Origin of the sequence: Halococcus salifodinae DSM 8989 (assembly GCF_000336935.1) — an archaeon.
GTDB lineage: Archaea > Halobacteriota > Halobacteria > Halobacteriales > Halococcaceae > Halococcus > Halococcus salifodinae.
In genome coordinates this window covers 1-55,707 of record NZ_AOME01000026.1, presented here as the reverse complement: position 1 = coordinate 55,707, position 55,707 = coordinate 1, and the positions used below count along the sequence as shown (strand labels likewise).

Below are 55,707 nucleotides of genomic sequence, written 5' to 3'. Positions count from 1 at the left end.
CGAAATTCAGTCATCAAAATACTAATACAACTGGCGGATTGCACCGTTCTTTCCCCCCAGTCGGCGACATACAACCGGCGTGACGGATTTTGTGCTTCAACACTAAGTCAAAATACTGGCAGCACTAATAATTCAGATAATCAACTTATTTTAAAAGAGCAGTCAAGGGCGGTATTGTGGGGATACTAGAGTCACGTCTCGGGAGTGATTTCCCTACTTGCTTCCGCGAGAACATCCTGCATGAGCGCACTATGTGCAAGTTGGGTGGCAGCCATCTGAACTGGAGTATCCTCTGTGATCGTTTCTAAAATCCTCTTTGAAGGGGTTTGTTCGGAGAATCGAAGCACATCATAGGGGGTACGCTTGAGCTTAAGTGTTTCAATTTTATCATCGATTTCCAGTTCGGTTTCTGACTCTATGCGACTCTCTGGAGTATCTGCTAAATCGCCTGTATGATCAGCATCAGCGGCCTGACCACTTGCTGAACGGATAGCATTCTCCGCAAGGCGTGATACCCATGCGGCATATTCAGAATCATCTTTGAGGCTATCCGGGAATTCGTCCACCATAGGCTTGTGTACAGATTGGTCGGACAAAAACCGTTGGTTTTGGAGGTTTCGACCCCCGTTTTTCCCTCTAACTATCGCAACTGCTCGTCAGACAAAGCAGCAGAGGAGTAGATTCAAAGTATACGGTTGACAGTATCCAGAAGGAACTCCTTCCTGAGCCCCGGTTCAGAACCCTTGAACTTGATACGCTGAGCAGAGGGACCAGAACGTCGTCCACCCAGCTACCCTCACCCGCGCGTCAGCCGACAGCTGTAATACCGCACCGAGGCCAGTATCCGAGTGAATCGTGAATCGCTCCCCGTCTGATCGAACTCTCAACGATCTCGCTGACGCCGTCGCCGACGAGTTCGAGGCCTACCGTCACTCGAACGGCTTCAACGAACTCTCGCTCGTCATCGACAACAGCGACCGGGAACGCTCAACCCTGGTCGTTCATATCGATCGAGAGCAAGCAGCCGAGCTCGCCGACCGCGTCGAAGCGTTCCTCCGCGATCACGGCGCACAGACCCAGCGTGAGCGCCACGCCGACACCGATATCCGCGTTCTCGCCACCCTCGAATAGCGACTCACGGGCTATTCTTCCAAGTCAGAAGCAATCAGCAGTGAATAGAACCGGGCGCGAGCGTCTCTCGTATCTTCACCTTGTCGCCAGAACCACTTGAATGACCAGCGGCCAGATGGCAGAACCCTGCCCAGCGATACCAGGGTACTGAAGAGGTCTCCCGGCCATTCGCACGGCACGGAGAATCGATGTACAACTTCGGGCTGTATCACTGGCGGCGACGGCTGCGAACCATCCTGACCGCACTCGCTGTGATCCTTCCCGCCGGGGTATGCCAGCGAACGAGTGAATCGCGGTGGATCCGTCTGGTCGCCACGGCGGCGATGTTCGGTGGGGCAGTCCATGGAGCGACGGCAGTGCGTCGGCTGCTGTCCCCACCTCCGTGGGCTCTCGACCGGGAACCATACGCCGCGCTTGCATCCGCGCTACCGTTCGCGGGGGCCGACCATGCGCTCGACATCGGGTGTGGCACCGGACGGTCGCTCGTCGGTCTCGCTCCCAGCGTGCCCGACTCGTGTACGTTGCTGGGGCTCGACGTGTTCGACGATCGCATCATCCTCGGGAACGGCGCGGCACTCGCGCGGCGCAACGGCCGCGCGGCGGGCGTCGACATTGCGCCCATCGTCGGCGGCGCATCTCGGCTTCCCGTGGCAACTGGCTCGCAGGACGTGGTGACTGCGTGTCGAGTGCTCCACGACCTTCCAGCGGCGGAGGTCGATCCGGCACTCCGCGAGGCCCATCACGTCTGTGCACCCGAGGGCACGCTCGGCGTACTCGAACTCCCGATCGTTCCCGGGGACACGACCGCAACCCCTGAGGAGTACTGGCCCGACCGCATCACTCAGGCGGGCTTCACCGTCACAAGGGTCGAACGAGTGGGGCGGGAGGGCCGCGCCGAGCCATACATCCTCGTCGGCGCTACGCCCTAATGGTGGCTTCTGGGATTATGGCGACGTCGGCGAGGCGCGTCAATCACCAATATTCGATGTGTCCGTTGCGATCGATCGGTGCGACGCCCTTTCGTCGACGCGTTCGATCGCACCACCCATTTCAATTATCGACTAGGTTCGTTGGTGTCCGCACCCACGAACTTAATACGTTGGCGTCCGCACCAACGATAGAGGATGGCCGATGATGAGAGCCCCGAGGTGGTCTATGAGAAACGGAAGGTGGTGCGAGCGGACGTACTCGTCCGATACAAGTTCATCTACCCTGCCGCTGTCGGACGATACCCGCCTGGGGCGTGTTGCGCGCTCCACTTCGGAGTCGCTGATCCGGCCGATCCGCCCGACGACACCGAGTGGCCGATCGGCCCGGAACAGGGCACGATGCTGCGCTACGACAACGACCACGGCGACGGAACCCATCATCGTCACATCGGCGGCGATCTCGACTCCGAGTACGAGTTTCCAGGGACAGTCGCAGCGGTTTGCGACCGATTCTTTCGAGAAACAGGAATCGAGCCGTTCGGCTCATCACCGGAGGACTACGACATATGACTGAGAACGACACCGAGAACGGACGTGAACAGGAGAGTGCGGAGCACGCTGGGTCGTATCCCGATTCCGTGCCCGACGAGTGGGCGCGGACGCTGCGTGTCACCGTTGAGTCCGAGGAGCAAAGCGACGAGAGTAGCACCGACTATCCGACGCTTTCGTTCCCGGATGTGGACACCGCGGCAGCGGTGTTCACCGACTCGACGCTCGCGCTCTTGCGCGCGTTGAATGTCCATGAACCGGCGAGCATTCGGGAAGCAGCACGGCTGGTCGACCGGGACAAGAAAAACGTCCATGACCAGCTCCGAAAGCTCGCTGCCCACGGTATCGTCGAGTTCGTCGAAGAGGGGAACGCTAAACGGCCGATCGTCGCCTACGATGAGATCGTCTTCGACTTCGCCGTTTCACTCGATTCTGAGATGGACCACACTGACGAACCTGCTGCCGCATAGTTCCACGTCCGCTGTCTTCAATCAGTCGTGTTTGTGAGCACTTGGTCAACGCGACCATCATCGGCCTCGGCGTCGAGATACCACGCGCGGCGATCCTCGTTCTTGTCGATACTCATGATGGTTGATCGACCGATGTTCGGCGTATCGGCTGCGACCGATCGGTAGGATTCGCCGTCGTCGACGCGCTCGATCGCGCTGCGCATCTCCAGGTAGCTGATCTCGCCGGCGTCTCGGTCAGCCTCGTGAATCAGTTGGAGGTAGCCGTCGTCGTCGCGGCGAAAGCCCTTCGGGACTCTGCCGAGCCACTTGCCCTCGCGTTGCGCGCGCGAGACGCCCGATTCGATCCGTTTGGTGAGCCGGCGTCGTTCCTCCTCGGCGACCGCTGCGGAGATGTCGGCGATGAGCTTTCCCGTCCCATCAGGGCGGACCTCCTCGACCCATCCGTCGGTGATCGCGACCGTGGTTCCAGCGTCCTCGCAGTGCTCGAAGAAGCGCTGGTAGATGCTACCGAGTCGTGCAAGCCGGGAGATCTCCCATACGACCACATACTCGTAGCTCTCGGATTGGATCGCGTCGACGAGTTCGGTGAACTGTTCGCGACCGGGATCGGCTCCCGACTGGGCGAGGTCGACGTACCGGTCGATCTCCGACGAATCAACCTCATGCTGCGATAGCCACTCGTCGATCGCATCGCGCTGGTGAGAGGTTTCCTGATCGTCGGTCGAGGCGCGAATGTAGGTGGCGTAGCGGGCCATTCTGAGGGCGTCTTTCTGACAGGGTGGATTGTATATAAAGAACGGGGGTTGCTGACAGTCTGTCAGTAGCCATGTGGTTATTGACAGGGGGGGGGGGTTGAGAAAGGGCTGGTTCCGATCCGACAATCGGTCCACACTATCATCGGCTGTGGCTGCCACACCAAATGGTCAAGCAGGCCCGAAGCCGTGAAACCCGTCATGAGCGCTTACATAGACGGCTCCAGCGACTGGCGTGACATGATGGATGTCCTGACCGATGGTGTCCTGAATCTGTACCTCTTCGGTCGTATGCGACCAGAGTTGGCCGCCGGACACATCCAGCGCGACGAGCGTGCCTCCATCGGTTGTGTAGAGAACCTCACCGACGCGGGCGACGGGCGAGCCGCTTCCGCCGATCATTCTCGATCGCTGGCCGCTGGCCGCATCGAGAGCTACCACGCCGTTTTCCCCTTCTGCGTAGACGATGTCGTCCGCGATAACGGGCGACCCATAACCTAGGTCCGGAAAGCTCTCGCGCCATTGCACGGAGCCATCGGCCGCGTCGACGGCGACCAGTTGGTCGTCCTCGCTGCGCCCGTGGGTGACGATATAGATGCTCCCGTTTGCAACCGCGGGTACCGTTCGTTCTCCTCCGACATCCGCAACGAAGTACAGCTGTTCACCGCTGGTGGCATCGACAGCATGGAGGCCCGCGCTGCTGGCGATGAACACGCGACCGGTTTCGACGGCTGGTGTCGTGTACGACCTGTTCCCCGTGTCGTACCGCCACTGCTCGTTACCTGTCGCAGCATCGAACGCTCGCAACTGCGGCGCGGTTGCCTCGAATCCGCCGCTGTTGACGAACACGGTCCCGTCGGACACTGCCGGTGGGGCCTGGATACCGTCCATTTCGGGGCCACGCCACACGACGGTGTTGCGGTCCGTGGCGAGGCAGAACGCCTCAATGAACGTCGTGACGAAAACACGGTCGCCGGCGACGGTCGGTGGTGGATTCACCCCATAGTCGACGAGTCGAGTTCGGGAGCGAACCTCGGCGGTCGCCGGATCGCGCCGTGTGAGCGTCCGATAGTCCTCGCCGTTGGTGACGGCGAAGAGCGTCTCGTCGGTGAGAGTGGCCGCGCCGGTGGGAGCGAGTCGCCAATACTGCTCTCCCTGCTTGAGCCCCGTTCCTTCGGGGTTGTATCCCGAGTTCGCCGCATCGAACCGAAAGGTCGGCCACACACCATTAGGGTCAAGTGCTGGCGATCCGGGCGGTGTCCGGGTTTCACGCTCGTCCGGTCCGGAGAGCAGCCCGTGCGTTGTGGATTCCGGTTCAGAAACTGTCGTTTGACTTGAGGGACCATTCGGTGTATGGGTTTTCGTCTCCGATGGAGAGGTTGCCGAGCGATCCGAGATTCTGGTCGACGTCTCGACTGGTGTGGTCGCCCTGTCGGTGGGTTCGGAGGTCGCCGCTGTCGTCGCTGAATTGTTATCTGACGTCCCGTTTCCCCCAGTTGAAGCGTCTGAGAGGCAGCCAGCGATGGCCGATCCAGCAGCGAGGGCGATGAGGAACCGCCGACGGTTCATGCGTGTTCGTTTGTTGCACTACTGCAAAAAGTGCTCGTAAGGCTAAACGTGCATTTGGTTCACAGACGGCAGCTAGATGGCTGATTTTCATTCGTCTACTCGACGCGCTTCGACACACGCTGTCCCCGCCACGGCGCAGGTAGGATACGTATGAAGCCGCTCCCCCTCGATCAGCCGTCGATCTCGACACCAGTGAAGACGCGATGCTCAACGGTGACATTCGCGGTCGAGAGGAGTTCGGCGAGATCGCGACGCGCAACCCCGTGCGGTCACGTCGGAACCGGAATTCAGTGACCTACCTCCAGAAAGCATTTATCATATTCGCAGTGACGAGAAGATACATGTCGTCCACCTCATCTCTCAGCGCGTGGTTCTTTCTAATTCTCCTTATACTTACCGTGGGTGCAATCCCAGCCACCCAGATCAGCACCGCAGCGGAGAACAACGCGACCACGAACACCTCCGCAGCGAATCAAACGATACAACAGAACGGAAGCTCGATCCAATTCGGTGATCAGCAGTCCGATGGAACGACTGTCATCGTAAAGTCAGCGACACTCCCCGAAGGTGGGTTCATCGTTATTCATGAAGCGATATCGAACACCGCAACACCTTCCAGTTCTAGCTCCAATCCCTCGCCTCCGACTTCAGAGACGATGATCGAACGCCGCTCGCCCACGACTACCGTCGGCAGTCCGCGAACGCCAGAGCAGCTCACTCCCCAACCGGTCGATGTAGCGAGTATCATTGGTGTCTCAGAGTACCTCGATCCCGGCACCCATCGAAATGTGACCGTTGACTTGTTCAACGTGTCCGGAAAAGAGTTTGACCGCTCCCAACTGACCGAGAGCCAAGATGTTGCAAGTGCGGAACTTCACCGCGACACGAACAACAACAACCGATTTGACTTTCTCACCTCGAATCGATCCACGGATACACCATACTATGTTCCATATCTGATGAGTGGAGACAGGGTGATCCAGAAAGGACCCATTATCGATAACGCAGTCATCGCAATCGGCGAAGACGTACGGGAAGCCCAGGGTCTCGGTCCGACACCCCGTGGAACGGCTGTGGCTGCAGGAGGAGCGGATGGATCGAACGGATCGGCACCGGTTGGATCGAACGGATCGACATCGGTTCAGACACGGGCAGATACTGGCGTTTCCACAGGCTCAGCGACCAGTGAAAGAACCAGGGGAAGCGGACCCGGCTTCGGCGTTCTCATTGCAATCGTTGCTATCCTGAGCACCCTCATTCTCACACAGCGTGTATAGGTAACCCCAGATTCTTTTCCCGTGTCAGTCGATAAGAGGGCACTATCAGCCGTAATGAACCCGAAACACTACGAGCCCCCGGTCACGCGTTCTCTCTTGTGACGATCCACAACGACGCCCCGCATCGTCGCTCGGTGTACCGTTCGACGATGAGCCCGCTCGACAGCGGCGACTCTGCCTCGATTCGCGGGAGGTACGAACCCACCATTGCGGGCGAGAGTTCCGAGTCAACCTCAACGACGTCCGCTGCCCGGAAGTATCGATAGCTGTTGTCGTGTTCATCCGCACTCAACAGGGCTGCGAGCGCGTCCTGAACGCGCTGCTGTCGCGAGTCCGATTCGGTGGCGGTCATCCCCTGTTCATCCCCCCTCCATGTCTCATTCATTCGCTGAATGTGACAGCGAGACCATTACTGTGAGGACAGTTAATTGTTCTTCTCCGCTGTTCGCTACCGATCACCGCCTCGACGTTATCGGCGTGATGAGGGCGGTGCTTGGAGTATTCCTGTTCGCGCCCCACCAACGAGCCGAGAACGACCAACCGTTCACATCGAAAGTGAACCGGACGACACGAACTGTTCACGCTGGAATACAAACTCTTACCCGCTGATTGCCCGGAGGAACTGGCCATGAGCCACGAATGCGATGACTGTGGCCAAGAGTTCGATACGCTCACACGCCTCCGCCTTCACGACTGTTCGTCGACGGAGGTATCCGAGGATACCACCGTTGATTCATCGAATACTGAGGACCTCACACCATCCGGAGAAACGGATTACAGGCCGGAAACCGTCGAACTCGCATCGCTTGACAAATTCCTCGAGAACGAGACAGACGCGACACCAGACAGCCTCGCTGAGGCGATGGCGACCTACGAGAGTGAATTGCAGTCCGCCAGCGAATCGGGTGCATCCGATAGATACTCCGGCATTCGAAACGGGTATCGACGACAACTCATCAGCGAACTCGACGCGGCGATCCAAGCCGAGGGCTGGACGGTTCTCGAAGAACTCCTCAACGCGTATCACCCGAACACGGCCGAGGGTTTCCCGCATGTGACCACGATTCTCCAGAACGTCACCGGGCGGAACTTCATTCGGACGCGACTCGCAGAGGGGGTGGAGACGATTCCCGTCGACGCGCTCGAATACCTCGAAACTATCCGCACCCAGGTTGGCGAGCAGCAGGATTACATCATCGAAGGCCTCCACCCATACGGTTGGGGCATCGGACACCCGGATATCGCTGTCGCAGAGCGGATCCACGAGCATGCATCCGACCATATCTTCTCGACAAGCCCCATGCTCGAACACGCGTTCTACGCCGATCAGCACATGGCCGTCGACCTCCTCGAATGGATGATCCACGACGACGCGGTTCAACACGAGATTACATACCGACTGGATGAGACGATCACCGAGGCACGCTACCTCTTGGATGGGCCCGCTGGAGCCGCCAGCGATCACTTCTGGCCCACCAGCCCACGGTACTGGGACTGGCACGACGACCTCGGATTCGACTTCGAACTAGAGGACGACGTAGAACACCGCATCCGGAACCTCGTCAGGGAAGAGGGCCTTGAGAACGATCTTCCACAGGACTGGGACATCACTGACCTCACGCTCTGACACGGATCACGACTGCGACCAGCAGTCTCGGAACTCGCTTTTGCGGGAGCGTTGGCGTCCCTTCGAGCAACATACGTCACAGATGGCACTCGCCAGGATTCGAGCCTCCTACTGCAGATCGTCGTGCTCCGAACCAGCTCCCAACGACAAGCATTTTACTGTTGCATACTTTTGTGTAACTATACGATGTTCGAACAATGCGGCGAAACAGAGCTCAAGACACTCCTCGCTATCGAGCCGGGCGACCCCATCTCGGGCGTGGCTCGCAAGATCAATGAGAACCGCGAGACGATCCGCCGGGCTGTAAATCGCCTCGAAGAGGCGGGCTACGTGCAATATGATGGTGGATTGTCTGTCGTCGACGACGCCGTCCGAGAGGCAGGCCTCGCCTTTCTCGCGGCCGCAGCAGGTGTGTCTCCGCCCACCATCTCGGAAGCGTACGTCCTCCCCCAGTTCGCGGGCATGGAGTTCGCCTACACCGCTATCGACGCCGTCTACGTCTGGACTCGAGGTGGCTACCAGGTCGCACGTGACGAGACGGATTACCCGCTATTCATTGCCATCCATGAGACCGATCTCGTCGACTGGGAGCGCTTCTTCGAACGGTTCGGGATCCCGACTGCTCAACAGCGTCAGCCAGCCGACGAGATTCCTGGGCCGCTGCAGATCGTCCTCGAACCGCGTGCGCAGGTTGATGCGGAGACTGTCGACGGACGGCCGGTCATCTCGCGCTCAGAAACTGTTGCGTTCGCACGAGAGCACTACGCGACCTTCGAGTCGGCACTGGACATCCTCGATCGCATGTACGACGACGTCGAAACCGAAGCTGACTACCGCACGACGCCAGCCTCGCCATGAGCCAAGAAGAACGAAGCGAGGCCCTCATCGACGTGCTTGCCGATCTAGAGCGCTCCACCATCGACTTCGTCCTCGTCGGGGGCTACGCCGTCTCACAGTTCGAGACGCGCTTTTCGACCGATCTGGACCTCGTCATCGCACCCGAAGACACCGATGCCGTGGTGGCGTTCTTGGAAGACCACGATTTCGAACGAAAGAACGAACTCGAAGTGCCACCAGAAGAAACCACGTATGACCGCGAAATCGAGCTTTTCGAGCGGACCGAAGGGCTGCCACACCCAATCGGCGTCGATCTACTAGTGAACGGTCTGGGATGCCGACAGACCGAGGCCGAGTGGTCGTTCGACTACCTTCGCGATCACAGCTCCGAGACGACCATCTCCGGAGGAACACGATCAACCGCCGCTTCTGTCGCCGACGGTGAGGTCTTGGTCGCTGCCAAGCTCCACAGCGCCCGCAAAACCGATCTGGCTGACGTCCTCGCTGCCGTCCCTCACGTTGACTTTCCGACCGTGGCATCGCATCTTCATCGAGGAGACGAAGACGCACTCCAAGCCCAGCTCAAGGACGCTCAGGAGTTCATCGAAGACGGCGGGCTGGATCACCGATTCAAGAGCATGTTCGGCCAATCGTCGGCCTCGCCAGAGAACATCGACGCTTTGCTCGAATTTCTCAGGGAGCAACAGTACTGACCGATCTGACGCCGGAGCGTAGATCACGCTTGCCAACCACTATTTCCGAGCGAATCGAATGGACTGTCCCTACTCAGGGACCAGCAGAAGGGGCCTGAACTGCATACGCCTCGGCGAGGTCGACCACATCGTAAACGTGGATGCCGGTCTTGAACCAGAGCACTCGGTCGGCTTCGAGATCAATGTCTTCGCTCGTACAGTCCAACTCCTCGGACACCGCTAAGAGTAGATTGTCCACATCGGTCTGACGAACCTTAGCGAGCTTCTCTTCGAGATACTCCGGCGTCCAAAAGCCTACTATCTCGAGGATTGCCCGTCGCCCATCGGGATGTTCGAGCGCGAAGTCCGGCAGCAGCACCTCTGCCCCCAGATCGATCACGTCGTCCTCACGGACCAGTTCCCACTCCGTATTCGCCCTCTCCCACTTGTCGGCGAGCGTGCGTTCGAGGTCGCTGTCGTACCGACTGCCACCAGTGTAGTGCGTTTGGAGCCCTGCCGTCTGATCCAGCGCGAACTCCCGTGTTTCGTTGGCTGACTCGTCGGTGAGAATCTCCGCCGTGAGGTCCCACCGCTCGCAGTGGGGCAGCGCGGGCAGGAAGTTCGCCATCCGGATGCCGTACTTGCGCGACTGCCTGAACAGCGAAGCCGGACCGTCCAAGATCGCTTCGTACCCAGCCGCGAGGTCCGTGCTCGACACTCGTTCGCCGTGCTCGTCAATCGGATAGATCCGGTGCATCAGCCCGAACAGCTTCACGTAGCTAAATGTCGTCGCGAAGTGGTCCCACACCCGAATGCGCAACTCGGTCGCGTCGTACAGTACTGCCTGCGCGAGCGCGAGGTTGTACCGATGCAGCAGCCACTCGACGGTGAGGGCCTTGCCTGTGTACGCCTCCTCGCTCTGACCGGTCAACTGGGTCGTGCTGGTCGTCCCATCAGTGTCCAGTTCGACCGACTCGGCGACCTGATCGCCGAAGCGCACGAGGCGGTTGTTCGCATCCAGATCCGCATACATCCCCTGATGACACTCCGCAAGTGAGATCCCGAGCTCGTCGGCGACCGCCGTGTAGACGTCGAGCTTCTGGATGTCCTCACCGAGCGTCGGCTGCCGGACAATCGGATACGAGTCGTTCGCGCGCGCGAACAGTCGCTGGCGGATCTCGCGCGGCTCGGCTGCCGCCACCGTCTCGAAATCGCACTCGTCACGAAGCAACTTTGCCAGCCCCTGGATGATCTTGTAGTCGGTATCCGCTACCGTCAGCTGATCGATCGCCGTATCGAGGTCGGCCTTCGGCTCACCCACGTGCGTCTCGAATAGCTCGATCAACTCGCTCGCCGTCTCCCGATACTGAGCGTCCTCGGAATCGATGAACAGCGGCATCACTTTGCCGTCAGATGTTCGTGAGCGCGCGAGATCGGCCGTCAGCATGGTTCTTGTCTCACCGTGTTGATCTCGGTCGCGGTCACGCTTCTGCCTCGACGCCTTCGCGGCGGCGCTGAGAGACGTAGTTCTCCATCGTGTCCGTGGCGATGATCTCGTAGAGCCGCGCGGGCTGGCGCTCGTCGGTGGGTCGCAGGATTCGCCCGAGGCGTTGGGCGTACTGGCGTTTTGACGCGCTCCCTGAGAGGATGATCCCGACGTTGGCGGCGGGCACGTCGATGCCCTCGTCCAGTACCTGCGAGGTCGCTAAGATCGAGTACTCGCCCGTTCGGAATCGTTCGAGGATCTCCGTGCGCTCGTCGGTCTTGGTCTGATGGGTGATGCAGGGGACGATGAACTCCTGGGAAATCTCGTAGGCGAAGTCGTTGTTCGCGGTGAAGATGATCGTGCGGTCGTCGTGATGGCGTTTGAGCAGGGTGTCGAGCGTATCGAGTTTCTTCGCTGCCGTGCGTGCGAGCTCCTCAGCGCGTTGCTTGGCGATCAGCGCCCGCCGACCATCGGAATCGTAGGAGGTGTGCGCGAGGAATTCCTGATACCCCTTGGCTTTCCAGAGGTCGAAGTCGTGCGTGTCGACGTACTCGCGGTAGATGCCGTACTCCTCGTCGTATTGGGGGCGCTCGTCGTCGGTCAACTCGACCTGCATGTGGATGGTTTCGTACTCGCTGAGATACTCGCCGGCAAGCTCGTCGACGTCCTCTTCGTAGACGACGGGCCCCACGAGATCGGTGTCTTCGAGGAGTTCGTGAGCATCGTCGGCGCGCTCGTAAGTAGCGGTGAGCCCGAGACGGTATGGTGCGATGGTCATCTCGGGGATCTGCCTGTAGGTCGGGGCCGGCAGGTGGTGAATTTCGTCCGCGATCAAGAGGCCGAATTGGTCGCCGTACTTGTCGATGTAGCGATACGCGCTGTCGTAGGTCGTGACCGTGATCGGTCTGATCTCATGGGTGCCGCCACCGAGGACACCGACCACCTGTTCGGGCCCATCTCCGCTCTGACGGGGGAGTTGGTCGCCGAAAGCGTTGGTGAGCGTCGCATGCCACTGGTTCATCAGGTCGATCGTCGGCGCGACCACGAGCGTGGCGACACCGGCATCTGCGATGGCTTGAATACCCAGGAACGTCTTGCCGCTCCCGGTCGGGAGCACGACGCTGCCGCGACGATCATGGGTTCGCCACGCATCGAGCGCCGCCTGCTGGTACTCGCGTGGTTCGATCTGGAGCGCCGGATCGAGCGCGAGGGCGGGATAGGCCCGAGCCGTGTCCTCGATCCCAACAGTCGCCGACTGGATGGTCTCTTGGTGGGCTGATTCCTCTGTAGCGGAGCTGGAATCATCACCACCCCATGCGTCGGCCCATTCGAGCAGGGGACGGTACCGATACGCAGGCGCGCGATAGTCGTCAATCCGGTCGTCCCACTCCGCGTACGGAACGTTCTCACTGGCCTCCCGCAGTAGGAGCGTACCTCCGTCGAACTCGACCCGCATCTTGTGGATTACTCCGCTCCCCAGCGAACACGACCACGCCAGGGGAGTGCCCGCATCAGAGGTCGCGTGCCTGGACAGTCTTGCGGTCGTTCTCGTCGGCACGCTGGGCGGCGTCGGCGAGCAGGTCCGATACCTCGTCGTCGAGCGCGCCGTAGAAGTCCGACGAGACGTTCATCTGGTCGAGGTGCTCCTTCACGGCCGCTTTCACCGTTAGGTCTGCCATGCTCGCTTCTCTGGCTGGTTGGTACTTATAGCCTGTCGAAGCACGCCGAAAGTGGAACGTGAGGCTCTGTTGGAATCCTCAGGAACTGATGAGAATGGCGTGCTGCATGCAGAGGATGAGTCTAGCAATAGTCAGCGATCACATCCGATCCACATCTTCTGAAACGCTCGGTGCGACCGAGTAGGAAGCTTGAGGGTGGCGACAGGAGAGTGGAGACTCATGAGTGTGACCGTCCACGAGGTGCGGAACGCGATTCGAGCGGCGACGGGTCGCTTCGAACGGGAGTTCGAGGCGTCGTTCANGGTGCGGAACGCGATTCGAGCGGCGACGGGTCGCTTCGAACGGGAGTTCGAGGCGTCGTTCACGAAGGAGGAGCTACAGGCGATCTGTGAGACACTCGAGATCGACGTCGACGAGTCGGGGCGACCGTCGACGACGCGGATGCGCCGACTCATCCGGGCGCAGGTCGGCGTCGCGGAGTCGCCGGAGGCGGCAAACGACTCCACGTTCAGAAAGGCCGACCTCCAGACGATCTCCGACGCGGTCGGGGCGTCCTCCGAGCCGTAGCCGGCAGTCGCCGGATCGGTTTACCTGCCGTGGTTCCCGAACCGACGTATTGAGTGAGAGGCCCGTCTCCTGACCGATTCGCGCTCTCCATGCAGTACAGGGGACCAAACTATCCAATAGCTCTCAGTAGAGACCTGCGCGATACAGAGACTTGTATTCATCAAGGAAACATCGATTGTCATTCTACTGTATCGGATTGCAACAATCTCAGGACAGCTCCAAGAGGGAAATGGCGAGTTGTTTGATCCTCTCTGCTATAGATGGTCGAGATAACTATCGAATTTCGCGGTGGCACGTTCGAAGGGACCAAATGACTGAATATCTAGATCAAGCGCGGAGAATGAATCGAATGGCGGTCTGTGACCGGTTTGTCGAAGGAACTGTCGGTATTCGTTGGGAGATACTAAGTTTTCCTTGAGGCTATCACGAACTGCGAGCGCCCCTGTTGCACCGAGTACATACTGATAGCTGGAATAGGGTATCCGAATACCAATCCCTCCAACTCGGTCAATTACCCCTTCGCGTTCATAGACCGGATCGAACTCGTCAAGCAGGTCGTCGTATATGTCCCGTGCGTTCTCCGGTGTTAGCTCTTCCCCAGACTCAATCTTCGTTGCAAGAGCGTGGTTATATGCCGCAGTACGGGCGTTCCGATACAGGTTCCCTGCAACACACTCGACAAGACGGTTTTGTGCGTGTGCAGCAAGTGAACCCCCTTCCTGCATACACTCTTCTGCTAGCAGCAGTTCGTGCAGAATCGAAGGCACCTCGCAGACAGCAGAGGGACTCGTTGCGTATCGAGCTGGACCGTCCCGGTGATACGCCACGTTCAGAGCGTGCCCAAGTTCGTGTGCGATGAAGAACATCGTCCTGACATCGCCTCGGAAATTCGCGAGAACGAAAGCACCGTCCGGTGCTGAAGATGGACAGTATGCTGGAATATCGGTTCGTTTGTTTTGCGTCGGATAGACATCGATGCGCCGGTCATGGAGGAAGTTCCGTGCGCGGTCAACGTAGTCCTCTCCAAGCGGCGTAAGTGAGTCTATGACCAGCTCTAACGCATCTTCGTAATCGAGGTCTGGAGCAGGCTGTTCAGCGAGCGAAACACGACGGTCCCATGGGCGGAGTTTCTCAACGTCGAGCCTCTCTCGTCGCAGCTGTTGGGCTCGGTGATAGGGTCCAAGGTTGTTTCGAACCGCTTCAAGGAGTGTATCGTGTACAGATTCGGGGACGGCTGGTTCGAGTCCGGTTTCAGGATACGTTCCTCGGAGATCCCGCTCTCGGATAGAGTCATAGCCACGGATGCTGGATTCCGTATCTGCCGCGGAGAGCTTCTCCGCAGACGTTCGAATCGTCGTCGCGGCGAATCGATGGTGTTCCGTATGATACGCTTCGTGCACGCGCCGTCGGTAGTCTCGGTCGGGATGGGATAACTCCGTCTGGTAGTTCCCCGGGCGGATTTCGACTGTTTCCCCGTCGGGACGCTTCACTTCTGGGGAATCAAAGTCCTCAGTCGTAATCGCGCGAAGAATTCGATCAGGGCCTGATCGAACCTCCCCATGTTCTGCGATGACAGTTTCGACGGCCGGCGACTGAACGTGTCTCGCCTGTGAGCGCAGGTTCTCCGCGTAGTAGCGGTAGTCTTCGATTGGTTCGATGAGCGCAGTAAAGTCGTCATCGGTAAGGTCGCCAAGCGCTCGGTGTACCGTCCCCACGACAGGATCGAAAGACGCCTCCAAATCCTTGAAATCGCGTTGACGTTCGGCTGCGGATTCGGAGTCCGTATTCACGTTCTTCGAGAGTGTTGCGTAGAGGTCCAGTCTCTGTCGGAGCCGATAACACTCCTCCGTCTCAGAGAGAATCTCTTCGAGACCTTCGGTTGTCTCCGGCGGCTCTGTCGCCAGCTGATCTAGCTTTTCAAGCCTTTCGAGGAGTTCGTCACGGGCGGCTTTCCATTCGTCTGGATTTCCGAATATCGTGGTCAAATCGAAGCGGTACTCAGTGCTGACTTCGTCGCGGGCTGGTAGATCCATCTGTGTTTTCGATTGCTGCTGGCTGTTAGCGATAGCAACGACAGTATCGGCGTCGTCGAGCGCCGATGAGGATACTCAGTAGGTCATGGATCTACCGTCGTTACGCGTATATCGAATGCAATGTGGTATAATTATTCCGCTGATTCGAGAGGGCTGAACAAGTGATCCACTTCGCGACCCGTGACCGATACGCGCCCTGTATCTCGCACGACCACTGAAATCTATCACCGTTTCAGACCGTCTCATCACCGACTGATGTCGTACCGCGCAATCTCAGTGGAGCTACACGCCGGGCACGACTCCGCGCTGGGATCCACGTTCGAGCCACACTGACGGCACTCCACGACGAGTTCGCCATCCGACTGCCCCAGCACGCGTTTCACTGTCTCGATCATGATCATGGAAAGGAGGGAGAAGAGCGTGTGACGCGCTCTGGTCGGAGGGCTGGCGAGCGTACCGCCCTCGATCTCAGGGAGACACCACACGATTATAGAAGCTTTCCAACCGCGGTGAAAGTGAGACTGTCCGTGATACACGCGCTACCCCTCGTCTCTACCGACTACTCGTCTGTAGGCGTGATATAGACCCGTTCGTCGACGTAGTAGATGTGCCCGCGGCTCTGGAGCACGTTGAGAGCGTACTCGGCGTCAGCGTCGGTGAAGCGGTCGTCAGCCGCAAGAATCGCTTCGGCGTCGGCTTTCGGCACGCTCCTGTCGTCTGCACGGGTGATCACCTCATCTAAGACGAAGAGAGCGTCCTCGGCGAACGGCGGGATCCGCCGTTCCCAGCTCATACACGATGGAGTGACTCCAACGGCATGAATCTACGTCAGACACTGGGTATCGCCCCGATCCGCTTACTCATTCTCTCCGAGCGTCTCCTCCGCCAACGGATCATCGAACTCCGAACTGTCGTCCGAACCGATGTCGTCGCGAACGCGGGCGAACGCCACGTTCTCGCGTGCGTTCTCGATCTCGACGGTGACTTCATCGTCGGGGCGAGTACCAGGCACGATCACGACGTACCCACGATCGATTTTCGCAATTCCGTCGCCCTGATCACCTAATGACTCGATAGTCACCTCACGCACGTCGCCCGACTCTACCGGTGGTGACTGCTGGGTGGGGCTATCTGAATCCGACTCCGGTAACGACGAAGCGCCATCCGGTTGCTGTCGAGTCTCGGCATCATCCGAACGGGGCGTACCCGAGACGATCGCTACTCGGTAGGTCTCACCAGCAGCGATTGTTCCCTCTTCGAGTTCGGAGCGTGGGACCTCGATCCTGTACGAGTCACCCTGTTGGTCGATCGACGTGCTGAACAGACACTCCAGCCGGTCGGGAATCTCGACCATCACGCCATCACCGCATGGACCGGTCTCGTCTGGAGCTCTTCGCCGTAAGCCAGCCTCGGTGTCGGACGAGGACCGTGAACGCTGATTCGACTCATGAGCACGTTCACGCCTCGACAGCGACGTACTGGTTTTCCCATTCGCGGCGGGCCTCGATCTCGCGGTGGCCGCGCTCGGTGAGACCATACGAGTTTGTCCGGTCGTCGACGCTGCCTTTCTCGACGAGACCCATCTCCGACAGCTCGTCGAGATTTGGATACAGACGGCCGTGGTTGATTTCACCCGAATAATGCCTGTCGAGTTCCTTCTTGATCGCCAGCCCATACGGCGGTGTCTCATCATCCAGCCCGCCGATCACGTACAGCACATCCCGCTGGAACGCGGTCAGATCATCCATCATAGCAGGGGGATATGTCACGAAGAGGGTTTATTTACACCGATTCCCTGAATCTGACGGTCATCGCTGGGAGGGCGGTGCTATATCCGCTCTTGAGATGGTCGAAACTGCTTCTACTCAGTATGGTCAATCCGATTGTCTCCGCTATCTATTCAAAGGGGAGTCCACCATCTGTGAGGTTGGCGTTCTGCTGGGTCTACAAAGAAAACCGAGAGATGGCAAGGGGTTTGATCTACACGAAATCCACATTATCCGCATAATGTACAAAAGGCGGGAAATGAAGGCAATAGTCCAGATACTGCCCCACTAGTCACTCTCTGCTTGGTTGCTCAGCATCTCAACGACTTCCTGAACACGCTTCTCGTCAGGTTCAATTCCCCGCTCTCGAAGGATTTGGTGAGCAACCTCCTCACCATGATTCGCGATCACCCGGAGACACGCATCTTGGAACTCTCTTCCTTCGAATTCTTGGACATCGAACAGTGAGCAAGCCGCAGTCACCGAGGATCGCATCCTAATGATTCGACTCCACGTCTCTTCACGGACATAGAAACCATGCATATCGGTCGCATCAAATGGGAAGGCTGGCCCACCTTCTGGTTCTTCCTCGTTCGATTCAACCTGTTCTTGAGAAAATTCGGACTTCTCCTCAATCTTTTCATCAGGTGCATCAGGAGTGGATTGTGCCTCGTCCTCTACGACGATGCTTTCGTCCTCCTCCACCTCTGTTTCCTCCGTTTGCTTGAGTTGATCAGCAACGTCGCCAAACCGATCATCCTCATTAGGCATGGCTGTGTTCCTCCACGAGATCGGCCAAGTGATCGAAATTCGGGATTTGATCACAATCTTCGTCAAATTTCGAAACAGGCATTCCTTGCTTGAAAGCTCGCGAGATTGATGTCCGTTCGCGGATACCTGGTTTTGGGATAGTATCGACGCTACGCGTTGAATCATCTAGTGAATCGAACAATTCTGAATCTACCCGGGCGTATTCAGGAACAAACGAACCGAACTCACGATTGAGATTCTCAACGAGAGTCCGATGTTCATTGTGCTGTCCCATCGTCTCCCGTATCATGTTCGGAGAGACTGCGAGGATGTCTAGGCCGATATTCTCCCGAATTGGAGAGATTTGCCGTTCAATCATCTTATTGAGGCCGTTGATTGAGCCTGCACGGGGGATCAAGGGGATGATCACCCGTTGGACGGCGATAAGCGCATTATCGGAAAGCTTGCCACGGCCGCCGGCGGCATCAATTATCATATAGTCATAACCGTTGTTGATGAGCGGTTCGACGACATTCCGACGGAGTTTCACGTCTGCGAACCGTTCGTCTTTCAACCTTGTCTCCACGTTCTCAAGTTCGTTATTCGAGGGTAAGAGGTGAACACCGAAATCCGTCTCAATGAGTAACTCACGGGGATCGTTGCCGTCGATAAGAGCATCACCGAGATTTGCTTCCCGATCGTACGCATCGTCGTAGCCCAACTGGGTTGTCATATGCCCATCCTTATCTAGGTCAATCAGTACTGTCTCATGACCACGGGCTGTGAGGCGATCGGCGATGTTAAGCGCTATTGTGGACTTCCCTACGCCTCCTTTGAGCAACGAGATAGCTGCGCCTGGGATTCCATCGAAGTCTCCGGCGCTCATTGGTTTGACCTCCTCTGGCCCGCGAATTCAAAAGGTTTTGTGAGCAATCTACATTGTGCAGATTTTGTGGGCAGTGTGGACATTGTGAATAGTGTACGTTTTGTTTTTCTCATACGTGGCAGATGAATCTCGCGCCTCTTAATTCTACGTCAGACAAATTGGGCGAGCTATCTGCATTATGCGCAAAATCTAGATTGCGCGCACTACATACACAACCATTTCTCAGGGAAGTCAAACAGTGCCTGTTATTATCTAGACAATTCTGACCGCGCTCTACTCAAATCCGCCCGAACGGCCGAACGGTGACAGCGTCGCTTCGATCTGCAACTCGGTATAACTGCACTCGTCACGGAGTTCACGTGCCAGTAACGCTTGTTCTGGCATCCCTTTCAGCGAAAATCCTCGTCCCCGCTGGTAGGTGACGTACTCTTTCCGTTTGAGCGTCTCACACACCTCTCGTCCCCGCGAGACCTCGGTGGCCGGGAGTGCATCGCGAACGAGATCGTCTTCCGGAATAGGTCCGGACCACCCGTGAGATCTGACCAGTTTCCATTTCAGTGCGCACGCGATCTCATTATCCGACCATCGCGAGCTGCTCATTGGTTCTGGCTCACTCCCTCGATACTTATCTCTGCGGTAATCTCGTTTGACGGGGAGCGACCACAGGTTTAACACCACGGGCGCTCAAATCCGGATAGAACCAGCATGAGCGAAGAACTACAAAACCCCGATCGCGACAAAAAGACACGCCGGACCGAGCATCCATCCGGATGGCTCGTCCTCACGAAAAACGAGAGCGTCCCATACATCGTCGATGCACTCCTGGATGCACCGCCACACCGCGAGTTCAATCAGACCGAGCTGGCGGAGCTCGCTGGCGTCAGCCGGCAGTCGGTAAGCCGATATCTCGACCTCTTGGTCGACGTCGGGATCGTCGAGGCGCTCGACGGCACATCTCCCCAGCGGTATCGATTCAATCCGGAGAGCCACGTCAGTGAGGCACTCATCCGTCTCGATGGTGCTATGAATGACGCCGGAGTCGAACCCGAAGCCAGTTCCTGAACTCAGGTTGGAGACACCACTATGACAGAAAACGTGGGCACTGAATGACGACGCTGCCGTTCACCGTTCAGTAGCTACTCTTCTGACTCATCGCGACGCTCAATCTGCTCGATATCCTGCGGGTACACAAGGATCAAGCGACCACTCTCTTCATCAAGGAGCCATCCATCCCTCCGGTCTTCGACCAGCGTGCCGCGGAGGGTGTCGCCATCGCTCGTCTGTATCACCACCGGAGCTGGCGGATCAGGCACGTCCATGAGAGGGTCTCAGGGACACTCACAAGTAAACCATCACCCGGCTTCGAGAACTGGACTAACCCAGTCGACGATTTACTCCTTCTGGACAGGCTGTTGGCTCTCCGACCGCTCGGAGCCACCGCACGCGAACCCCGGTGATCACCGAGAGCGGCGGGAACTATCCCGGTGCAGGGGATGGGTCAGTCCCCTCGGGAGCCGGGAGTGTCGCCCGATCACTCCGACGGCGGCCCTCACCGCCTGCACCCACCCCGACCACCCAGACAAATCCCGTACTAGATACTCCTAGAGAGGAATCGGCCGGGTCACCAGGTGCCTGTCCACGGGTGGTGCTGTCCGCTGGTCCGCTTTCATCCGGTCCAAACGGCTCATCGAGATCGGGCAACTCGATTTCGCCATCACCCGGTTGCTCGACGGTCCGGAACCCGTTGGCGAGCCCCGTTTTCGTCTCGCGTTTTTCGAGATACCCCAGTTCGGTATGCTCGTTCAACACCCGTCTGACCGTCCGTCGCGAGCACTCGACAGCGTCGGCGACGTCGCCGACCGTAAACTCCTGACCGCGATACACTTCTGCGGCACGCGTCACTGCTTTGGTAGCTTTCGAGAACGCACGGACGACTGCACCCTCGCCAACCACCGGCAGACTCTCGGCAAGCGCCGCCGTGTGCGCAAAGACCACTGCACCCTCCTTGTCCCGGCCGAAGCGCAGGATCGCCTGGAGGGTCTGATCCTCGCGCATGTGCTTGAGGAACGTGTTGGCCGTCTCGCTGTCGTACTCGAGGTCACTGCCCTTTCCGGAGCGCTGGACGGTTTCGCCGGCGAGCGCGGCCCACTTCTCGACGACGGCATCGCCGAAGTGCCGACAACCGAGTACTGTTCCGAGATTCAACTCACCGAGCGCGTTCGAGCCAGTGACGTTCCCATAGTGATCGACCGCGGCGACATCACCCTCGATGCGCTCCTCGATCTCGGCACGAGCTTTCTTCGTGGTGATGACGCCGGGTTTGGTCGTCGCGGTGAGGGTGTCCTGACGCAGTTGCGTCGCGGCGTACTCCTCGGCCACCGACTTCACGAGGGCGACGTCTCCATCGAAGTTTTTGCTCTGGGCGGACCCGGAGTAGGTGTTGATGTGAGGACTGGTCTGGACTACCTGTAAGTTCAACACGTCGCGGAGGAACGCGCGGCGCTCGCGAGCGGTTTCGTGGACGTCCCGAATCTGGACATCGGTACCGGTGGCGAGCGACCAGAGGCGTTCGCGCCCGGTGGCGTCGAGGCCGACTACGGAGTTCTGCGCGTCGCCATTGGCGAAGGCGGGTGGATGGTGGACGACAGCGCCGTGGTGATTCCGGTCAACGATGATCGTCTCACGACCGAGGCTCGTTCGCTTGAGGTTGGTGCCGTCCTCGTGGTCGAACGAGAACGAGTCAGTCTGGATGGTAGTCGCGGCCCCGTCCTCATCGTCCTTNGTCTCACGACCGAGGCTCGTTCGCTTGAGGTTGGTGCCGTCCTCGTGGTCGAACGAGAACGAGTCGGTCTGGATAGTGCTCGCGCCTGCGTCGCCACCATCTTCGTCCTCGTCTTCGGGAGCAATGACGCCGTGGAGCAGAAGGTATGCGAGGGGGTGTGCGTAGCCATCGTGGGCGTGGAGGGCGAGCTCCCGGCAACCCTCTTCACCGCCATCGAGCGCGCACTGGGCGGCCTTTACGAGGCCAGCAGCGCCATCGCGGCGTTCGTGGAAGGCAGTCACGGCATCCTCAACCATCGCTGTGAGATCGCCGCCGAAACGGTCGAGTCCCTCGACAGCCCCGCCACCGAGGCTAAAGTCGTCATCGAGTTCGACGGCGGCGGTCGCGAGCGGCGGAAGCACTGTGTCCTCGATGCGTTCGACCGCCTGCTGACTGACGCCCTCAGCGTCGTCGAGGGCGGAGCGAAGTCCCGCACAGACGGTCTCGATCGCCTCGACGTCCCACTCGGGGCTGAGATCCTGCACGCGCCTGAGAGCGCTACTGAGACTGGACTCATCCGCATTGGCTCCGTGGTCGTCAGCGGTGATGGACGAACTCGTTTCGAGGATGTCGTCGATGATGGCGAGAGCATCGAGCACTCGCTCCATGAGGTCGAGGTGGTGGTCGGCGGCGGCGACGGCGTCGATCTCGCTGGTCGCGTTGCCGCGGAGCCATGCTCGGACCCATTCGTCGCTCCAGAGATCCTCCTCGAAGAGGGTCTGGCGGTCCTCGACGTCGCTGCGGAGCGCCTGGGCGAGCCAGGTGGCGTGGTCGAGATAGATCTCGTCGAAGCGCTCGTCGTAGACATCGCCGGGGAACTCATCGATCGCGATGGTGCGGTCGATGACCTGCGAATCCTCGCCAGTCTCGGAGTAGTAGGTACGAGTACCGTCGACGTAGCCGTGGCCATAATGCCCGATCAGGATGTCCTTAGGATTCTCAGGGTCGCTGGCGGCCTCCCACGCGTCGGCGTAGGCACACGTACCATCGTGGTGGTGGCAGGGGAGCGGCTCGCCGAACAGCGCTTCGTCGTGAGTGTGGATGTCCTTCGGCGCGTGACCGAGGTGGCGAGCGACGTGAACCGCGAGCATCCACGCCTCGCCGTGCTGGCCATTGGCGACCGGACAGCTCCCGCGCTCGAGGTGGATTTCCTCGGAGTCGTCCTCCTCGACGGAGACGTGAATTCCGATGGCGTCCTCGGAGCCATCGTCGTCCTCGACGACCGGTTCGTCGATGCGCTCGGCGAGGGTCTCGAACTCTCGGAGTAGATCCGTGCTCTCATCGCGGATCAAGCTGGCAGCCTCGTAGATCGCTGGTTCGCTGGGTCTGACCTCGCTGAACACGGGGAGGTGCATGTGGGTCATCCCGCGGGTGTGGGCTTTTTCGGCCACCTCAGCCATGAGTTCCTTTCTGGGAGCGAGGTACAATGCAGGGTACTCGTCGGCATTTTTGACCACCGAAGTGGTCTTGCCGAGGGCGGGCAGGGCGGTCAGGAGGTGTGCCTGGCGGCTGTCGCTGGCGAGTTCCCGATAGAGGCTCTCGACGTTCTCTCGGGCTGCATCAAGCCGATCCCGATCGGTGGTGAACTCGCCGAGGAGGTCCGCCGCGGGCGGCAGGACGGGAATGTGATCGGGATTGCCAACCGACCACTCCGGGAGTGGTGCGCCGTACTCTTCGCGAGCGATGTGGTAGGCCTGTTTGAAGGCCTCGCCGGCGAGGGCATCATCACAGGCGTCGATAAGCCCGGCTTCGAGGGCAACGAGTCGAAGGGGATCGATGGTACACTCGTGTTCGCGGCAGTAGAACCCGCCCGAACGGAAGGCGAGGATGCGCTTGCCGGAGGCGGAGTCCTCCCATGTGGGATCGATCTCGGCGAGGACGTCCTCGCCGTCACCGAGACCAGTAATGGTTGAGTCGAGCTCGGAGAGGTGCCAGTGGGTGAGCTGTGAGAGCGCGCCCTGGATGAGTGCCCAGTTGTCGGTCGCGGTCGCGGCGCTGACGTACTCGGGAAGGGGTGCGCCGAACTCTTCGTGAGCACGGCGATAGGCGGCGTCGTACTCGTCGTCGGCTAGTGGTTCCTCGCAACAATTCACGCTGCCGCGGTGGATGGCGACCGATCGAACGATGTCCACACTACTGCTGCACTGGGGGCACTGCCAGGCCTCTCCATCGGCTGTGGGTTCGAGATCGAGCGCGGCAGGCTCCGGAAGGTCCTCAGAGCTGACGATTCGGGCGGCCCGCCATGCCATCTCGGGATCGAGCACGACGTCGAGAGTGGTGGGATCAACCATCTCGGAGGACTGGCTCCAGCCAGTGCCGATCGGTTCTCGTCCGGGATCGAGGCCGTACTCCTCTTCGAGCGTGTCGAGGGCGTCGTCGTGGGCGTCGCGGGGGAGCTTCCAGCCGTCTTCGATGTCGCCGGAGTCGCAGTGGCCGTGATCGACGGCGACGTAGCGGAGTGCACGGCGGGGGATCGGGTCGTCGTCGGGGAGGATGCCCTCTCGTTTGGCATGTCGCCACGCAGCGAACACCTCGGCGTCGTCGAGGCGGCCGTTGGGGCTGTCGGGTGGACGCTTGCCGGCGTCGACGAGCAGGTATGTGAGCGCGTTGTACGCTGCCTTGTACTTGTGGTCGTACGCGACATCGCGTTCGTCGATGACGACGAAGTAGGTCTCGCTCTCACCGTGATGGCCGAGCGGGCTCGGGCCACGATAGTCGGCATCGAGACCGGACGCGTCTCGAATGTCGAGATCGAACAACGCCGAGTGGCTGGAGTCGGACGCGTTGTCGCTGAGTGGATCGGGCCGGTCGCGGGTGGCAGCGTCGATCGCGGCATCTTGTGGATCGTAGGCGGGATGCTCACGGGCGGGCTTCGCGCCGGCGAGTACTGGGGCGAGCGAGCCGTCAGTGGCCCATTCGTTGAGGTAGTCGTCGAGGTCGACCTTGTCAAGGCCGGGTCGGGGAAGTTCGGCGAGCCGGGCGTCGATGTCGTGTTCGGCGAGATACGCGGCGGTATCGAGCGCGCCGCGAAGGCCCTCGCCGGCTTGGGTGAGCGTGAGTCGGCCGTCTTCGTCGATATCGCTGCTGGGTCGCTCGGCGTCCTGGACGACGTACGCGCGCGGGACATCGTGGTCGTCGAGGACCTCCCGCAGCCCCTCGCGATCGTCGTGTTTGAACCGGGTAGTGACCGGCGAGATACAGGCGTAGCCCGCTTGATGGGCAGTGAGGGCATCGGCGATGCCTTCGGTGACGAGTACTGGTTGCCCGTCCTCGACGGATCCGAGGCCGTAGATAGGCTCGCTGATGCGGGCGTACTCTTTGGTATGAGCGGGTTTGGCGTATTTCCCGCTCAGACCGTCGGTGGGGTGGCCGTCGTAGCCGACCGCGCCGCCGCCTTCGCTGCCGGTCGATCGCGATATCGCGTAGACGGGCTGGCCGTCAGCGTCGAAGTACGGCAGGACGTAGCGGCCCTGCCAGAGCGGACGGAAATCCTCGGTGAACAGACCAGTGCCGAGGATGGCGTCCCGCCCGTAGCCCTCGCGCATGAGGTGATCGAGGAGGCCAGTGCGACTCGGCGGTGCCCAGCCGAGGCTGGCGTCGTCGATGGTGGTGTCGGTCCATCCACGCTTGTGGAAGTACTCACGAGCGGTCGTGGGACGGTCGGGGTGTTCGCCCTCGTCAGTATGGTCGGAGATCCGACGGTCGAGTTGGTTGTGAAACCAAGCAATCGCCTCGGCAAAAGCTGTTTTTCCCTCTGCTTTTTGAGAGATAGTTTCGGCGTCTTGAGCTTGTTCTGCATCGATATCGGCCGATTCGGAGGTATCGGATTTCTCCTTCCGATTCCGATGATCAAAATCACTGGATGGTCGATCTTTTTGATCCCGAGTATCGGTAGCGTCGTCTTGGAGGATGCGAGGAGACGTTTCGATGCACGTCTCACAGTAGCCATCTTCAGCGGGAGGGTTCTGACAACCCAGGGTATTGCATCTGGGGTGGTCGCCCGCATCGCTCATCGATTCGCCTCGCTTAGACTCTGTATCGGTTGATCCGGCCCGTCTTGACGCTCACGCCAGCACGAGTGAATCGATGGTTTTCGAGACGTGGTGGATGGGCTATCGGTGGGACGGCTATTCTCAGCACTGAGTTGAGATTGGTCTCTTGGCATGGGTGATTTGGCCCATCCTGATAGTGCTGGCGATTGAGCCACCTCGCCGTGCCTCCGATAGCGTTTTCCCAACTCACAAGCCCGCTCTCATCTGTTTTGAATGAGAGAGCAGATGCTCGCGAGGAGGGCAAACGTTATTATCGTAGGCCGTTGAGAAACCACCACGACCGTTCTGTAGGGTCGAGTGGCACCGGCATCTCTCGATCACCGGGTCGGGGATTAGTGCTCCCCGTTCCCATCGGCACTATATTGTTCTCCTAGCCTTGCGTGTACGACAGACGCCCGCCTTATAACTGCTTTGTCACCCTCGCACAGAGGTGTCTGACGCAGGCTGTTTCGGTCGGCTTCTGTTGAAGGTCGAAAATACGTTTGTTGATCCCGTGCGATGCAAATACGATTCTGGGAAAGATAGCTTAGTAGCTGTGGCGTTTCGACTATTTAAAACCGGCGTGAGCCGGTAGTGACGGCCTGATGTCTGTGACCTCTAAGTCGGCAGATAGGCCGTCACNCTGTGGCGTTTCGACTATTTAAAACCGGCGTGAGCCGGTAGTGACGGCCTGATGTCTGTGACCTCTAAGTCGGCAGATAGGCCGTCACCGGATGCAACGGACGCCAACAACATCAACTCTGTCGAAACTGTCGCCGATGAGTTGTACTCGCTGCTCGCCGCAGGCGACAGCGAGTCCATTGCTCAGGAGTTCGATATCGGCATCCACAACGAGACACACGACTTCGACAACCACCTCAAAGTAGCCATTCGTGAAGGACTTGATCCATCTAGTTCGCTCGCCGAACTCGCCGATAAGACCGCTGTTGATGACTCTCTTGACAAAATGCCCGAGTCACGGTTCTCCGAACTCACGAACGACCGCGACTACCGCGCGGTCGTTCGCATGCTGTTCGCGTTGCTCCACACGCCACAGCTGTATCATCAGCGTGCTGTCCAGCGAAAACGCCTGGAGTGGCTTACACGAGGGGNATTGCTGTCGACGCGACGAATCTCGAACTCACCCGCTCAGTTGTCGTCTCCGACGAATTTGTCGGAGACGACGAGCACGTCTATGAAATCGACACAGACGACGGTGGACTCGAACTTCATTGCGCCGCACGCGTAGACGGTGAACACAAGCATCCGCTTGGAACAACCGTGACAGAGGGTGAAACCCACGAAAGTCCCCAGTTCAACCATCTCAGCGATGACGTCGAGGTCTTCGCAGACCTCGACTCGGTTATTTGGGTCTTTGACCGCGGATACACGCGCTATCGTCGCTTTTGTGAGATCAAGTACAGCGACGATGACTTCGTCACCCTACTCCAGTCAAACGCCCGTCTCGACGTTCTGGACACGTTCCAGAACGTCGAGGTCACTAATGAGGACGGAACGAGACAGATTCGTGACGAACAAATCGAACTGGCCGAGACCGGTGAACAGTTTCGCCGTATCGTTTTGGAAACGCCGGATGGAGAAGAGATTCAGTACCTGACGACGCTGGCGTCGTCAGCGTACGATCCCATTGACGTGATCAGTATCTACACCCTCCGGACAATGATCGAGATTCTATTTCGCGAATTCAAACAATATCTGAATGTTGAGAATTTCCACTCGAAATCGCTTAACGGCGTGTTGTTTGAGTTGTTCTGTGCGTTGATCGGATACGTGCTTGTGGAGTGGCTGCGCCAACGCCACCCGATCAAGGGTGGCGTGGCGCGTGCAATCCAGAAAGCTCGGACGCACTGGAATGAGACGCTGACTTCGTTCGGCTAATCTCATCACACGGCACCAGCGACAGCCGTCGGCAGGCAGCGACGGCTGTCGCCAAAATCGTGGTTTTCTTCGCCTTTTAGGCCTGAGACGACGCATTTCTCGATTCTGCTTCCATTTTCTCGCATCAGGCTGAACTTGCGCAGCCCACACACCTCGGTCCGGTGCCTCTCACAAAGGTCTCGCTCGCCGTGGCTTTATCAACTCAGAACGCAACAGNGGCTGAACTTGCGCAGCCCACACACCTCGGTCCGGTGCCTCTCACAAAGGTCTCGCTCGCCGTGGCTTTATCAACTCAGAACGCAACAGCTTAGTAGGGACTTCGTAGAGTCTCGCTCGATCACGTCGCCGGGTGATGGACCAGGAGACCCGAAACCGGACCGAGAGTGTTGGCGAATTTCCAACTCCTCGTTTTCGGTTTTCTCAAAAGCGTAGATTGATAGATGATAGATGGTTGATCAGCGTGACCATCCCCGTCGAAATTCTCGACGGTCATGGTCGATACCATCCATCGAGACCAGAACCATCCGAGTCGCATCGGACGCAATACCTAATGCGCTCGGTGGCAGAGAACCAATCGAGGATCACCCGTGGGAAGTGGTGAATCCCTGTTCTGGGGGCCTTGGACCGCCCCCGGTTCCCTACCGCACTCAGCGACAGGTTTAGGACTCACCTCCGTCGTCTTCGTCAAGGTACGTCAACTTCGTTGCTTCAAATTCGACGATCGCTTCCCGCCCTTCGATGGTGAGCGCCTGTCGGTGTTCTTTTGGAATCACCAACCGGCCTTTTGAGTCCACCTTCTTGCTGAAGGAGATCGAGTCTTCCATGTCCAGATTTGTGGACGCAAAACGTTATAAAGTTACTGGGACAGTGATTGGGAGCAAATACAAAGACCAGAACATTGTGCCCGTAATACGATTGTATGCAGTAAGACCTACCCCGCTGCAGTCTTGCGTGTTACTATAAAGTAAAACATATTTGTTAAGAATTAGCCGCCCACAGTTGCTCAGAAGTAGTACCCGGAATTTTTACTCCTTCCCGTACTCAATACAGAATCGCGTATGTCAAGGGTACATTTCGAAATCCCAGACAAGTGGGCCGAGTCAGCAAACGAAATGGATATGCCAGCATCAGAGTATGTTCGTCGAATGACCCGCGCTGGCCGACGTCAGTTCGGGTATGACCAATCCGGAAGATCATCGGAAGTAGAACACACGCTCAAGACAAACAAGGAGGAATCGAATACAGCCGATATCAAAGGATTCGTGGAAAAAAATCTCGCAACGAAAACAGCCATCGACGAAGACGAACTGGTAGACCTGATTAGAGATGACATCGGGTCGGCAATCGATGAGCTAAGAGATGACGGTAAAGCAAAGTATAGTGCCTCAGAGGGTGGCTGGCTCAGGGTGGTCAACGATGAGTAAATATGGCGACCTCAACTACGATCCGCGTTGGTATGAATCTCCTATAGAGAAGTACATGGAGTACAAAAGTCGAGATTCACTCACGCAAACGCGGATGGACAAGATTAGATATACAATTCACAGATCACGGGACGGAGCCGATTATGCGGCCTGGGACGAATATGTCGACTGGCGAAAAGAGGTAGGCGTAGACGATGCGTGGGACTATCTCGATCAGCTCAGAGATGCTGGACTTGCTGGACGGTCGGTTGAAGGAAAGATAATAATAGTGCAGTCATTTCTCGAGGAACTATTCAAGCGGGGAGTAGTAAATGGGAATCCAATAGCGCTCGTCCACGATGAGGCTAGCTTTGACACCACGACAAAAGGGAAAATCAAACTGACGGTCGACGAAGTCGGACAGTATCTGAGCAATGTACCGGATCCTCAGGACCGAGCAGCGGGTGTCCTCATGGGCAAGACAGGTATGCGAAAGGGAGAGCTATTGAACATAGATTTGATGGATCTCAATCTCGATCATCCGGAATACCAGTCGTATCTCAGCGATCGAGGGATTGAACTCCATCCGAAAGTCAAGAAGCAACCAGATTCGTTATTTATTTCGCCGGAGCCAACAGTAGGCGAAAAATATCGCGGTGAAGTCAGAAGAGCAGGTAACAAGCGAAAGCGGAAGACAGTTTTTCCAACGGATCAAGAAACCAAGCACGCATTACTCGACTGGATAGCGATGCGTCCGGAAATCGGGTATCCACACAACTTGTGGACAAATGATACGAGGAAAGGCCGGAAGAGTGTTCCAAGTTTTAACCTAAAGTTGACTGGTAGATACGCTGTGGAAGCAGGTGTCATTGAGGATGCATCAGACGAAGAATTTACCCCACACTGGTTTCGGCATTTCTTCACCACGCAACTGCAACCGGGGCGGGGTGACCATCCGCGCCATCTAGAGCCGTCAATGATCAAGTATCTTCGAGGTGATGTCATGGAAGATATCATGGGGGAGTATACTCACGATTGGGGGGATACGATCAGACCTGCCTACGAGGATGCGATCTACCAGTTTGGTCTCTACGATTGAGCGCCACACTACAGAGTCACCGTCCATCTTCAGCGCTTTCTGTGTCCTCACGTCGCCGGAACCATCGTATCCATCGGACGAAGAATGGTGCGTCTGCCGCCGCCTGCTGGTCCTCGACGCGCTTCGCCAGCACGTCCACCTTCTCCTCGACGTGCTCGCGCTCAACCATCTGGCGGCGCTGCTCTTCAAGTCAGTTCTCCAGGATCTCCACCTCTCGTTCAAAGCCCTCGGCCTCCTGACCCCGCTTGATGTAGTGCTACACCGCTTTTGATCTGGAATTGAACTCACCGGAAGATCTCTTGTCGGTCCGTATCCATATCTTTATTACTAGTCACGACCAAGGAATCGACAGAGGAGAGCGGTCCCTTGGGGCGTATACGGTTCGGAAACGCCCGGGTGCTTGGAACACCCGGACCGGTCTTCTCTGGATGGAAGACCAATGTACGCTACGAACGCACGCGGGCTTGAAGCCACCGGCTCGCGTCCCGAGAGCATCGATCGAAATCACAGGCTGACTAATCACCACAGTACTGGCTACAGCGGTCGCACAGCTGTCGATCCAGTAGTCGAGAGGCGGCGAATATGAGCCACCGAGACGAGGAGTACGCGCTGGTGTATCCCGACGAGGATGAAGAGTGGACGAGCGCGGACGTCCTCGGCGAACTCATGGCGGGGACATACGCTCACGGTGCGTGGGTGCGAATCCACGGTGTGGATTTGCGATTCGGCGGAAGTTCGCACACCCAGAACGTCTGGTACGTGCATCCGCCAGATGGTGACGAGCCGATCGAGGCGTTGAATCTCGGCGCGTTCCGGACTGCGAGCGCGCTCGAAGAGTACCTCAAGGAGTTCGATCCGGCCAACCCGTCTGGCTGAGACCAGCGGCGTCGGAACGACCGTCTCGACGATATCGAACGCTGCGTCGTTTCAGCACTCGGATCGCGGCGGCTTTCAGTCGTTCAGGCTGGCCTTGAGAGGGGTTCCTTAGACGGTCGATCAGGACTCTTCATCGTTGTCGATCTCCACGTCGTCAGGATTGATCGCTCCCGAGAGATAGCGTTCACCGAGGTCAGTCAGTTGGTAGTTGGATTTCTCAACTCGTTTGAGGAGTCCGGCAGCAGTCAGTTTCCGACACCGACGGGAGATATAGCTCGGGTTGTAATCGATGTTGATAGCGATGACACTCGCTGAGGCGACGATCTCCTTCTCGGCGAGGAACTCCAAGATACGATCGTCCGAGCGTGTCATCCAGTCGATGCGCGGACGCATTTCTGGCGGATACCCGGCTGTTCACCTCTTAGATGACGCGATTCACTGCCTCGGCATACAATATATCGACCTACAGGTCGATATTCAATAGATAAGGCTAAGGCCCTGGCCCGGACAACTCGCTATTCACATGGCGATCGATCTCCCGGAAACGCCGATTGACCTCCTTCGGTTCCTGCTTCACCCCGTGACTGCGGACGATCTGAACGAGTTCCATTACCTGCTGTCAAACCGGCGACGCCGCCTCGCTATCGCTCGCGTGTCCGTTCTCGTTCCGGGCAAGTTCATCGACACCAACACTCTTGCGCGCTGGATCGCTGGTGTGGAGACAGGTATGGAGCCCAAAGCCGTCCCGACGGGCGACTATCAGGCCGTGTATAATGGTCTCACCCAAACCCACCTTCCGGCGCTCGACGACGCAGGGGTCGTCAACTACAATTCCGACCGCAAGCGCGTTCGTCGGGGGCCAGCAATCCACGCGGCGGTTGTTCTAATCATTGTATCAACTGGGGTTTTGTGGGTTCTCCCACAACGGAATCGGGATGAATCGAGTGGGTGATCCATCGCGTGCACAAGCGGCGGTGTGTTGGGGCACCTCCTGGATTCAGGCCCTCACGACGTCGATCACCCCCGCGCCTCTTACTCGGAGCCGCTCGAATCACCGTCGTCGACGTTTTCATCCCTAGCGAGGGCTTCGAGATGGGCGATACGTGCCACGAACGAGGGCCGAGTTGTCAGTAACCGTGCAAGCCCGCTGTGTCGGCGGTTGGAACTCGTCGCCTCGAGATATTCCAGAGCGTCACGCATCGCGGTGTAGCCAACGTGCTTTCCGGCATATTCATCGGCGAGATGCTCTGTCTTCCTCTCGATAGCGCACACAAGCAGCACATACAGGGGGAGGGCTACCGCTCCGCCCACGAGCGCGTACGGGACACCGCTGGCGATAGCGATGGGCCACCCGATGAGGGCGACAGCCGGAAGCACAACTCGCAGTAACGGATGCCAGCCTCGATGGTGACCGATCTCGTGAGCGATGGCCGCTCTGCCAGCCGCCGTAGAGAGCGACACGAGCAATCGATCGACGACGAATACATACTGGGAGCCAGGGAGGATGCCCAGTGCACGTGCTCGCGCCGGAGCTGTATCCGGAGAGTGCCCGGTGATTCGCAGGCGCACGCGATGGGCTCCGGCAACGCCACTCGTTAATCGCTCACGTTCCGTGCTCGTCGGCAGCCGGGTGCTCGTCCGGCGATCAACCACAAGCGGACGGACCGCAGCGAGCACGATGGCCACGACGACGAAGCCGATCGCTGCGAGCGCGAGGAGCCACGGTAGGTCCGAGATCACGGTTCGTCGATATCGATCTTGAGCAGCCCCGATTGGTCATATCGAACCGAAAGCGTCATTTCTTGATTTGCTGGTGGATGCCCGCTGATGGAGATGGCAGCGAACGGCTCCCGATCGAGTGACTCATCGAGGGCGGTCCGTTCGAGATGGGTCTCGACACACGCTTTGATCTCACGCCAGGTTTCAGCGAACTGGGTCTCGGTTTCGGTGATGTTCTGAGGGTCGTCTTCATGGGCGGTCCAATCAGCACTCGGAAGATCACCCTCGGCGATGTCCGCAAGTCCATCGAGCGTTCGGGCGGCGGTGCGGAGCGCCTCGGGCTGTCGTTCATCCAGGGACTCGTCGTCGAGGTCGAATGCAGCCATGCGGCTCCCGGTCCACCCTCTCAGGATATAGATATGTACTGCCTAGATCGGATAGAATTCCTTCATTTGATTCGTGTCTCGTCTCTTCCCGTGAAGTGCTGGCTGTCCTGGTTCGATCAGCGAGGTATTGGGAGAGTTTCGACTTTATGGGGCATGAGACACGGCTCCAGGCCTCAGCGACGGTTTCCGGGGAAGCGATTTGTTCGGTAGTCTCCCGGGGTCGGTCGAGGCTCGTCACGGGAGAGTAGCCGGTGTACAACCAGCCATTCCCCAGTAGTTCGGTGTTCAGGATTCGTCGTGGACCCCGATCTCGGTTCTGAGGCGTCCCTCCGGATAATAGCGGATAGAGAGCGTCATCTCCCTGTTCTCTGGAGGATGGCCACCCGAGACGCTGACATAATCGTGCATGGTACTGTCGAGTGATTCATCGAGACTCAGGTGTTCGAGATGGTCGTCGACACAGGCTTTGATATCGGCCCACCGCCGCGCGAACGGGGTGTCGGTGGCCGAGACGTCCTGAATCACCCGATCGTAGTTGGATTGGTCGAGCGTGGGCAGGTCGTCCTCGACGACGTCCGCGAGGTCGTCGAGCGTGCGGGTTGCGACGTGGAGTGCTTCTGCCTGCTGTTCAGACATGGGAGCCTCCGTATGGTCGATGATGCATGCGGCTGTCGAGTCTGATGGCTGGTGTATAGATATGCGGTGCCTAGACCTGACAGCACCTATGCACTCACGACTGTCAGGAACACGCCTCTCAGCTTCGGTTGTGGGAGGGTTGGTTTTGCGAGCCCGGATCAGGAGAGTGTCGGGATCGCCGTCGTCCAGAAGTGACTCACTTGCGAGGCTCGGACCAGTTGACGTTCGGGTGGGTGTCGATCGCGGCTACAGCTGGCGATCGTGGCCCGCCTGTGCAGGGCGGTCGTCGGTGTCCTCGTAGAGGGTGTCGAACATTTCGATGAAACGGCCGGCAGTGTACCAGCGGGCTTGGGCGCGTGCAGCGGGGATGCTGCCGGGTTCGGCGAGTCGTTCTTGACGTTTGCCGGCCTCGCGGTAGTGGGCGAGGATAGCCTGAATCTCGTTGAGGACGGCAACGGGGATTTCGATTTCGTCGGGTGCGGGCGGGTCCTCGTCACTGGCTTCCTGCGATGGGTCCGGTGAGGCTGGCTCGTCTGTGCTCGCCTCCGTGGTTGCCTTCTCTGGAAGCGCTTGCTGTGGATGGACGAACTCGTGGTGCCAGTCGGTGTTGCGAATCACCGAAGCAGGAACGATCGCTTGCCCATCGAAGTCTGCGGTACTGGCTCGGATGGCAGCAACGAGATGCCCGTCACGATTGTAGCCCGGGACGTGATAGTCGAGGTCCCACCCCGATAGTCCTTCGTGGGTACCATCATCGAGGTTGTTGATATGCGCGCGGATGCCCTGTTCGGACTCGCTGGTAGCCTCTCGACAGTACGGGCACTGCCAGGTGATCGCATTGGGGCTGGGACGGTCAGTGGCGTCGCTCACGAGACTTCACCGGCTTGTTCGGCGGATGCTTCCCTATCCGGGTCGGGGGTCGGTTGGTCGCGTCCGGCGAGTGTCGGTCGAGGATGGGTCACCCGGTTCATCCCAGGGTAAATATCACGAATGGTGGGTTGTCGCATGGGTGCGCGGGTACGTGAGACAAGCCAGAGTATTAGATATGGAGTGCCTAGACGTACCACTCAGCAGTAACGTGGCGAGCTGGCACAGCATACGAGAGTGATCTCTCGGTGATGGTCGAACTCGTCGGAGCCGGGTGGTGGATGACCGCCGTCGCCTCCGGAACGTGCTCGATGGTGAGCTGATCGAGGCCGTGTGCGGCGGGGTCGAACGCCGCAAACGCTACGTCGCTGGTGAGAATCGCTGGAGCGCGGTCGTAACAGCGATAGCCAGTTGGACTGGCTTGAGGCCGCTGTTTCCCGACTCTGCTCTCGTTCAGTCGCCGACGCATTGGAGGGGGGACTAACTACTGTAGGTGTCTTTGAAATCGTGTTCACGGCGCATGAGTTCCTTGCCCCCGTGTTCGAGGATCGCCTTGCCCATGCCGCTGGCGACGTAATAGGAGCACAGCCCGTCGCTGTCGGGTGTTTTCCGCTTTCGGTTCTGGACGAGGCCGACGTCACAGAGCTGGTCGAGATGGTAGTGGAGATTGTTAGGTCGCATCTCGAGAGCTTCCTTGAGGTGGTTCGCGCTCATCTCGCTCTGCTGTTTGAGCGCATAGAGAATCCGGAACCGGGTTTCGTTCCCGATCGCGTTCTGCATAGCGAGATACTCCTCAAGCTTGAGCACGCTGTGTTCGGGCAGGAGGTCTTCCGGATCGACGCTTTCGTCATCGATTGACTGTTGTTCTCGTGTCGGCATTCGTGTTTGGTTGGCCTCGTCTTGCTGTTCACCGCTCTCCTCTGGTCGCTGTCGGCGCATCGGTCGTATCCGCTGTTGGGACCGTACTGGGATAAGATGGTGCGCTCGTATGGCGACGCGAGGAGTTGCTCCACGAGAGTAAACCGTTCGTGGTAGATGCGGTGAACTGCGAGTTCACGGGCGAGGTGGGTTGGGTAGGAGCGACTGAATTCCCGCTGTCACGCGGTTCCGAGGCGGTCGGCGGCCCTGTGTCTACTCGTCCCTGGAGTGGTGTTCGTCACGCGCTCGTTACAGTCTTTGAGAACCACCAGCCCGGCGAGAACGACGAGGAGACGTCTTCAATTCCACGAATCGTGTGGAGATCGTAGTCGTTTCCGGCCAATTTCGGTACGTTCTCAGGGAGCGGTTTCCGACGGCCGGGGCATCGCTTCGAGTTCGGTGATTTCGGAGGTTTTCTGCACGCGGTCGTACTGTCGCTGCCACGCACTCACCGGGAACAGCCCGTTCTGATCGAAGAGGTCGCGTGCGGCATCGGTGAGGCAGTAGAACTTGTACGGGAACCCACGAATGCGGTTGCCGGACTCGACCACGAGTTCCTCGACGACGCCCACCTCTTGTAAGGTAGCGAGATGTCGACGGATGGCGTCGGCTTTGATGCTGGGATTCATGTAGTCCAGCTCTTTCACGCTCGGTGCACCCTCTGGATGGCCGACGATGTCCGCGATCAGGTTCGCGCGCTGCGTATCAGTCGACTTCTGGAGTGCGGCCCACGTATCGAACTCATCGTTCTCCGTTGCATCGCCCTCACTGGCGTTCGGACGAGTCGTTTCCGGGTGCATACGTGGGAGTAAGCAGGCATCCGTGATAAACACTTGGTCGCTACAATCAACTAGTCCGTTAAGTAGATGCTTATATAGATCCCGTATCAGTGGTTCTATTAGTCATGCTATTGTTTGGTGAACCACGATGCCAACCGAGGAGGATCCGGAGGATCCCGACGAAAGGGACGACTATATCGACTATATCGACGATATCGATCCCGAGACACTGACTGACGACGACCGACTCGCTCCGACCCCGGAGCAACACGAACAGCTGAAAAACGGGCTGCACGGCGATCAGTTGAAGCAGATCAAACGCGCTGACCGACGGTACCTGGTGATCGGGCGCGGCGACGGCGATGCCGGAGACCGCCGACTGAGGGTCTGTGCGCTGCTCGATGACCGCATCGCGGCGACTGCCTTCCGGCTTGAGGATTTCGGGTTCACCGCCGACGAGTTGGCGTTGTGGGCACCGGCGTTCGATATCCTCTCGGAGATGGCCACGCAGATCGTGGGTGTTCTCGAAGATTACGATGGAGGACACGTCTGGGAACTCGGCTTTCTCTATCACTATCAGACCCATGTTCGCAACAGTCTCTGGTTGTTGAAGCGCCTCTACAGCACCCAAGAGGAGATGCGCGAGCGCTACGACAACGGGATGGCGGCATCCCATCTCGCCGCACTCGAGGAAGCTGTCGGAAACCGAGTCATCCTGTGGGAAGACCCGGCTGACCTCCCGGACGCAGTAGAGGCGGTTCCCTGAGAACAGAGGCTTGTCCGCCGGACTCGAACACCCCATCGTTTCCGTTATTCTGTCTCAATAGGCCCTGCTTCCCTCAAAGCGAGGTGTGACGGGTGAGCGATTTTCAGTCATCCATGTGAGAGGAGAGTGTCTCATTGCGAGGACGCTTGTTCCAGGATCGCTGCCCGGACTGACCGTGTTGGTGGTTGGAATGGTGTTCGTGGCTCCCTCGCTACAGCCGCCAAGGACCAGGAGAGCGACGAGCGCGCCGGTGAGCAGCAGCCGTTTCACGCGTCGAGGTGGTTCCCGCCGTTCGTTTAAGTCTACGGAGGCGTTGGTGATCGATATGGCCAGAGGGGACCAGACCATCGATCGCACTCCCGAGAAACCGCCGCGGGGAGAGGGCGGGACCGGCGACGAGCCGGGATCCGTCTGGCTGGATCGAATCCTCACCCGCCTCGTGCTGGGTAAAGTGGCCCCAAGCGAGGAATCCGACGATTCAACGCCCGACGGAGCTATCGACCGCGATCCAGAGAAACCCCCACCCGAGGAAAGCGGCGTGTGGAACAAACGCGGATCGAGGACGGTCGACCGTATTGTTGAGTGGCTCGTCCCCACGTGATCGGACACGGACAAGGACGCCACGAACTCGCTCGGTGTGGTCGGTGTCCCGGTGTGGCGAGGAGTACGAGCGCCTCGCCGGCCACTGGAACGGTCCGTGCGGCCCGCCGGCACTCGATCGTCGCCAGCGAACGCTGGTCGCGGGACTACTGCTGGGCGACGGTCGGGTCGGTGGGAACGGCGCGAACAAGCATTTCCGCCTCTCGACGCGGTGGCGACCGTTCGCCCGGTGGGTGTTCGCGGAACTCGGCTGGCTCGCCGCGACGGTGACGCGCGTCGAGGACACCCGCGACGAGCGCCGTTCGCGCCCGCCAGCACAGCACTACATCGTTCGCACGCACGCCCACCCCGCCCTGACATCGTTTCGAGCGTGGTATCAGTCGTCTGAGTGTGAGGGTGAGGATGGGGGTGATGCGGAGGCTGTCGGGTCGACCGACGCGAAGCGCCTCCCCGCGCCTGCCGATCTGCCGGGCGGTGCGCTCACCTCTCGAATGGGGCGAGCGTGGCACGCCACCGCCGGGTCGCTGGCGTGGTCGGCCTCGGAATACGCGACGACGCGCCAGGCATCGTTCTCCGCCGAGGCTGACGCCCGCGCCGAGCGGGTCATGGCGCTGTTCGAAAGCGCCGGTCTCGACCCGACGCGCGTTGGTCGGCGGGTGCAACTGCCGCCGAAACAGACGATGGAGTGGATCGAGTGGATCGGTGACGAGCCGGTGCCGGGTGTCGCGTACAAGTGGGCCGCCGACCACGAGGAGTACCAGAACGCGAAGCGCGACGCCGAAACGCGCCGTGCGCGCCTGTGGTACGAGTGCGTGGCGGCGGGTGGGACCGGCGGGAGCGATGGAGCGTAACCGATGACCGACAGTCCGCTCCCGCCGCGCGCGAACCAGTACATCGTCGAGCACCACGACGCGACGCCCGAGGAGTTACTTCGCGAGACCGGACTCCCGGAGTCGCGCCGTGAGCAGGTCGAACACCTGTGTGCGGTGTCGCGCTACGCCTACTTCGGCGATCGTGAAGAGAACGACGACGAGGGACTCCAGTTCAACCGGGTGGAGTGGACCGATGTCGCTGACTGGGACGTGTCTTCGAAGGAATAAGCCGAGAGCGCTCATTTAGTCGATGTGAACGGCGTGCAGCCCGTTGAATCGTCCTCTCTCGGCCTTGTGTAACGCAACTTCTTGTGCGGGGCGGTAAATCGTCACACAAGGTCGGCGAGGTACTGCGATCGCAGAATATCGAGGAGGAACCAGACGGCGTGTCGTGTTGCCTCCGAAATGGAGTGTAGTAGCTACACTGGAGCCTCATCGACGAGTTGTTCGAGACGGTCTCGGTAGGGGCCGTCTCCTTCGAGGACCTCGTCGGTAGAGAGCTGGTAGGTCTCGCCGAGTTTCTCGACGACAACCGTCTCATCACCGATTTCGGAGCGGACGCCGTTGTCTTTGAGGTAGTCTCGAAGGTCGTGCAAGTCCTGTTGCCCGTCGTCGTCATTCACACTAGAGCTCCCGCTGTCCTCGTGAGCGGTTTCGGGCTCGGCTTCGCCTTCGCCGTCGTCGTGCTCGTTGGTGTCGCTGGTTGTTTCGCCCTCGCTGGTGGTGTCGGTCGTCTCTTCATCCGCTCCCGCGTGGCGTTCGGCCAGCGTGGTGTCGTCGGCGGGTTTGAGCCGATCGACTGGGAACGCATAATCCTTGACGCCGTAGTCGGAGAGTTCAGTCAATGGAACCGGCGATTCGGGCCAGAGCAGTTCCTCGGCGTGTTCAACGAGGTCGTCGTAGAAGCCGACGACAACGATGGGAGACTCGTCGGGATAGTCGGGGTTGTCCTCGGCAACACTGGTGTCAGCGTAGGCGATCCACTCGCTGGCGTGCTTGGGTGGCAGGTTCAGGACGACTGCCGGGTTGGGCGACTCCTGATGGGTGTCGAGGACGACGTCGCCGACGGTGAACTGGTGATCACGGCTCATGATGTATAGGGGACCCTCTCAGGGATCTGGCGGATGTTCTGCACTCTCCGATATAAACGTTCACGAGTCGGGCTAAACGGATTCATGAGTGGGCTCAGAGGCCGAGTGTTTTCGGTCTTCGACACGAGAGGGATGGATATGGCTGCGCCGTTCGGAGCGACATGGGGGACGCTGATCGAGCGCTGCGAGGACCTCCCTGAGGACGCAACGCTGATCACGCCGCTGTCGACCACCCGATTTCGCGTCACTAACGTCCAACAGCAGCGGATCATCGTCGAAGACACTGACACCGGCGATTCACAGCCGCTCCAGCGTGAGCAGTTCGAAGCCCTCGTCGAGCACACCCGTGACTCTGCTGGCGAGGGCTACGACCTCGAACGGCTGCCGCCGAAGGCCGAACCGTACGCAGCGGTGCTCGCGCTCCATCCGCGGTACGTTCTCGACCAGGAGGAGGGACGGATCATCGAACTCGAGGAGGCCGACGAGAGCGCAGTCCTCGACGAGACGCCGCATCTCTCCACGACGACTGAGGACGAGCAGAGCGACGAGCGTGCGGAGCCGGACGTCTCGGTGTATGCAGACGCACTGCTGTTGATCGACGCGCTCGAACGCGAAGACCCGACCGATCTCGATACGATCGACACGCCCGAACTCGTCAATCTCTATACGTTGTTGTCGGATGTCCAGCGGAATGCAAACGACCTCCGCAAGGACGTGACCGATGTCCTGCTCGATCGGGTGCAACACGATCGGCCGGCTCACGGCCAGTACGGCTCGGTCCAGCGGACGACGCGCCACCAGCGTTCGCTCAAAGACGACGAAACGGTGCTGGAGGCGTTCGAGGATACGGGGATCGATCGCGAGCAGGTACTGGGTGTCGATCGGGAGAAGGTCGACGAGGCGCTCGATGTAGTCCCGCTCTCGGAGTCGGCAGTCTACGACATCAGCGAAAGCGAGTATGTGAGGAAGGCGGACGTCGACGAGGAGCGCAAGGAGACGCGTCTGCAGGGACTCAAAGATCGGCTGGCGGTGAGCGACGATCCCGAGGCGGAGGTGCTTCGTCAGGAGATCGATCGGTTAGAACAGGAGATCGAGGAACTGACGGAGTTCTCGCCGGGGAGTGCGTTCGCGACCGAGTCCGACGAATCGTGAGCCCGTAGAGCGTCACAGAACGGCCGAAAGTGTGGACGTTACTGGTCGTCCTCTGCATCCGATGTCATTCCGAGGTGCTCCTTGAGCCATCGGCCGAACTGGCGAAAGTCCTCAGCGGCGGAGCCGCCCGTCGTGCCTGAGTCCTCTCGGGGAGACGTATCGGAGTCGGGTGAGTCGTCCATGTGGTTCTGGGTAATCGACCGTTCGTTCGGGGGCTTGCTCTCAGGATGGCCGCGGCATTGACTCGATTTCGCGGATCTCCGGCGTGCGTTCCATCCGCTCGTACACCTCGCGCCACGTCTCGACCTCTTCGTAGAGATGCGCTTGCTTCAGCAGCCGCTCGCCCTTTTCGGTGACGCGGAAGAACGTCGAGGGAAGGTCACGCGTTCGCTCGCCTTTGGGCAGTTTCACCTTCTCGATGATGCCTGCGTCACCGAGCTTCCGGAGATGATACTGGACCGTGCTCGCTTCCATGCTCGGGTTCCGATAGTCGAGTTCGGGAGCGCTCGGCATCCGCTGTGGATGGGCGAGGATCTGCAGGAGCAACTTCGCGCGCGAGTCTTGGAGTATCAAGCGGAGCGATTCCCACTCGTTGCTCTGTTCGGCGTCAACCTCGCCGACCGTCTCTCCCTTGTTGCTCATCGAAGACTCCTCCTGACTGGCACTACGGGCCGCACGCGCATTAACCATTTCGGGGAATACTGAAGTAGTTGCCACAACTGCCATCACTACATCGGTGACTGCATCAGTATACTCTTATATGAGTCGACTGTATCGACGATCAACCGATGGCTGGCCGTGATACCGATCCGGAACGCCTTATCGAAGACTCCGAAACGTATCTCAACGACGAACTCACACCGGAGGCAATCGAGCGGCTCATGGATGCCGCTCTGACCGACGAGTTGCTTCGTGAGTTCGGCTATAGCGATGTGGCGTACCTCGTGATCGGGAATTTCGACGAGCCACAGAAAGCCCGCCTCCGCTCGGTGCGTAACGAACTGGCGGATCGAGGGGCGTCGCAGTTCGCGTTTCTCCTCGATGAAATCGGCGACCAGGTGTGGGAGAACTTCGTCGTGAAGTTCAAAATCTTCGCCGCCCGCGTCGATTTCGTTGTCGGTGTCTTCGAGGACAACGAGGGCGGCCACGAGCTCGAACTCGCGGAACTCGATCGGGAGCGATACCAGCAAAAGACCCGGGTGTTCAAACAGGACTACCTGACCGTCAAGGCGGAGCGCTCCGCCTACGACGCCATGCTTGCCCACCTCTTCGAGATCATGGACAATCGCGGACAGCTATACAGATGGGAGACCGAAGAGGAACTTCTCGAACTGGTTGCCGAACACGTCCCGGCATCCCGGCCTCCGTAGTCAGCAGTTGTCCTCACGCTCGATGTGGCTCGCCAAGAATCAAGAACCTCAGTCGTGAGGAGAGTGGGTCGCGTCCGAGTCGTCGAGTACCTCTACTGCGGAGTCATGGAATGGATGATCCTCGTCGAACGTATCGACGACGTCCTCGGCGTGCTTTCTATCGGTCCATTCGAACTCATCGGTCGGTCGCCAGATGAACGTCGGGTCGCGCCGCTCGAACTGCTGGGCACGCCACGTCTCGAACCCGTCCTGTTGGATCGTCAGTGCTGTAGCCTGCGCTGTCGGGGCCTGGGTTGTCGAGAGGCCAAGTCCGTCCGCTCGTCGGAGCAACGCGTCCCGATGATCACGCTCGAATGCAGTGGCCGACTCGTATCCATCAGCGTCGATGGTGTCGGCGTTCTCGTGGAGATACTGCCAGACACGGACTACGTATACGAGGATGCAATCCCGGTAGTGGTAGCCGCCCATGCCGATGAAGTCCGGGAGTTCGATTTCCTCGCGCCGGAGGAGATCGGACGGCGTCTCGATTGGATCGGGCATGGTCCCAGTACGCGGTGCCAGTAGATAATGGCATGGTATTGATTCACGCTCGACCAGTTCAGCCCCGCAGGTACTGGAAGAACGGGGCGAGAGATGGAGACAACGACGCCCAGCGTTTTGATTGGCGACAGAGAGACTCTCTCGATTCGGGGCAAGGCGACTACCCTTCGATGACGGTGACGGATACGCGGCGGGTACGGGGGCCATCACACTCGACGAACAGCACCGACTGCCAGCGCCCGAGGTCCAACTCCCCTTCGATAACGGGCATCGTCACGCTCTCGCCGAGTACCGTTGCCCGAAGGTGTGCGACGGCGTTGTCGTCGATAGCATCGTGTTCGTAGTCCTCGTCGGCTGGGACGAGGTTCTCGACGGCTCGGGTGATGTCGTTCAGCAATCGACGTTCGTTCTCGTTGAGGACCACCCCCGCCGTCGTGTGCGGGACGAAGACCAGACACACCCCATTATCGACGTCTGCGGGGACCGCTTCGCCAACCTCGGTGGTGATATCCACGATGTCGATGCGGTCGGCGGTCGACACCTCGATGGCCATGCGAGAGATGCTCAGTGCGGGTGCTAAGTCTTTCCGGGCTCTTTCACTTCATGCGCTCATCGCAACCAGTCGTAATCCGGACCAGATCGTGGTAGTCGCACTATTGAGTATGTGTTGGGATATCTCTATTTCCGGCAAGCCAACCCGAAATAATATGTTTTCCGTGTCGATCACGCCGGAGCGCCCCCGTAATGAGAGAGTGGCTCATTACAGGGCGAAATTACCGGTCTATCCGCCGCAATGGACCCAATACTGTGGTGTCTGCTGGGGTCACCACTCACCCGAATCTGATGGGAGCCGCGTATGCTCGGAGGTCAAGCTCTAGGGTCCACGCACTCGGATGCTGTTTGACGAGATGCCAATAGGAGTCGGCAACGTGGTCTGGATGAATCCATTCTTCATCGGGGGTCTCCGACCAGTCCCGTTGGCCCGGTTTCGCCACACTTCCATCTACGAGCACGTTTGCAACGTGAACACCTTCCGGCCACAGTTGGTGGGCCAGAGAGCGCGCTAGCCCGCGGCCCGCGAATCCGGCAGGATTGTGGGCTGTATCACCGCCTCGAAGGGCGAACGACGCACTCGTGAACAGGATCGTCCCACCATCTTCCGCGAGCATATCGGCTGCCGCCTGCTCCGAACAGAGGAATGCGCCGTAGGCCCACACTCGCCACGAGCGTTCGAACGCTGCCACTCCTGCACCGAGTGGTCCATCGTCGGATCCAGCGAGACCGCTGTCGGTATCACCCGCTGGGTAGGCATTGTTGAGCAGGATGTCCACAGGACCGAATTCCGAGCGAACCCGCTCGAATCCTGCCTCGACCTGTGCTGGGTCCGTGATGTCGGTTGGGACAGCGATGGCTTCGCCGTCCGTTTGCTCGGTGAGTTCAGCCGCGAGTTCTTCGAGGTAGTCTTCAGAGCGAGCGAACAGGCCGACTGAACAGCCTTCCGCAGCGAATTTCCGTGCCACGGATTCACCGATTCGCGGTCCGACACCCCCAATAATCGCAGTGCGTTCCATGCCTGATGGTAAGCAGCACCAGCGAAAAGCGTTCCCTGAATCCAGTTTTGGTAGTCGATTCGATAGACCAGCTCGCTCCTGGACCGCTGGGACCCTCACGGCCCCTGCGGAGCCGGATGGCTGGCAGGAGAAGAACGACGAGCAGAAATCGGCCACCGTCTGGTAGGTCACTCTACCAAACCCTGTTTCAGCGAACCTTTATCGATACTTCTCGCGTACGGCCGGACGAGGAGATCCCATGGCAAATATAGCCCTCGGCGACACCGCGATCGAGATCAGCCGTCTCGCCCCCGCCTGGATGCGCTTCGGCGGCTCCGGCCGTGGTGAGACGTTCGCGTGTCCAGTCAAGAATGGCCCACTACCCGACGGAGGATGCCGATGCTCCTGATTGGCACGAACGAGGGCGTCTACCGAGCCCCGAAAGACGAGATCGACGACACGACGCGCGTCCTCGACACCGAGCGCGTTATGCGGGTGCGCCGGTTCGGCAATGGAGTCTTCGCAGCCACCCAGTCGGGGCTATTCCGCTCGACCGACGGCGGCGCGACGTGGACCGATCTTGGCGTCCCCCGAGATGAGGTCTACTCCGTCCGCCCGAGTCTCGATGGCGAGCGGCTGTATGCTGGCACGCATCCTGCTCACCTCTACGTCTCCAGTGACGGCGGCGATTCGTGGCGCGAACTGACTGGCTTGCAGGAGTTGCCGTCGCGCGAGGAGTGGCGGCTCCCCCGCCACCGCAACGAAGCGCACGTCCGCAGCCTCGGCACACACCCTGACGCCCCTGAACGAATCGTCGCGGGTATCGAGGTGGGTGGCGTTCACGTCAGCGACGATGGTGGAGACACATGGACGGAGCGGCGGGATGGACTCCACGACGACGTTCATCACGTGCTCGTCCGAGGGGCCGAGGAATACGTCGCTTCATGTGGCGGTGGGCTTTACCGCACGTGCGACGCGGGTCGGTCGTGGACGCGTCTCGACACCGACGTGGATCACACCTACTTCCGGGAGGCGTTCGTCGCTGACGGCCGGCTGTACGCGGCGGCGGCCCGTTCATCACCCCCGTCGTGGGGCGACGAGCACGGCGCAGATGCGGCGCTGTTCGAATCGACTGATGGTGGCGACACCCTCGACTCCGTGTCGTATCCGGGGGAACCCGAAGAGTTCGTCCTCGCGTGGTCGGCTCTCGATGAGGACGGCGAGGTGCTCGCGGGAACACGCGGTGGTCACGTCCTCCGGCGGACCGGCGGCGAGTGGACGCGAGTCGGGAACGTTCCAGCGACCATTCGCTCGCTCTCCGTCACGTCGGGTTCCGCCTGACAGCCGCGAGGGCCCTCACAGCGGCCGGGCGGAGGGCTGGCTGGATACGAACTGCCACGGAGATCGCAGGCGTCTTCCTCGTTGTCTAACGCGTGGTCGGCAGGCCGGCGCATGTCACGAAGACGCCGTTTCCTCGTACGTGGTTTCGAGCCACTCCTCCCACGTCACTGTCCCGATAGCGTGATCAGGACAAGTTGCCTTCCCGTCACGAAATGCCGAGAACACTGTGCCCGGAACCGGAACGCGGACGATTGGCCGCCATGTTCCCCGCACATCGCGATACGCTCTGGCCAGTTCTCCCGCGGTACGGATCTCGGGGCCACCGATCGGGTCCAACCGCCCGCTGGGCTCCGGTGTCGCGTGCTCGACTAGCCGGTCTGCGACCACGCCAGTGTCGATGGGCTGGAGCTGCATCTTCGTCGCCAGCGGCCAGATCGGCAGTCGGGCGATCATCCCGAGCACGTCGTGGACGAACGAGTGGAACTGGGTCGCCCTGAGAACGGTTGACGGAACATCGCTCGCCTCGACCGCCCGCTCTGCGGTGAGTTTGTGCTCGTAGTACGAATACGGGATGTCCTCGATCCCGACGATGGAAATGTAGACGAAGTTCGAGACGCCAGCGTCGGCCGCCGCGTCGAGCAGTCGGGTCGTGCCATCGACATCGACTGCCTCAGCATCACCGAGCGGCGCACTAGCAGTATGGATGACGACATCGACGTCCGTGAGGGCGTCCCGAATCCCGATTCCATCTGCGAGGTTCATTCGTCGCCACTCCGTCTCGTCATCGGTCGGCGGTGAGCGACTCGTGGCGCGGACCTTGTGACCCGCCTCCCGCAATCTGGGCAACAGCGTCTGGCCGAGCCGTCCCGTACCGCCGGTGACAAGCGTCCGGGCAGTCGTGCTCATGTCACTCGAACCATTCCGGATTGACGAAATAGTTTGCCCGTGTGAATAGGGACCTGTGTGGCAGTGACAATACAGCGGTCTGATGCTGGGTAGGGAGAGCAATCTCGGCTCATGGATTCGTACTTATCCCGCCAGCCCTCCGGCGGGGGTACGGCCAACGAGCGCCCAGCGTATATCAATTGAACATCGTCTTCAGCCGGTCCTCGTCAAAAAGCTATACAATGATGCATGTCAATAGGAGGATGGAATGGGTCTTGACTGGTTCCAGTTCTATACCGGGTGGAACGACTTCGCTAATCAAAAACGGTACGACGCGCCAGCCGATCCGTGGAAATTGCTTCGTGTAGACCCGATGAATGTAGAGTCCTTGACCGTGATCCCGATGAAATGGGGACTCGGGAGAGTTCGAGATGGCGAGTGGGACGATACGACTAACTTGACATCGGTGAGCGACATTCCGGCCTACCGGGGATTCAAACAACGGTTCGAAGAGGGGGCCGACTGGGAGGAAACCGCCTACTACGAGATGGCGAGAGATCGAATCGACGAACACGGGGAGTTTCGCGGGAGCGACGACATCGAGGAGTTCAGGCAGACCAACTGTCACGAGATCGATGAACTGTTCAAGAGTGTGCGACGGGAGGGCTATCGTCCGAACCGTGGGACGATCTACGACAGTCCAGACGACGCCGAATACATCCACGATCTGGAGCCGATGGTACTGATTGGCCGTTCTGGCGAAATATACTGGACCGAAGGGTTTCACAGGCTCGTGATTGCAAAACTCCTAGACGTGGAGGAGGTCCCAGTGTACGTGCTCCGCAGACACGAGGACTGGCAACAAATCCGTGACGAGATTCATGCGACGCCATCCGCCGAACTGTCCTCCGATCTTGAGGCCCATACCGATCATACGGATATAGAGAATATCTCATCCTAGCGTTAATTCACTCTTTCACAGCCACCCTGTCAGTAGTCACTTGGCTGCCGACAGGATGCACGAATTCCACAATCTACGGAAATAGCATCTTTGCACTACTTCTGGATGTGCGTTCCTTGTTCACATTCGAGACTAGCGAGAGCGATTACCGCAAATGTCAGGATCAAAAGTCGACTGCGAACATTGACTTGGTTTGTCTGCGCAGCACTGAATCAGGAGTATATCTGAACACAGCATTCCGAGCCTGTTCAAGGATCGGACGCTGTATCTGTGTCAACCGGCCCTGAATTCGAGATTGGCGAACGATCGAATCTGCTCGATCCTTCCGGCGGGTTTCGTAGGTCGAGAGGGCGTGCTGGGTGATTCCATGGTCAGCGATCGATTCAGTGAGAACGACGGCATCTTCCATCGCTTGTGCGCTCCCTTGGGCGAGGTTCGGTGTCATCGCGTGAGCAGCATCGCCGAGAAGCGTTGCCCGTCCCCGACTCCAGTGGTCGAGACGGGGTAGATCGGTCAGTGGAGTTCGAATCAGGTCTGCATCGTCGGTCATCGCAATGAGATCAGGAACAGGGTCGGGGAACGCCTGATATCGCTCAGCAAGCTCTCCTGGAGCCACTTCCGACGCATCATCGGACCTCGTCGCCACAACCGTCGCGAACCAGTAGACTTGCTCATCGAGCGGGAAATATCCGAAGCGCATCCCACTACCCCAGATCTCTATACCGATGTGATTCGTCTCGGGTGGGAGTGATGTGTCAGCGAGGCCGCGATAGGCAACTTCGCCAGCGTACCGTGGTTCTGCTCCAGGAAAGAGACTGCTACGGACCGTCGAACCCACACCATCGGCACCGATCACGAGTTCCGGTGTCGTCTCGGCTCCGGTAGCGAACCGAATAGCAGGGCGATCTGGGTCGACACTCACACAGTCCATATCCAGCTGTAGCACGTCCGTGGGAAGCTGGTCGCTCAAGATGGCTTGGAGGTCAGCCCGGTGGATGGCTACCATGACATGACTGAGACCGAGTTGCTCGGATTGAGTGCGCAAATCAACCGACATGAACGATCGTTCATCGGTGGTTTGCAGCTCAGTTCGGTCGAGGGTGTTGCCATGATCGACAACAGCATCAGCGACATCGAGACGAGCGAGCGCTTCCATTCCGTTGGGAGCGATACCGATACCAGACCCGATGGGCCGAAGTTCCTCGGCTGCTTCGTACACTACCGGGTCAAAACCACGGTTCAACAGACCGATGGCCGTACACAGACCACCGATGCCGCCGCCAACGATTGCGATATCGGCCATTTGTTGCGCCGAATTCACAGCGAGGCTACTTGATTCCCCGTAGTGATCGCTCTTGGCTGGAACGGTATTTCTCACCGACCGTTGAGAGCGAGGCACAGTCTTGAGTCAGGTGAGGAGATCTGATATAAGTCGGCTGTTAGTTTTGAGAACTCCCCCGAACGAGACGAGCGTATTGGTTGCTGATGACCGATGACCTGGAGTCCCAAGCTCTCAGAATTACCCACCGACACTATAGGATTCTCAGAGCGACGCTGCGACGGATTTTAGGACCTCAGAACGGGTGTCGAGGAAGGTTCCGAGGTGGTCCGCAGTCAGTTGCTGAAAATCAGTGTTCCCACGGGTAGCGAGTGCGCGGGCTGGTGCAGATGGTGCATTTTCATCGTGAGTGCCATGTCGGATGATGACAGGTACGTCTGGGAGCGACATCGCAGACGACTCAGCGAACAACTGACTTTCGTGGACGGCCGCACGGGCATCCTGCTGAAACGCTTCCCGGAAATCACGTGCTGCAATCTCAGCTACCGCAGGAGACACCTCGCGGTTGGTGTACTGCCCTACCACCATGTTCGGACTTAGCCGTGCGATACCCGCGGACAGCTGAAACAGGAGCCAAAGTAGGCTCGGCATCCGACATGCGAGCGACCCGAATACACCCCCGTCAGCTCCTGGAACAAGCGCGCTCACGAGACCGAGACTTCCAGCGCGTGGGCAGGTAGCGGCGCACGCGAGTGCGAACGGTCCACCGCCGGAGAACCCGAGGACACCGAATCGACGGACCGAGAGCCCATCCATAAGAGCTGAAACATCTCTGGGCCAGTCTTCGATGCGGCGATCCGGGTCGGGATCCGACCGTCCGAAACCGGGCCGGTCCGGTGCAATGACGCGGATGCCTGCCTCAGACGCTTGGGCATCCAGCAGCGTAGCGAGCAATCGCGAACCTGGAGTTCCGTGGTGAAATACAACCGGAACACCATCGGAATCGCCGTACTCAGCATACGCGAGCACTCGTCCATCTGGGAGAGTGAATTCTAACTCTGCCATGTCTCGATCACTCTCTTATCGCTGCCATCAATAGCCGAAGATTCGTTCCGAAATTTCTCAGAAGCGCTTGCGGATACCGCTTCCGTGCCCCGTCGAGAGTGGCTTCCAGTGCTGGGGTCGCCAACTCAAATACGCCCTCGCCGTGACCGAATAGGATCCGGTTGGGTTCGAGACCATCGAACGTGTCTCGGGGTGGAAAGAGCCGGACGCCGAGCATCACACCAATGCGTTCGTCGCCGACCGGATACGCCGAACCGGACGAAAGCAAGTCCGGTACGATGAGTGTTCCATCGGCGTCTCGGTACGCAATCGCTCCTTGATAGATGGAGAGTGGCTCAACCCGAATTATCTCGAAGCCAAGGTTGCTGAGAGGTGTTTTCTCACGTCGAATAGGTGCATCGACCCGTTCCGAGACCCGGTCCATCCACTGCGGGATATGAACAGCGACGTCATGTCGAGTCGCAATAGCCCCCGCGTCTCTTGCATGATGACTGGAGAGTACGGCGATACCAGCAACGTCACCGAATTCACCCACTAGTTCGTCGATACCTGGTGCGTCTACTGGGTCGATGATCCAGACGCCGTCATCGCCTTTGAGAGCATGACTTGCCCGCTCTCCATCTTCTTCAGGATGTGCTATCCAGCCGACTCCTTCATCCCACCGATCGATCTCTTTGAATCCCGTTGCGGAGGTCCGGTCATACGCCGGCATATGCGTCTGGTTCAGTGGCGTCCTATTAACACCCGGTGACAGCGTCCGGTTAAGAGCGCTCCAAAACATCCGCCAATCGAGCCCCTACGAGTCTATTGCCTCCAGATATTCATCGTGTGTGATGCTGTAGTGGACGATATCGATGACGGTGCCATCCTGATAGACGAGACCGTTTCGGAGGACACCATCACGTCGCCCACCGTGCGCCCCTCAGACTAAGTAGCGTACCTCAATCGACTCGCTTGCCAGTAGATCACGATGACCACTCCGCATCGAGCAGAGTCTGCTGGACGACATCCTCGCCAACGGCGTCGGCGAGTGCTTCGAAGCCGGCGCGCTCGCTGCGATCGCTCGCGTTCGCCACCAATCGCGAGACGATGAATTCCGGCGTGGATCGACCAACGGTCTCGAATTGCGGCTGATAATCCACATCGAGCGTCAGGTCATCGCGCAGGCCTCTGGCGAAAATGCCGTCGGTGCGCGCGCGCTCGGGCAGGGGTTCGAGGTCGTCCGCGAGATGGGTCACGTAGACCCCCACGGCTCCCGCGTCGACCGCGAGACGGACTAATCCATACAGCAGGTCGGCGGCACTCCCGGGTTCGGTGATCGCTTCGAACTCGTCGACGAGCATCAACGTCCGGTTGCTTTCCGTCAGTGGTGGAACGATCGTCTGGAGCGTGGATTCGAGCACGCCCGCGTTGAAACTCGCATGCCGGCGATGGAACACGATCGCATCGACTCGACTCACCTCGGCGTCGTCGGCCGGCACGGGTAGGCCCATGTGCGCGAGCACGACCACCTGGCAGAGCGTCTCCAAGAGAGTCGTCTTCCCACCGCTGTTCGCCCCGGTGAGCACTGTGACCTGGTCTCCAGTCGGCACCTCACCCGCACACTCGTGGTCGCCGACGGCGTACGTGACTGGCTGCACGTCGTCGTCGGCCGCGGCCACGAGCGACAGATTGCGCGCGTTCACAGCCGCAACACAACCCGATTCGACGAACGTGGGGCGAGTCAGATCGTAGGCTCGGACGAACCGTGCGAGCGAGAGCTGGAAGGCCGTCTCGTTCACCGCGGTGACGGCCGCCTCGATTTCATCGCGGCTGTCGTCGAGCGCGGACTCCAGTTCGTTTGCGACTGCTTGCTCACGAGCCTCGACCGATTCACGGAGTGCATCGAGTAGGTCGCGCAGTCCCTGTGTCACGAAATCCGTAGCGTCGGCAGCTTCGGTGGGAGTTGCTTCCCGGACACGGGTTGCCGGGAGCGGCGTCTCGTTCGCCACGTAGCTAATGAACGCTTCACGGAACTCCTCGGATGATCGAACCCCGTCCGATTGGATGGCTTCGATGACATCGATGCCCTGCGCTTCGAGGTGTTCAACCGCCGCGAGTTGCTCACGGGCCGTATCGAGTTCGTCATCAACACCCTCGCGGACAGTGGTTTCGCCGCCCTCGGTGTCGAGAGAGCCGAGCGCTTCGCGGGCGTCGTCGAGAGCGTCGGGATCGATCGCGTCGATCGAGGCGAACACACCGGTGTCCAAACCGACGTCTTGGAGCGCGAGCACAGTCTCGACCGCGGCTCGGTCGCCACCACCCATCTCATCGAAGCGGGTGAAGACATCGAGCACTTCCTCGCGGGTGGAGTCGTCGAGATCGTCCCACGTGTCTGTTGCGAGGGTCACCTCATCGAGGCGGTTTTCCATCGCGTCGACCGACGTCAGCGGCGTCAGCACGCGGATCCGGTCGCCAGCGTGGTCAGTGACAGCGTACTCCTGCGCACGCTTGAGGAGGTCCTTGTAGACAGTCCGCGCGTCTGGCGTCGTGAGAATGCCCATGCCCTGTTCGCCGTGGGCATGCCGAAGGATGCGAGTGGCGCGCCCGCGGGCGAGTCCAGCATCGGCGAGGGCTCCGATGTCCATCGATTCGATCGCTCGAATCGCCCGCTCAGTGCCGAGTCCGTCTTCGAGCTGGGAAGCTGTCTTCGGGCCGATTCCCCAGTAGTCCTGCAGACGCATACAACGCCGTTCGACCGCGGGTCCCCAAATAGTGCGTGGACAGCGAGTACCTCTGCGCGTTCATCTGTCCTGCCGAAGTGGGTGTCAACAGAGCGGTTCGTGTCTGGAGCGGCCGACCGCTCTCGAACCGTCACACAGTTCTCGCTCGTGCTCGTTGTCTGTCCCATGCGTGCCGCTACATTCACCGGGATCGATGGTCCCGATGACGTCACCGTACAGGAAACAGCCGCCCCGACGCCGGAGTCCGGCGAGGTCGTCGTCGATGTCGCGGCGTGTTCGATCAACCGCCACGATCTCTGGATCCTCGAAGGAGACTCGGCGATGGTGGATACGGATGATCTCCCGTTCGTGAGTGGTCTCGACGTCGCCGGAAGGGTCGCCGAGACGGGGGCCGATGTCGATTCGGTTTCGGTAGGCGATCGAGTGGTACTGTGTCCGAATCAGACCTGTGGGGTCTGTCGGTACTGTCGAGAGGGCCCTGAGAACCTCTGCGAACAGTTCAGCCTGTACCACGGCGGTCTTGCGGAACAGGCGCTCGTCGAGGTTGATCGGCTCGTCACACTCCCTGACTCGGTCGATTTCACCGACGCAGCAGCGCTTCCGACCGCGTACATGACCGCCTACCATATGCTCCGACGTACTGATGTCGGGGCGAACGACCTTGTCTTCATTCCTGGAGCAACCGGCGGCGTTGGGGTTGCTGGCGTCCAACTCGTCGACGCTCTCGGGGGACGGTCGATCGGGACGACGACTTCGTCCGCGAAAGCCGATCGCTTGACCGAGATCGGTGCGGATCACGTGGTCGAATCGAGTGATCCCGACGAGATTCAGGAGACAGCCACTGAGATCGGAGAGGCTGACGCCGTCCTCCATCACCTCGGCGGCGAGTATACGAAACTGGGGCTCAAGCTCCTCCGACGTGGCGGTCGGATGGCCGTGTGTGGCCGCACCGCGGGCGGTACCTCGGAGATCAACATTCCGCGATTATTCCTCGGTCACAAGCACGTCATCGGCAGTACGATGGGCACCCAGCCTGACCTCGAGACGCTCGTTGGCCTCACTGCTGACGGCACACTCGATCCGATCATCGGGGACGAGTACACGTTGGATGAGACAGGGCAGGCGTTCGCGGATATGCAGAGCCGGGATGCGTTCGGAAAGCTCGTCATTCAGCCGTGATTGACCGTTGTGAGACGGTTCAGTAGCTGTCGAAGTGAGAGGCTTAGCGGAGTCGTGATCCCTCTTTCAGTTTCATTCCCAAGATAGAGCTCGTGCGGGGGGTCGCTGATTCTTTAAGTGATTCTGGCGACAAGGTGAAGATACGAGAGAGGTCCGCCGGGTTCTGCGGAGGACAGAATTCTACACAGACGCATCTTTCAACTCCCAGCGGCCAGTACGGTCTAAGTCATGACCGACGGTGAAACTGCTCCGCATCCGCCTTCCTCTGCCGCCGAGGAGGAAGAGGAGTTCGGCCAGCTGAGCCGGCGGCCTGGCGACAGTACCGTGTCGCGGGCGGACCTCCAGCGCGACGAAACCGTGCGCCGGTGGGGGCTGGTCACTCCGAGCGCGACACGTATCGGTCGGGCGGACTCGCCCGACGGCGACCTCAGCGAGAACGTGCGTCGGCTCCACGAGGAGCGCCACCCAGCGATGGAAGGCTACAGCGAGCGCGCACACCGCCTCGAGAAACTCCGCCTCACCCACGCGCTGTGCAGCAACCTCGGCCTGACACCGTGGCAGCGCGATCGCGCGATCGGCACGATGATTGATCTCGATCTCACCGTGTTCGGCAGCCAGCGCGCCATCCCGAAGGTTGCGCTGGTCGTCATCCGTCACGTCGTTGATCGCGAGCGCGAACACCACCTCGGTCTCCACGACGACGAGTGGATCGCCGAACAACCGCCCGAGCGGCTCGCGGACCTCTACGACCAGTTCCACTCGATCACCGACGACGATCAGTTCACGGCCCTCTGCGAGAAATACGATCTCGACGTGACGAACCTCAACCGACTCCGTCGGACCCTGACCGAGCAACTCGACGAGCAGGACCTCCACGACGCGGTGTACGGTCGCAATCCCTACCGCGACCCGAGCCTGCCGGATCTCGGTGTCGGTTCCTCGGCCTGACTGCCGAGCGCGTAGTCACCGATCGCTCTTTAAGTGGTTCTGGCGACAAGGTGAAGATACGAGAGAGGTCCGCTGGGTTCTGCGCGGAATAGATTCTACAGAGACGCATCCTCCAACTCCCAGCGGCCAGTACGGTCTGGATTGTGCCCAACAGTGGGATCTCGGGACCGAAGCCACCGATGACCGCGGCGGTCTGCTCCCGAGGCCATCCCTAGCAGGTATCTGGCTGGAAAATGGGCCGGCCGGTCTGGCCCCCGGCCCATGGTTCGCGTATACTCCTACGCACGGTGTCCCCGTGTTGACCGCACGTAGCACAGGCAAACACGCCTGCACGTCTCAGTACGGGTTCCTACTTCTTAGTTCTTGTTACCAATTGGCGCGGACAACGCCGGCAGGGCAGCGAGTGGAAATGTGTTGCTGGGGCTGTGGTGACCGCTAGCAAACTCTTTACGCTCGGAATGAGTATCGCTGCCCAACAAGTACAGGACGACGAGAGCACCCGGAACCAGAGTGCGTTCAACTCATGCCCACGTTCGATGCCGACACAACGGAGATCAACGCGTTCGAAGTCGAAGACGCCGATTTGTACATCTTCAGTCAGTATTTCGACCAAGAGGAGGTCTTCGACGAGTTGCGCGAGTGGTACGACAGCGAGCAGTATCGCTTCGAAGTGCCCACCGACGAGATGGACCGGATAGAGTCGTTCTTGGACGAGTATTTCTACGACCTCCACCGCGTGGCTCCCGACGCGATTGAGCCGTTCTGCGTCGTGAAGGAGAAGTACACCGATCACGCGGATATCCTCCGGAACTCGGTGTACCACACGAGCCGAGGGAGTAACACCGTGTTCGTGATGCAGGACCGGCTGTCGGCCGAGCAGGCAGTCGAACAGGATGCGACACCGCTTGCTGACTCGGATACAGAGTTTCAGTTGTAGCGAGCTGGTCGAGG

59 protein-coding genes and 1 pseudogene are annotated in these 55,707 nt (G+C 59.4%); 27 read left to right on the top strand and 33 right to left on the bottom strand.

Going from position 1 to position 55,707, the window contains the following annotated elements; all coding sequences use genetic code 11:
* Window positions 1-191: 191 nt before the first annotated feature.
* Window positions 192-569: a hypothetical protein gene (locus C450_RS21465; RefSeq protein ID WP_152424412.1), complete on the bottom strand. Its 378-nt coding sequence runs from the start codon at window positions 567-569 to the stop codon at window positions 192-194.
* A gap of 286 nt (window positions 570-855) precedes the next feature.
* On the opposite strand from C450_RS21465, the gene C450_RS22545 reads away from it, so the two are divergent.
* From C450_RS22545 to C450_RS05165, 4 genes are all read left to right on the top strand, one after another.
* Window positions 856-1,131: a hypothetical protein gene (locus C450_RS22545; protein ID WP_005040961.1), complete on the top strand. Its 276-nt coding sequence runs from the start codon at window positions 856-858 to the stop codon at window positions 1,129-1,131.
* 188 nt (window positions 1,132-1,319) lie between these two features.
* The gene (locus C450_RS05175) at window positions 1,320-2,060 is read left to right on the top strand and encodes a class I SAM-dependent methyltransferase (RefSeq protein WP_005040957.1); all 741 of its coding nucleotides are present in this window, start codon (window positions 1,320-1,322) and stop codon (window positions 2,058-2,060) included.
* 195 nt (window positions 2,061-2,255) lie between these two features.
* Window positions 2,256-2,630 carry a DUF6516 family protein gene (locus C450_RS05170; protein WP_005040956.1) on the top strand — a complete coding sequence of 125 codons (375 nt, stop codon included), beginning with the start codon at window positions 2,256-2,258 and terminating at the stop codon, window positions 2,628-2,630.
* Entirely contained in the window at window positions 2,627-3,079 is a 453-nt protein-coding gene (locus C450_RS05165; protein ID WP_005040955.1) for an HVO_A0114 family putative DNA-binding protein, read from the top strand. The genes C450_RS05170 and C450_RS05165 overlap by 4 nt, the downstream gene beginning before the upstream one ends.
* Window positions 3,080-3,096: 17 nt before the next feature.
* Here C450_RS05165 and C450_RS05160 read toward each other — a convergent pair whose 3' ends face one another.
* On the bottom strand, window positions 3,097-3,834 hold the full coding sequence (locus C450_RS05160; RefSeq protein ID WP_005040952.1) for a recombinase family protein: 738 nt from the start codon (window positions 3,832-3,834) through the stop codon (window positions 3,097-3,099).
* Between the two features lie 168 nt (window positions 3,835-4,002).
* A complete protein-coding gene (locus C450_RS05155) occupies window positions 4,003-5,055 on the bottom strand; it encodes a PQQ-binding-like beta-propeller repeat protein (protein ID WP_005040949.1) in 1,053 nt (350 codons plus the stop codon).
* Window positions 5,056-5,690: 635 nt separating this feature from the next.
* Between C450_RS05155 and C450_RS21460 the strand changes: the two genes are divergently transcribed.
* On the top strand, window positions 5,691-6,677 hold the full coding sequence (locus C450_RS21460) for a DUF7282 domain-containing protein (protein WP_161606940.1): 987 nt from the start codon (window positions 5,691-5,693) through the stop codon (window positions 6,675-6,677).
* A gap of 82 nt (window positions 6,678-6,759) precedes the next feature.
* On the opposite strand, the gene C450_RS05150 is transcribed toward C450_RS21460, so the two are convergent.
* The gene (locus C450_RS05150; RefSeq protein WP_005040945.1) at window positions 6,760-7,029 is read right to left on the bottom strand and encodes a hypothetical protein; all 270 of its coding nucleotides are present in this window, start codon (window positions 7,027-7,029) and stop codon (window positions 6,760-6,762) included.
* Between the two features lie 276 nt (window positions 7,030-7,305).
* Between C450_RS05150 and C450_RS05145 the strand changes: the two genes are divergently transcribed.
* The 3 genes from C450_RS05145 (at window position 7,306) to C450_RS05135 (ending at window position 9,854) form a co-directional block, all read left to right on the top strand.
* Window positions 7,306-8,304, top strand: a complete 999-nt coding sequence (locus C450_RS05145; protein ID WP_005040942.1) for a hypothetical protein — start codon at window positions 7,306-7,308, stop codon at window positions 8,302-8,304.
* A gap of 186 nt (window positions 8,305-8,490) precedes the next feature.
* On the top strand, window positions 8,491-9,162 hold the full coding sequence (locus C450_RS05140) for a hypothetical protein (protein ID WP_005040940.1): 672 nt from the start codon (window positions 8,491-8,493) through the stop codon (window positions 9,160-9,162).
* Window positions 9,159-9,854, top strand: coding sequence for a nucleotidyltransferase family protein (locus C450_RS05135; RefSeq protein ID WP_005040937.1), 696 nt, complete (start codon window positions 9,159-9,161; stop codon window positions 9,852-9,854). The genes C450_RS05140 and C450_RS05135 overlap by 4 nt, the downstream gene beginning before the upstream one ends.
* A gap of 73 nt (window positions 9,855-9,927) precedes the next feature.
* On the opposite strand, the gene C450_RS05130 is transcribed toward C450_RS05135, so the two are convergent.
* From C450_RS05130 to C450_RS05080, 9 genes are all read right to left on the bottom strand, one after another.
* Complete coding sequence (locus C450_RS05130; RefSeq protein WP_005040933.1) at window positions 9,928-11,280, bottom strand: DUF790 family protein; 1,353 nt, start codon at window positions 11,278-11,280, stop codon at window positions 9,928-9,930.
* A gap of 34 nt (window positions 11,281-11,314) precedes the next feature.
* Window positions 11,315-12,775 (bottom strand): DEAD/DEAH box helicase family protein, encoded by a 1,461-nt coding sequence (locus C450_RS05125; RefSeq protein ID WP_005040931.1) that lies wholly within the window; start codon window positions 12,773-12,775, stop codon window positions 11,315-11,317.
* A 55-nt stretch (window positions 12,776-12,830) separates the two neighbouring features.
* On the bottom strand, window positions 12,831-12,998 hold the full coding sequence (locus tag C450_RS05120) for a hypothetical protein (protein WP_005040930.1): 168 nt from the start codon (window positions 12,996-12,998) through the stop codon (window positions 12,831-12,833).
* Between the two features lie 821 nt (window positions 12,999-13,819).
* A complete protein-coding gene (locus tag C450_RS05110; RefSeq protein WP_005040927.1) occupies window positions 13,820-15,598 on the bottom strand; it encodes a M3 family oligoendopeptidase in 1,779 nt (592 codons plus the stop codon).
* A gap of 559 nt (window positions 15,599-16,157) precedes the next feature.
* Window positions 16,158-16,391, bottom strand: coding sequence for a hypothetical protein (locus C450_RS05105; protein ID WP_005040923.1), 234 nt, complete (start codon window positions 16,389-16,391; stop codon window positions 16,158-16,160).
* Window positions 16,392-16,454: 63 nt separating this feature from the next.
* Window positions 16,455-16,952, bottom strand: coding sequence for a TRAM domain-containing protein (locus C450_RS05100; protein WP_005040914.1), 498 nt, complete (start codon window positions 16,950-16,952; stop codon window positions 16,455-16,457).
* Between the two features lie 103 nt (window positions 16,953-17,055).
* The gene (locus C450_RS05095) at window positions 17,056-17,346 is read right to left on the bottom strand and encodes a PadR family transcriptional regulator (protein ID WP_049909867.1); all 291 of its coding nucleotides are present in this window, start codon (window positions 17,344-17,346) and stop codon (window positions 17,056-17,058) included.
* 306 nt (window positions 17,347-17,652) lie between these two features.
* Window positions 17,653-18,135: a hypothetical protein gene (locus C450_RS05085; RefSeq protein ID WP_005040909.1), complete on the bottom strand. Its 483-nt coding sequence runs from the start codon at window positions 18,133-18,135 to the stop codon at window positions 17,653-17,655.
* On the bottom strand, window positions 18,128-19,000 hold the full coding sequence (locus tag C450_RS05080) for a ParA family protein (RefSeq protein WP_005040906.1): 873 nt from the start codon (window positions 18,998-19,000) through the stop codon (window positions 18,128-18,130). Before C450_RS05080 ends, C450_RS05085 begins: the two co-directional genes overlap by 8 nt.
* A 705-nt stretch (window positions 19,001-19,705) precedes the next feature.
* Between C450_RS05080 and C450_RS05070 the strand changes: the two genes are divergently transcribed.
* The gene (locus tag C450_RS05070; RefSeq protein WP_005040899.1) at window positions 19,706-20,062 is read left to right on the top strand and encodes a winged helix-turn-helix domain-containing protein; all 357 of its coding nucleotides are present in this window, start codon (window positions 19,706-19,708) and stop codon (window positions 20,060-20,062) included.
* Window positions 20,063-20,136: 74 nt separating this feature from the next.
* Here the strand turns inward: C450_RS05070 and C450_RS21455 are convergent, their stop codons facing one another.
* Entirely contained in the window at window positions 20,137-20,319 is a 183-nt protein-coding gene (locus tag C450_RS21455) for a hypothetical protein (RefSeq protein WP_152424409.1), read from the bottom strand.
* Between the two features lie 5,050 nt (window positions 20,320-25,369).
* On the opposite strand from C450_RS21455, the gene C450_RS23350 reads away from it, so the two are divergent.
* Together C450_RS23350 and C450_RS05060 are read left to right on the top strand one after the other, a co-directional pair.
* Entirely contained in the window at window positions 25,370-25,867 is a 498-nt protein-coding gene (locus C450_RS23350; RefSeq protein ID WP_338035758.1) for a hypothetical protein, read from the top strand.
* Between the two features lie 679 nt (window positions 25,868-26,546).
* Window positions 26,547-27,751, top strand: a pseudogene (locus C450_RS05060) (IS4 family transposase).
* Window positions 27,752-28,410: 659 nt separating this feature from the next.
* On the opposite strand, the gene C450_RS22225 reads toward C450_RS05060, so the two are convergent.
* A complete protein-coding gene (locus C450_RS22225; RefSeq protein WP_005040886.1) occupies window positions 28,411-28,575 on the bottom strand; it encodes an MraZ N-terminal domain-containing protein in 165 nt (54 codons plus the stop codon).
* A gap of 321 nt (window positions 28,576-28,896) precedes the next feature.
* Here C450_RS22225 and C450_RS05055 point away from each other — a divergent pair, with 321 nt between their 5' ends.
* The 4 genes from C450_RS05055 (at window position 28,897) to C450_RS05040 (ending at window position 31,129) form a co-directional block, all read left to right on the top strand.
* Window positions 28,897-29,175 carry a DUF5805 domain-containing protein gene (locus C450_RS05055; protein WP_005040884.1) on the top strand — a complete coding sequence of 93 codons (279 nt, stop codon included), beginning with the start codon at window positions 28,897-28,899 and terminating at the stop codon, window positions 29,173-29,175.
* Window positions 29,168-30,253 (top strand): site-specific integrase, encoded by a 1,086-nt coding sequence (locus C450_RS05050; protein WP_005040877.1) that lies wholly within the window; start codon window positions 29,168-29,170, stop codon window positions 30,251-30,253. Before C450_RS05055 ends, C450_RS05050 begins: the two co-directional genes overlap by 8 nt.
* Window positions 30,237-30,524 carry a hypothetical protein gene (locus C450_RS05045; protein WP_005040875.1) on the top strand — a complete coding sequence of 96 codons (288 nt, stop codon included), beginning with the start codon at window positions 30,237-30,239 and terminating at the stop codon, window positions 30,522-30,524. Before C450_RS05050 ends, C450_RS05045 begins: the two co-directional genes overlap by 17 nt.
* A 311-nt stretch (window positions 30,525-30,835) precedes the next feature.
* Window positions 30,836-31,129, top strand: coding sequence for a hypothetical protein (locus C450_RS05040; RefSeq protein WP_005040872.1), 294 nt, complete (start codon window positions 30,836-30,838; stop codon window positions 31,127-31,129).
* Window positions 31,130-31,249: 120 nt separating this feature from the next.
* On the opposite strand, the gene C450_RS05035 is transcribed toward C450_RS05040, so the two are convergent.
* Window positions 31,250-31,522: a hypothetical protein gene (locus C450_RS05035; protein WP_005040871.1), complete on the bottom strand. Its 273-nt coding sequence runs from the start codon at window positions 31,520-31,522 to the stop codon at window positions 31,250-31,252.
* Window positions 31,523-31,652: 130 nt separating this feature from the next.
* Here C450_RS05035 and C450_RS05030 point away from each other — a divergent pair, with 130 nt between their 5' ends.
* Window positions 31,653-32,081, top strand: coding sequence for a DUF7344 domain-containing protein (locus C450_RS05030; protein ID WP_005040866.1), 429 nt, complete (start codon window positions 31,653-31,655; stop codon window positions 32,079-32,081).
* A gap of 80 nt (window positions 32,082-32,161) precedes the next feature.
* Here C450_RS05030 and C450_RS05025 read toward each other — a convergent pair whose 3' ends face one another.
* From C450_RS05025 to C450_RS04995, 7 genes are all read right to left on the bottom strand, one after another.
* Window positions 32,162-32,869: a M48 family metalloprotease gene (locus C450_RS05025; protein ID WP_005040864.1), complete on the bottom strand. Its 708-nt coding sequence runs from the start codon at window positions 32,867-32,869 to the stop codon at window positions 32,162-32,164.
* On the bottom strand, window positions 32,866-33,234 hold the full coding sequence (locus tag C450_RS05020) for a hypothetical protein (protein ID WP_005040862.1): 369 nt from the start codon (window positions 33,232-33,234) through the stop codon (window positions 32,866-32,868). Before C450_RS05020 ends, C450_RS05025 begins: the two co-directional genes overlap by 4 nt.
* Window positions 33,235-33,519: 285 nt before the next feature.
* Window positions 33,520-33,870 carry a hypothetical protein gene (locus C450_RS05015; RefSeq protein ID WP_005040857.1) on the bottom strand — a complete coding sequence of 117 codons (351 nt, stop codon included), beginning with the start codon at window positions 33,868-33,870 and terminating at the stop codon, window positions 33,520-33,522.
* Window positions 33,871-34,116: 246 nt separating this feature from the next.
* Entirely contained in the window at window positions 34,117-34,740 is a 624-nt protein-coding gene (locus C450_RS05010; protein ID WP_005040856.1) for a hypothetical protein, read from the bottom strand.
* Between the two features lie 184 nt (window positions 34,741-34,924).
* Window positions 34,925-35,206 carry a hypothetical protein gene (locus C450_RS05005; protein WP_005040855.1) on the bottom strand — a complete coding sequence of 94 codons (282 nt, stop codon included), beginning with the start codon at window positions 35,204-35,206 and terminating at the stop codon, window positions 34,925-34,927.
* Window positions 35,207-35,217: 11 nt separating this feature from the next.
* A complete protein-coding gene (locus C450_RS05000) occupies window positions 35,218-35,616 on the bottom strand; it encodes a helix-turn-helix domain-containing protein (RefSeq protein ID WP_049909866.1) in 399 nt (132 codons plus the stop codon).
* A 395-nt stretch (window positions 35,617-36,011) separates the two neighbouring features.
* Window positions 36,012-36,455, bottom strand: a complete 444-nt coding sequence (locus C450_RS04995; protein ID WP_005040853.1) for a hypothetical protein — start codon at window positions 36,453-36,455, stop codon at window positions 36,012-36,014.
* A gap of 127 nt (window positions 36,456-36,582) precedes the next feature.
* Between C450_RS04995 and C450_RS04990 the strand changes: the two genes are divergently transcribed.
* From C450_RS04990 to C450_RS04975, 4 genes are all read left to right on the top strand, one after another.
* Entirely contained in the window at window positions 36,583-37,200 is a 618-nt protein-coding gene (locus C450_RS04990; protein WP_005040852.1) for a hypothetical protein, read from the top strand.
* Between the two features lie 325 nt (window positions 37,201-37,525).
* Entirely contained in the window at window positions 37,526-37,801 is a 276-nt protein-coding gene (locus tag C450_RS04985) for a hypothetical protein (protein WP_005040850.1), read from the top strand.
* Between the two features lie 43 nt (window positions 37,802-37,844).
* The gene (locus C450_RS04980) at window positions 37,845-38,651 is read left to right on the top strand and encodes a hypothetical protein (RefSeq protein ID WP_005040849.1); all 807 of its coding nucleotides are present in this window, start codon (window positions 37,845-37,847) and stop codon (window positions 38,649-38,651) included.
* A 3-nt stretch (window positions 38,652-38,654) separates the two neighbouring features.
* The gene (locus C450_RS04975; RefSeq protein ID WP_005040847.1) at window positions 38,655-38,900 is read left to right on the top strand and encodes a hypothetical protein; all 246 of its coding nucleotides are present in this window, start codon (window positions 38,655-38,657) and stop codon (window positions 38,898-38,900) included.
* Between the two features lie 191 nt (window positions 38,901-39,091).
* Here the strand turns inward: C450_RS04975 and C450_RS04970 are convergent, their stop codons facing one another.
* Complete coding sequence (locus C450_RS04970) at window positions 39,092-39,763, bottom strand: hypothetical protein (protein WP_005040845.1); 672 nt, start codon at window positions 39,761-39,763, stop codon at window positions 39,092-39,094.
* 138 nt (window positions 39,764-39,901) lie between these two features.
* Between C450_RS04970 and C450_RS04965 the strand changes: the two genes are divergently transcribed.
* A complete protein-coding gene (locus C450_RS04965) occupies window positions 39,902-40,915 on the top strand; it encodes a hypothetical protein (RefSeq protein WP_049909865.1) in 1,014 nt (337 codons plus the stop codon).
* 222 nt (window positions 40,916-41,137) lie between these two features.
* On the opposite strand, the gene C450_RS04960 is transcribed toward C450_RS04965, so the two are convergent.
* The gene (locus C450_RS04960; protein ID WP_005040841.1) at window positions 41,138-41,557 is read right to left on the bottom strand and encodes a hypothetical protein; all 420 of its coding nucleotides are present in this window, start codon (window positions 41,555-41,557) and stop codon (window positions 41,138-41,140) included.
* Window positions 41,558-41,703: 146 nt separating this feature from the next.
* Between C450_RS04960 and C450_RS04955 the strand changes: the two genes are divergently transcribed.
* Window positions 41,704-42,285, top strand: a complete 582-nt coding sequence (locus tag C450_RS04955; RefSeq protein ID WP_005040838.1) for a hypothetical protein — start codon at window positions 41,704-41,706, stop codon at window positions 42,283-42,285.
* Window positions 42,286-42,333: 48 nt separating this feature from the next.
* Here C450_RS04955 and C450_RS04950 read toward each other — a convergent pair whose 3' ends face one another.
* From C450_RS04950 to C450_RS04940, 3 genes are all read right to left on the bottom strand, one after another.
* Entirely contained in the window at window positions 42,334-42,825 is a 492-nt protein-coding gene (locus C450_RS04950) for a hypothetical protein (protein WP_005040836.1), read from the bottom strand.
* A gap of 160 nt (window positions 42,826-42,985) precedes the next feature.
* Entirely contained in the window at window positions 42,986-43,378 is a 393-nt protein-coding gene (locus tag C450_RS04945) for a secondary thiamine-phosphate synthase enzyme YjbQ (RefSeq protein WP_005040834.1), read from the bottom strand.
* 277 nt (window positions 43,379-43,655) lie between these two features.
* Complete coding sequence (locus C450_RS04940) at window positions 43,656-44,396, bottom strand: SDR family NAD(P)-dependent oxidoreductase (protein WP_005040830.1); 741 nt, start codon at window positions 44,394-44,396, stop codon at window positions 43,656-43,658.
* A gap of 372 nt (window positions 44,397-44,768) precedes the next feature.
* Between C450_RS04940 and C450_RS04935 the strand changes: the two genes are divergently transcribed.
* Entirely contained in the window at window positions 44,769-45,716 is a 948-nt protein-coding gene (locus C450_RS04935; RefSeq protein WP_005040828.1) for a WD40/YVTN/BNR-like repeat-containing protein, read from the top strand.
* Window positions 45,717-45,830: 114 nt separating this feature from the next.
* On the opposite strand, the gene C450_RS04930 is transcribed toward C450_RS04935, so the two are convergent.
* Window positions 45,831-46,622, bottom strand: coding sequence for an SDR family oxidoreductase (locus C450_RS04930; protein ID WP_005040825.1), 792 nt, complete (start codon window positions 46,620-46,622; stop codon window positions 45,831-45,833).
* 247 nt (window positions 46,623-46,869) lie between these two features.
* Here C450_RS04930 and C450_RS04925 point away from each other — a divergent pair, with 247 nt between their 5' ends.
* A complete protein-coding gene (locus C450_RS04925) occupies window positions 46,870-47,562 on the top strand; it encodes a hypothetical protein (protein WP_005040823.1) in 693 nt (230 codons plus the stop codon).
* A gap of 163 nt (window positions 47,563-47,725) precedes the next feature.
* Here the strand turns inward: C450_RS04925 and C450_RS04920 are convergent, their stop codons facing one another.
* The 4 genes from C450_RS04920 to C450_RS04905 form a co-directional block, all read right to left on the bottom strand.
* Window positions 47,726-48,865, bottom strand: coding sequence for an FAD-dependent monooxygenase (locus C450_RS04920; protein ID WP_049909855.1), 1,140 nt, complete (start codon window positions 48,863-48,865; stop codon window positions 47,726-47,728).
* Between the two features lie 240 nt (window positions 48,866-49,105).
* Window positions 49,106-49,906 carry an alpha/beta fold hydrolase gene (locus C450_RS23430; RefSeq protein ID WP_049909854.1) on the bottom strand — a complete coding sequence of 267 codons (801 nt, stop codon included), beginning with the start codon at window positions 49,904-49,906 and terminating at the stop codon, window positions 49,106-49,108.
* A 7-nt stretch (window positions 49,907-49,913) separates the two neighbouring features.
* Complete coding sequence (locus tag C450_RS04910; protein WP_049909864.1) at window positions 49,914-50,618, bottom strand: hypothetical protein; 705 nt, start codon at window positions 50,616-50,618, stop codon at window positions 49,914-49,916.
* A gap of 253 nt (window positions 50,619-50,871) precedes the next feature.
* Window positions 50,872-52,629, bottom strand: coding sequence for a MutS-related protein (locus tag C450_RS04905; protein ID WP_005040802.1), 1,758 nt, complete (start codon window positions 52,627-52,629; stop codon window positions 50,872-50,874).
* A gap of 165 nt (window positions 52,630-52,794) precedes the next feature.
* Here C450_RS04905 and C450_RS04900 point away from each other — a divergent pair, with 165 nt between their 5' ends.
* From C450_RS04900 to C450_RS04890, 3 genes are all read left to right on the top strand, one after another.
* The gene (locus C450_RS04900; RefSeq protein ID WP_005040801.1) at window positions 52,795-53,808 is read left to right on the top strand and encodes an alcohol dehydrogenase catalytic domain-containing protein; all 1,014 of its coding nucleotides are present in this window, start codon (window positions 52,795-52,797) and stop codon (window positions 53,806-53,808) included.
* Between the two features lie 228 nt (window positions 53,809-54,036).
* On the top strand, window positions 54,037-54,756 hold the full coding sequence (locus C450_RS04895) for a hypothetical protein (protein ID WP_005040799.1): 720 nt from the start codon (window positions 54,037-54,039) through the stop codon (window positions 54,754-54,756).
* Window positions 54,757-55,279: 523 nt separating this feature from the next.
* On the top strand, window positions 55,280-55,693 hold the full coding sequence (locus C450_RS04890) for a hypothetical protein (protein ID WP_005040796.1): 414 nt from the start codon (window positions 55,280-55,282) through the stop codon (window positions 55,691-55,693).
* Window positions 55,694-55,707: the final 14 nt, after the last annotated feature.

What these genes read in the sequence shown, in the direction of transcription:
- C450_RS21465 (WP_152424412.1), bottom strand. Translation starts at nt 569, where the DNA reads ATGGTGGACGAATTCCCGGATAGCCTCAAAGATGATTCTGAATATGCC.
- C450_RS05175 (WP_005040957.1), top strand. Translation starts at nt 1,320, where the DNA reads ATGTACAACTTCGGGCTGTATCACTGGCGGCGACGGCTGCGAACCATC.
- C450_RS05170 (WP_005040956.1), top strand. Translation starts at nt 2,256, where the DNA reads ATGGCCGATGATGAGAGCCCCGAGGTGGTCTATGAGAAACGGAAGGTG.
- C450_RS05165 (WP_005040955.1), top strand. Translation starts at nt 2,627, where the DNA reads ATGACTGAGAACGACACCGAGAACGGACGTGAACAGGAGAGTGCGGAG.
- C450_RS05160 (WP_005040952.1), bottom strand. Translation starts at nt 3,834, where the DNA reads ATGGCCCGCTACGCCACCTACATTCGCGCCTCGACCGACGATCAGGAA.
- C450_RS05150 (WP_005040945.1), bottom strand. Translation starts at nt 7,029, where the DNA reads ATGACCGCCACCGAATCGGACTCGCGACAGCAGCGCGTTCAGGACGCG.
- C450_RS05145 (WP_005040942.1), top strand. Translation starts at nt 7,306, where the DNA reads ATGAGCCACGAATGCGATGACTGTGGCCAAGAGTTCGATACGCTCACA.
- C450_RS05140 (WP_005040940.1), top strand. Translation starts at nt 8,491, where the DNA reads ATGTTCGAACAATGCGGCGAAACAGAGCTCAAGACACTCCTCGCTATC.
- C450_RS05135 (WP_005040937.1), top strand. Translation starts at nt 9,159, where the DNA reads ATGAGCCAAGAAGAACGAAGCGAGGCCCTCATCGACGTGCTTGCCGAT.
- C450_RS05130 (WP_005040933.1), bottom strand. Translation starts at nt 11,280, where the DNA reads ATGCTGACGGCCGATCTCGCGCGCTCACGAACATCTGACGGCAAAGTG.
- C450_RS05125 (WP_005040931.1), bottom strand. Translation starts at nt 12,775, where the DNA reads ATGCGGGTCGAGTTCGACGGAGGTACGCTCCTACTGCGGGAGGCCAGT.
- C450_RS05120 (WP_005040930.1), bottom strand. Translation starts at nt 12,998, where the DNA reads ATGGCAGACCTAACGGTGAAAGCGGCCGTGAAGGAGCACCTCGACCAG.
- C450_RS05110 (WP_005040927.1), bottom strand. Translation starts at nt 15,598, where the DNA reads ATGGATCTACCAGCCCGCGACGAAGTCAGCACTGAGTACCGCTTCGAT.
- C450_RS05105 (WP_005040923.1), bottom strand. Translation starts at nt 16,391, where the DNA reads ATGAGCTGGGAACGGCGGATCCCGCCGTTCGCCGAGGACGCTCTCTTC.
- C450_RS05100 (WP_005040914.1), bottom strand. Translation starts at nt 16,952, where the DNA reads ATGGTCGAGATTCCCGACCGGCTGGAGTGTCTGTTCAGCACGTCGATC.
- C450_RS05095 (WP_049909867.1), bottom strand. Translation starts at nt 17,346, where the DNA reads ATGGATGATCTGACCGCGTTCCAGCGGGATGTGCTGTACGTGATCGGC.
- C450_RS05085 (WP_005040909.1), bottom strand. Translation starts at nt 18,135, where the DNA reads ATGCCTAATGAGGATGATCGGTTTGGCGACGTTGCTGATCAACTCAAG.
- C450_RS05080 (WP_005040906.1), bottom strand. Translation starts at nt 19,000, where the DNA reads ATGAGCGCCGGAGACTTCGATGGAATCCCAGGCGCAGCTATCTCGTTG.
- C450_RS05070 (WP_005040899.1), top strand. Translation starts at nt 19,706, where the DNA reads ATGAGCGAAGAACTACAAAACCCCGATCGCGACAAAAAGACACGCCGG.
- C450_RS21455 (WP_152424409.1), bottom strand. Translation starts at nt 20,319, where the DNA reads ATGGACGTGCCTGATCCGCCAGCTCCGGTGGTGATACAGACGAGCGAT.
- C450_RS22225 (WP_005040886.1), bottom strand. Translation starts at nt 28,575, where the DNA reads ATGGAAGACTCGATCTCCTTCAGCAAGAAGGTGGACTCAAAAGGCCGG.
- C450_RS05055 (WP_005040884.1), top strand. Translation starts at nt 28,897, where the DNA reads ATGACCCGCGCTGGCCGACGTCAGTTCGGGTATGACCAATCCGGAAGA.
- C450_RS05050 (WP_005040877.1), top strand. Translation starts at nt 29,168, where the DNA reads ATGAGTAAATATGGCGACCTCAACTACGATCCGCGTTGGTATGAATCT.
- C450_RS05040 (WP_005040872.1), top strand. Translation starts at nt 30,836, where the DNA reads ATGAGCCACCGAGACGAGGAGTACGCGCTGGTGTATCCCGACGAGGAT.
- C450_RS05035 (WP_005040871.1), bottom strand. Translation starts at nt 31,522, where the DNA reads ATGCGTCCGCGCATCGACTGGATGACACGCTCGGACGATCGTATCTTG.
- C450_RS05030 (WP_005040866.1), top strand. Translation starts at nt 31,653, where the DNA reads ATGGCGATCGATCTCCCGGAAACGCCGATTGACCTCCTTCGGTTCCTG.
- C450_RS05020 (WP_005040862.1), bottom strand. Translation starts at nt 33,234, where the DNA reads ATGGCTGCATTCGACCTCGACGACGAGTCCCTGGATGAACGACAGCCC.
- C450_RS05015 (WP_005040857.1), bottom strand. Translation starts at nt 33,870, where the DNA reads ATGTCTGAACAGCAGGCAGAAGCACTCCACGTCGCAACCCGCACGCTC.
- C450_RS05005 (WP_005040855.1), bottom strand. Translation starts at nt 35,206, where the DNA reads ATGCGTCGGCGACTGAACGAGAGCAGAGTCGGGAAACAGCGGCCTCAA.
- C450_RS05000 (WP_049909866.1), bottom strand. Translation starts at nt 35,616, where the DNA reads ATGCCGACACGAGAACAACAGTCAATCGATGACGAAAGCGTCGATCCG.
- C450_RS04995 (WP_005040853.1), bottom strand. Translation starts at nt 36,455, where the DNA reads ATGCACCCGGAAACGACTCGTCCGAACGCCAGTGAGGGCGATGCAACG.
- C450_RS04990 (WP_005040852.1), top strand. Translation starts at nt 36,583, where the DNA reads ATGCCAACCGAGGAGGATCCGGAGGATCCCGACGAAAGGGACGACTAT.
- C450_RS04985 (WP_005040850.1), top strand. Translation starts at nt 37,526, where the DNA reads ATGGCCAGAGGGGACCAGACCATCGATCGCACTCCCGAGAAACCGCCG.
- C450_RS04975 (WP_005040847.1), top strand. Translation starts at nt 38,655, where the DNA reads ATGACCGACAGTCCGCTCCCGCCGCGCGCGAACCAGTACATCGTCGAG.
- C450_RS04970 (WP_005040845.1), bottom strand. Translation starts at nt 39,763, where the DNA reads ATGAGCCGTGATCACCAGTTCACCGTCGGCGACGTCGTCCTCGACACC.
- C450_RS04965 (WP_049909865.1), top strand. Translation starts at nt 39,902, where the DNA reads ATGGCTGCGCCGTTCGGAGCGACATGGGGGACGCTGATCGAGCGCTGC.
- C450_RS04960 (WP_005040841.1), bottom strand. Translation starts at nt 41,557, where the DNA reads ATGAGCAACAAGGGAGAGACGGTCGGCGAGGTTGACGCCGAACAGAGC.
- C450_RS04955 (WP_005040838.1), top strand. Translation starts at nt 41,704, where the DNA reads ATGGCTGGCCGTGATACCGATCCGGAACGCCTTATCGAAGACTCCGAA.
- C450_RS04950 (WP_005040836.1), bottom strand. Translation starts at nt 42,825, where the DNA reads ATGCCCGATCCAATCGAGACGCCGTCCGATCTCCTCCGGCGCGAGGAA.
- C450_RS04945 (WP_005040834.1), bottom strand. Translation starts at nt 43,378, where the DNA reads ATGGCCATCGAGGTGTCGACCGCCGACCGCATCGACATCGTGGATATC.
- C450_RS04940 (WP_005040830.1), bottom strand. Translation starts at nt 44,396, where the DNA reads ATGGAACGCACTGCGATTATTGGGGGTGTCGGACCGCGAATCGGTGAA.
- C450_RS04935 (WP_005040828.1), top strand. Translation starts at nt 44,769, where the DNA reads ATGCCGATGCTCCTGATTGGCACGAACGAGGGCGTCTACCGAGCCCCG.
- C450_RS04930 (WP_005040825.1), bottom strand. Translation starts at nt 46,622, where the DNA reads ATGAGCACGACTGCCCGGACGCTTGTCACCGGCGGTACGGGACGGCTC.
- C450_RS04925 (WP_005040823.1), top strand. Translation starts at nt 46,870, where the DNA reads ATGGGTCTTGACTGGTTCCAGTTCTATACCGGGTGGAACGACTTCGCT.
- C450_RS04920 (WP_049909855.1), bottom strand. Translation starts at nt 48,865, where the DNA reads ATGGCCGATATCGCAATCGTTGGCGGCGGCATCGGTGGTCTGTGTACG.
- C450_RS23430 (WP_049909854.1), bottom strand. Translation starts at nt 49,906, where the DNA reads ATGGCAGAGTTAGAATTCACTCTCCCAGATGGACGAGTGCTCGCGTAT.
- C450_RS04910 (WP_049909864.1), bottom strand. Translation starts at nt 50,618, where the DNA reads ATGCCGGCGTATGACCGGACCTCCGCAACGGGATTCAAAGAGATCGAT.
- C450_RS04905 (WP_005040802.1), bottom strand. Translation starts at nt 52,629, where the DNA reads ATGCGTCTGCAGGACTACTGGGGAATCGGCCCGAAGACAGCTTCCCAG.
- C450_RS04900 (WP_005040801.1), top strand. Translation starts at nt 52,795, where the DNA reads ATGCGTGCCGCTACATTCACCGGGATCGATGGTCCCGATGACGTCACC.
- C450_RS04895 (WP_005040799.1), top strand. Translation starts at nt 54,037, where the DNA reads ATGACCGACGGTGAAACTGCTCCGCATCCGCCTTCCTCTGCCGCCGAG.
- C450_RS04890 (WP_005040796.1), top strand. Translation starts at nt 55,280, where the DNA reads ATGCCCACGTTCGATGCCGACACAACGGAGATCAACGCGTTCGAAGTC.